Raw genomic sequence first — 56,087 nt, forward strand, 5'->3', positions numbered from 1 at the left:
TCGCGCACCCGGCGGCCCAGGGCCAGACCGTGGCCGTAGACCACGGAGGGCGACTGGGGGACGTGCTTGCCGAGCACGTGGGAGACCAGCAGATGGGCGCGCTTGGGGTTGCGGCGCAGCGCGAGCCCGAGCAGGTCCCGCAGCCCGTCGTCGCCCACCAGCTCGACCCCGAGTCGCTCGGTGACCCAGCTGCCGGACCAGACCCCGTCGTTCACTGCGTTGTTCATGCGTTCCTTGGATGTGGGAAGGCGGCCGGACACTCCGGCCGGGTCAGCCGGGTATGCCGGCGGCGAGCAGCTCCACGAAGCCGACGTCCTCGTTGGCGACACCGAAGACCTCGGCGCGCAGCAGAGTCCGCTCGGCCCAGGCGCGGTGCGGCTTCACCTCGTTCATCTTGTTGGTGTAGGCGGACCGCAGTACACCCCCGCCACCGCGTTCCGGCCGGAGGATGTCCTGGGCGTCACTGAACTCCTCGTGACTGACCACGGACAGCGCGTGCACGGGCAGGACGTGGGACGGGTGGATGCAGGTCTTGCCGAGCAGGCCGTTGGCCTGGTCGAGGGAGATCTCCCTGAGCAGCCCGTCCATGGCGTGCTCGATCAGGTTCTCGCGCAGCTCGACGGCCTGCACCTCCAGGAAGGGGCTCTGTCTCAGCTGCGGCTTGAACATGCGCTCGGGGACGCGGAAGTACTCCCACACCGGTCCGGTGACGGTGAACCCGGTGCCGTCGGCGCGGCCGAGCATGTTCACCACGTCTGCGATCACGGAGGCGACGATCTGGACGTCGTAGGCGGTCATGTCGGGCGCGCGGCGCAGACCGTAGGACGAGCAGAAGTCGGTGACGCCGAGGCGGAGCGCGAGGACCCGGTCGCGGTACTTGCCGACGGCGCGGGAGATGCCCTCCAGGGTGTCCATGCGGCTCTCGCGGTACAGCAGCTCCGGCGATTCGAGGACCGGCATGGCGAAGAGGCGCCGGCCGCCGGCGCTCTCGGCGGCGGTGAGGGCCTCCAGGAAGGGGATGCCGCGTTCCTCGGTGAACTTCGGTAGCACGAACCCGGACAGCAGCCGCACGGCGGGGCCGAGGCGGCGTACGAGATCGGGGATCTGCTCGGGGGTGCGGACCCGGATGAAGAGCAGCGGCAGCCGCGCGCCGGGGCGCGAGTCCAGGTCGGCGAACTGCCGGACGAGGTTCTCCTCGCCCACCGCGACGTCCGCGTCGTCGATCGAGTCCTCCAGGCACAGCACCATGGAGACCACGCCGTGCGCGGCCTGCTTGACGATGTCGTCGGCGAGGCGGGAGCGGGTGGCCGGGCTGTACAGCGTGGCGCCCAGGGCCGCGGCGAGCAGGCGGGCCGGGGAGTCGGCGGTGAACGCGCACGGCTCCTGGTGGAAGAGGCGCCGTCGCGCCTCGGGGGCGATGTGCCCGAAATGACGCATAGGACTCCCTCAGGGTGTGCGCCAAGCTTCTGGGTTCGGTAAAAGGTGGCCGGTAATAGTACGTAGGGATCCATGTCGGGGGTTCCCCGCGGGCATGAATTCCCGGTAACTCGCCCGTGTCGGCGTCGATACCCCCCGCATTGTCGTGGCCAGGACCGAGAGGGCAGGATGACCGCATGACGCACGCGATGCTGAAAGGGTCGAACGTCCCGCTGGAAGCCACCACGGTACGCGCCGTGCTGCGCTGGACGCCCGGGCAGGGGGTTCCGGACGTGGACGTCTCGGCGCTGCTGCTGGGCTCGGACGGCCGTGTGCGCTCCGATGAGGACTTCGTCTTCTACAACCAGCCCCGGCACCCCTCCGGAAAGGTGTGGCGGCTCGGCAAGAAGCGCGTCACCGAGGGGCTGACCGACTCGATCCAGACAGACCTGGCCGGAGTCGAGCCGAAGGTGGGCCGGATCCTGCTGGTCGCCTCCGCGGACGGCGTCCCCTTCGACCGGGTGCCGGCCCTGGCCATCTCGCTGTACGACGCCGCCGTGGCCGATGGGGAGCCGCTGGCCCGGTTCGACATCAAGCCGGAGACCGGTGCGGAGACGGCGCTGATCTGCGGTGAGCTGTACCGGCGCGGGGAGGGCTGGAAGTTCCGGGCCCTGGGCGAGGGCTACTCCAACGGCCTGAAGGGCCTCGCCACGGACTTCGGGATCTCGGTGGACGAGTCGGAGGCCGCGGAGGCGGAGGCCGAGGCGGACCGGAGCCTGCCCGAGACGACGTCCCGGCCGCTGCCCCCGGAGCGGCCGACGACGGCGGTGCCGCAGCAGCCGGCCTACGGGTATCCGGAGCCGGCGTACGGCTATCCGCAGTCCGCCTCCTCCCAGGTGGGGTACGGATACCCCCAGCCGGTGCCGGCGGCGCCCGACCCGAACTTCCGGCTGCCGCCGCAGGGGCCGCAGTTCATCGGGCGGTAGTTCGCGTGGGCCAGGAGCGGCTGTCCCCGGGGCAGGGCCTCGCCTGAGGCGGATGTTCCGGGGGCGGCTAGCGGTCCGCCTTGGCCTTGTAGCCGCGGCCCCACTGCAGGCCCCAGCCGTAGAGGCGGTCCAGCTCGCCCTGGAAGCCGTAGACGAACTTGACCTCGCGGCGGACCATCAGCTCGCCCTTGATGTTCTCGATCATGACCACCGCGCAGGAGCGGGCCTCGGGGTGGCGCTCGTCCAGGCCTATCTCGATGCGCGGGCCGTTGCTCGGGTAGAGCGTGACGACCGCGTGGGTGCGGTCGAAGGCCGGGGTCTGGTCGTAGATGTAGACGAACACCAGCAGCCGCTTGATGGCCTCGCGGTGGTCGAGGTTCACATACATCGTCTCGCCCGACCCGGAGCCGAACCGGTCGTCGCCGCTGAGCTTGATGTACGGCGGGGCGTTGACATCGCCCAGGTAGCCGCCCAGCGGCTGGACCACGCCCTTCGTGCCGTCCGCCAGCTCGTACAGACAGCCCAGGTCGAGGTCGACGTTGACCATGCTCTGGCCGTGCCCGAGCACCTCGGGCGGTTTGAGGGCCCTGAAGGGGTGGCGCAGCAGGCTGGTGCGCTGGGTCGGGTCGAAGTCGGAGGTCCGCATACGCCAGGCGAGGTTGACGCGGAGATGACCGGTGGCCGCGTCCTGCTTGGTGAGCGACACCGTCTGGTGCCGCCTGGTGAGCTCGATGGCGTTGGACGAGGCGCTGCCCGAGTCGAAGTCGGCCGCGCGCCCGCCCAGCAGCCCGTCGAAGAATCCCATTCCCGCCCCCAGGTACTCATCGGTCCACCACGCCGTCGGGGCGGCCGACCGCGTCGGCCGCCCCGAACAGAGCGTTCCCTACTCGGCGGGGTGACCACACCCCGTCACGTCCCGGATCTGCCCCGTAAGGGGCCTCGAACGTACCGGGGGGTCCTTCCCGCCGGACCGGTTCAGACGCCCGAGGAGACCTCGGGCTTCTCGCCGGCGCCCTCGCCCGCCGCCGCGAGAGCGCGGTTGCGGCGCACGGAGGACCAGAAGGACCAGGCGATCAGGACGACACCGACGAGACCCGTGACGACCTCGTTGATCTCGTACTGGATGGTGATCATGAGGATCACGGCCAGGGCGCCGATCGCGTAGTGGGCGCCGTGCTCCAGGTAGACGTAGTCGTCGAGGGTGCCCTGGCGGACCAGGTACACGGTCAGCGACCGGACGTACATCGCGCCGATGCCGAGGCCGAGGGCCATCAGGACGATGTCGTTGGTGATGGCGAAGGCGCCGATCACACCGTCGAAGGAGAAGGACGCGTCCAGGACCTCCAGGTAGAGGAACATGAAGAACGCGGCCTGGCCGGCCAGCACGACCGCCGAGCGCTGCTTGCCGGTGCGGGCGGCCTCTTCCTCCTCCTCGTGCTCTCGCTCCTCCTCTTCCTCCAGCTTGTCCTCGAAGTAGCCGGACAGACCGCCGACGACCATGTAGGTGATCAGGCCGGCGATACCGGCGATCAGGACCGTCTGCGCCTTGTCGGCGTGGGCGCCGCCGTGCTGGTGGGCGTGGGTGGCGAAGGTGAAGGAGGTGACGAGCAGGACGATCAGGGCGATGCAGACCGACAGCATGTCGACCTTGCCGAGCTTGGCCAGGGGCCGCTCGATCCAGCGCAGCCACTGGATGTCCCGGTCCTCGAAGATGAAGTCCAGGAAGATCATCAACAGGAACATGCCACCGAAGGCGGCGATCGCCGGGTGGGCGTCGGTGACCAGCTGCTGGTAGCGGTCCTTGTCGGTGAAGGCCAGGTTGACCGCGTCGATCGGACTCTTCTTGGCGGTGATGGCCACGATGACGACGGGGAAGACCAGCCGCATGCCGAAGACCGCGATGAGGACGCCGACCGTGAGGAAGATCTTCTGCCAGAAGGCGCTCATCTTCTTCAGGATTCCGGCGTTGACGACCGCGTTGTCGAAGGACAGCGAGATCTCCAGGACGGCGAGGATCGCCACGATGCCGAAGGCGGTCCACCCCCCGTAGAAGGCCGCCGCGACCAGGCCGACCGCGGTGACCGCGAACGACCAGCCGAAGGTTTTCAGAAGCACTGGCTACCCAATCGTGTAAGTACGGGTCTCCCCCGCGCCATGTACGGGTCGCCCCGCGCGCCGCACTCGGCTTTGCTAAATGTTGACCACGAGTCTAGAGGGGCACCCTACCGGCGGTACCGCTCAGGGCAACCCTTACCGAAGACCCACGGCCTGAACGCGCGCCGGGGCGCCCCGTCAGGAGACGTTCACCCCGAAGTCGAGGGCGATCCCCCGCAGTCCCGACGCGTACCCCTGTCCGACGGCGCGGAACTTCCACTCGCTCTGGTAGCGGTACAGCTCGCCGAAGATCATGGCGGTCTCGGTGGAGGCGTCCTCGCTCAGGTCGTAGCGGGCCAGCTCCTGGCCGTCGGCCTGGTTGACCACGCGGATGAAGGCGTTGGAGACCTGGCCGAAGGTCTGGCCGCGCTCGTCCGCCATATGGATCGAGACGGGGAAGATGATCTTCTCGCACTGGGCGGGCACCCTGCCGAGGTCGACGAGGATGGACTCGTCGTCGCCCTCGCCCTCACCGGTGAGGTTGTCACCGGTGTGCTCCACCGAGCCCTCGGGGCTCTTGAGCTGGTTGTAGAAGACGAAGTACTCGTCCCCCATGACCCGGTTGCCGGCGCCGCACAGCAGCGCGCTGGCGTCCAGGTCGAAGGGGGCGCCGGTGGTGGACCGGGCGTCCCAGCCGAGCCCGATCATGACGTTGGTGAGGTTCGGTGCGGCCTTGGAGAGGGAGACGTTGCCTCCCTTGGCGAGCGTGACGCCCATGATGCTGGTCCTCCCCTAGTGGTGCTTCCCTGGTTGTCCTGCACGTCCGGCGCCGACCGTAAACGGTCGGCGCCGGACTGGCGCTGGGGCTGCCGGGCGTCAGACGTTGACGCCGAAGTCCTGTGCGATGCCGCGCAGGCCTGAGGCGTAGCCCTGCCCGATGGCGCGGAACTTCCACTCCGTGCCGCTGCGGTACAGCTCGCCGAAGACCATGGCGGTCTCGGTGGAGGCGTCCTCGCTCAGGTCGTAGCGGGCGATCTCCTGCTGGTTGGCCTGGTTCACGACGCGGATGAAGGCGTTGCGGACCTGGCCGAAGGACTGCTGGCGGTTCTCGGCGTCGTAGATCGACACCGGGAACACGATCTTGTCGACGTCGGCCGGGACGCCGACCAGGCTGACCTTGATCTGCTCGTCGTCGCCCTCGCCCTCACCGGTGATGTTGTCACCGGTGTGCTCCACCGAGCCGTCGGGGCTCTTGAGGTTGTTGAAGAAGACGAAGTGCTGGTCGCTCGCGACCTTGCCGGCGTTGTTGAGCAGCAGCGCGCTGGCGTCGAGGTCGAAGTCCGTGCCGGTCGTGGTGCGCACGTCCCAGCCCAGACCGACGATGACGTCGGTCAGGCCCGGGGCCTCCTTCGACAGCGACACGTTGCCGCCCTTGCTGAGGCTGACTCCCACGGGTCCTCCATGTGGTGTCCAGGGGCGGGGAGCCCCGTCGTGCTTCGGATATGGGATCAACGTGCCGATCCTAGTGACGGGTTCCCGCCCGCGCAGACCCTGGACCCGGCGAATCGCAGGCGTCGGGCCACCTTCGGCTCACAGGGTGTCGAGCGCCCGCACGTAGTCGTTCAGGTCGCGGGCGTCCGGCAGGCCGTTGACCACGGTCCAGCGCACGACGCCCTCCTTGTCGATGATGAAGGTGCCGCGGACGGCACAGCCCTTGTCCTCGTCGAAGACGCCGTACGCGCGCGAGACGTTGCCGTGCGGCCAGAAGTCGCTCAGCAGCGGGTACTCCAGTCCCTCCTGCTCGGCGAAGACGCGCAGGGTGTGGATGGAGTCGTTGGAGACGGCGAGCAGCTGGGTGTCGCGGTCGGCGAACCGCGGCAGGTTGTCGCGCAGCTCGCACAGCTCGCCGGTGCACACGCCGGTGAAGGCGAAGGGGTAGAAGAGGAGGACCACGTTCTTCTCGCCGCGCAGCTCCGAGAGCCTCACGGTGCGGCCGTGGTTGTCCTTGAGTTCGAAGTCGGGTGCCTTGTCGCCGACCTGGATCGCCATCGTCGTGCATCCCTTCGGTGGGCTGTCGGGGTGGGAGCGGGCTAACGCTCGGCTCCACCCTACGCAGCGATCACCGCAGGCCGCCGGACGGGCCGAGCGATCTCGACCCGTCCGGTGCTGAGGGACGAGACGGCTTACCTCTTGCTGCCGGACTTCGCGGCCTTCGGCGTCGCCAGACGCGAGCCGCTCCAGTCCTTGCCCACACTGACGCTCTTCGACGCCGTCAGGCCTGCCGTCGTAGCGGCGTCCTGGATGTCGCTCGGCTCCACGTACCCCGAACGGCCGGTCTTCGGCGTGAGGAGCAGGATCGCGCCGCCCTCTTCGATGTACGTGGTGGCATCCACCAGCGCATCCGTCAGGTCGCCGTCATCGTCACGGAACCACAGCACGACGGCATCGGCCACGTCGTCGTATTCCTCGTCCATGAGGTCGCCCTCGATGGCTTCCTCAATGGCCTCGCGGAGCTCCTGATCGACGTCGTCGTCGTAGCCGATCTCCTGGACCACCTGCCCGGGCTGGAACCCCAGCCTGGCGGCAGGGTTAGTCCGCTCCTCCGCGTGGTCCGCGGTCGCGCTCACGGGTTGCCTCCTGATCATGTCTTGGTGAGTATCTCAGCCACGCGCGTGCGCGAAGCATTGGCCGTAGTCCACACGTGCGGGGCGGATCGCGCAAGTACCCGGCCACCGGGACCGCCGAAACGGTGACGATCCCGGCCGTGTCGCCGCAACTCCTTGCACCGTATCCCGATTCCACACGGCCCACATCACACCGAAGTGCCCGGTTTGCGAGCTTCGGAATCATCCAGAGTCGCGCACCTCGAACAAGTTTGCCAAACGCGTCACACCCCGGGCGTATCGTTGCGGTTTGACCGACCGCGCGGCACGGCTACCCCACGGTAGAGATGACGTACGTCTTCCCGAGGTACACGATGGGGAACGGTGTAGGCACGAGTGACAGTGGCCCTCTGACAGGTAAGGAACAGCGTGGCTTCCGGATCCGATCGCAATCCGATCATCATTGGCGGCCTTCCGAGTCAGGTTCCTGACTTCGATCCCGAAGAGACCCAGGAGTGGCTCGACTCCCTCGACGCCGCCGTCGACGAACGCGGCCGGGAGCGGGCCCGCTATCTGATGCTGCGCCTGATCGAGCGGGCCCGCGAGAAGCGCGTGGCCGTGCCCGAGATGCGCAGCACGGACTACGTGAACACGATCCCCACCCGGGCGGAGCCGTTCTTCCCCGGCAACGAGGAGATCGAGCGCAGGATCCTCAACGCGACCCGCTGGAACGCGGCCGTGATGGTCTCGCGGGCCCAGCGGCCCGGCATCGGGGTCGGCGGCCACATCGCCACCTTCGCCTCCTCCGCCTCCCTCTACGACGTGGGCTTCAACCACTTCTTCCGCGGCAAGGACGAGGGCGACGGCGGCGACCAGGTCTTCTTCCAGGGCCACGCCTCCCCCGGCATCTACGCGCGCGCGTACCTGCTCGACCGGCTCAGCGAGAACCAGCTCGACGGCTTCCGCCAGGAGAAGTCGAAGTACCCCGACGGCCTGTCCAGCTACCCCCACCCGCGCTCGATGCCCGACTTCTGGGAGTTCCCGACCGTCTCCATGGGCCTCGGCCCGCTGGGCGCGATCTACCAGGCGCGGATGAACCGCTACATGCAGGCGCGCGGCATCGCCGACACCTCCAGGTCGCACGTGTGGGCGTTCCTCGGCGACGGCGAGATGGACGAGCCCGAGTCGCTCGGCCAGCTCACCATCGCCGCCCGCGAGGGCCTGGACAACCTGACCTTCGTGGTCAACTGCAACCTCCAGCGCCTCGACGGCCCGGTGCGGGGCAACGGCAAGATCATCCAGGAGCTGGAGTCGGTCTTCCGGGGCGCCGGCTGGAACGTGATCAAGCTGATCTGGGACCGCTCCTGGGACCCGCTGCTGGCGCAGGACCGGGACGGCCTGCTGGTCAACAGGATGAACACCACACCGGACGGGCAGTTCCAGACCTACGCCACCGAGTCCGGGGCCTACATTCGCGAGCACTTCTTCGGCGACGACCGCCGGCTGCGCGCGATGGTCGAGAACATGACCGACGACCAGATCCTGCACCTGGGCCGTGGCGGTCACGACCACCGCAAGATCTTCGCGGCCTTCCAGGCGGCCAAGGAGCACAAGGGCCAGCCGACGGTCATCCTGGCCAAGACGGTCAAGGGCTGGACACTCGGCCCGAACTTCGAGGGCCGCAACGCCACGCACCAGATGAAGAAGCTGACGGTCGACGACCTCAAGCGCTTCCGGGACCGTCTGCACCTGCCGATCTCCGACAAGGAACTGGAGTCGGGCCCGCCTCCGTACTACCACCCGGGCCGGGACACGGAGGAGATCCAGTACATGCACGACATGCGCCGGCAGTGCGGCGGGTACGTCCCGACGCGCGTCGTGCGCGCGAAGCCGCTCGCGCTGCCGGACGACAAGGCGTACGCGAGTGTGAAGAAGGGCTCGGGCCAGCAGTCCATCGCGACGACGATGGCGTTTGTGCGGTTGCTCAAGGACCTCATGCGCGACAAGGAGATCGGCAAGCGGTTCGTGCTGATCGCGCCGGACGAGTACCGCACGTTCGGCATGGACTCCTTCTTCCCGAGTGCGAAGATCTACAACCCGCTCGGCCAGCAGTACGAGGCGGTCGACCGCGATCTGCTGCTCGCGTACAAGGAGTCGCCGACCGGGCAGATGCTGCACGACGGCATCTCCGAGGCGGGCTGTACGGCCTCGCTGATCGCGGCCGGCTCGGCGTACGCCACCCACGGCGAGCCGCTGATCCCGGTGTACGTCTTCTACTCGATGTTCGGTTTCCAGCGCACCGGCGACCAGTTCTGGCAGATGGCCGACCAGCTGGCGCGCGGATTCGTCCTGGGCGCGACCGCCGGTCGTACGACGCTGACCGGTGAGGGGTTGCAGCACGCGGACGGCCACTCGCAGCTGCTGGCCTCGACGAACCCGGCCTGCGTGGCGTACGACCCGGCGTACGGGTACGAGATCGCGCACATCGTGCAGGACGGTCTGCGCCGTATGTACGGCAGCTCCCCCGAGCACCCGCACGGCGAGGACGTCTTCTACTACCTGACCGTCTACAACGAGCCCATCCAGCACCCGGCCGAGCCGGCGGACGTGGACGTCGAGGGCATCGTCAACGGCGTCCACCGGATCGGCGTGGGCACCGGCGGCTCGATCCAGGCGCAGATCATGGCGTCGGGTGTCGCGGTGCCGTGGGCGCTCCAGGCGCAGCGGATCCTCGGCGAGGAGTGGAACGTCCGGGCGGACGTGTGGTCCGCGACCTCGTGGAACGAACTGCGGCGCGAGGCCGTGGCGTGCGAGGAGCACAACCTGCTGCACCCGGAGGAGGAGCAGCGGGTGCCGTTCGTGACCCGCAAGCTCGGCGGGGCCGAGGGGCCGTTCGTGGCGGTGTCCGACTGGATGCGGTCGGTGCCGGACCAGATCGCGCGCTGGGTGCCGGGCACGTACCAGTCGCTGGGCGCGGACGGCTTCGGCTTCGCGGACACCCGGGGCGCGGCGCGCCGCTTCTTCCACATCGACGCGGAGTCGATCGTGGTCGCGGTCCTCACCGAGCTGGCCCGCGAGGGCAAGGTCGACCGGTCGGTGCTGAAGCAGGCCATCGACCGGTACCGGCTGCTGGACGTCTCGGCGGCGGACCCGGGGGCGGCCGGCGGCGACGCGTAGGGCGCGCCCGCCGCGGCGGGCTGTGACGGCTTGGGGCGGTGGAGTCCGATCCTCCACCGCCCTTACGTTTTCCTTACGATGCGGACATGGAACGACAATCCGCACAGGCGGCGTGGGAACGGCGCACCCAACGGCCCCTGCTGGCGCTGGCGGTGGCCTTCGCCGTCGCGTACGCGGTGCCGATCGTGGACGGTTCCGCGGGCCATTCGCTGACGACGCTCTGCACGGTCGTCGAGTGGGTGGTGTGGGGGGCGTTCGCGGTGGACTACCTGATACGCCTGGCGCTCGCCCGCGGTCGCCGGGAGTTCGTGCGGCGGCACTGGCCCGACCTGTGCGCCGTGGTGCTGCCGGTGCTGCAGCCGCTGCGGCTGCTGAGGCTGGTGTCGACCCTGCTGCTGGTGGGGCGGCGGGCGAGGATGGCTCCGCAGATCCGGCTGACCACGTACGTCGTCGGTTCCGTGATCGGGCTGCTGATGTTCGGCTCGCTGGCCGTGCTGTCCGTGGAGCGCGACTCGCCCAACGGGAACATCCGGACCCTGGGTGACGCCGTGTGGTGGTCGTTCACGACGATGACGACCGTGGGGTACGGGGACCACGCGCCGACGACCGGGCTGGGGCGCATGATCGCGGTCGGGCTGATGCTGTCGGGGATCGCCCTGCTGGGTGTGGTGACCGCGAACATCGCGGCGTGGTTCATCGGGCGGTTCGACAAGGACGACGTGGAGGAGCGGCGGCAGACGGAGGCGATCTTCGCGCTGGCCGAGGAGGTCCGCCTGCTGCGCGCCGAGGTCGCCCGGCTGACCCGGGACCGCGAGGGACAGCCACGCTGAGCACCGGCTCGCCCCCGCGCCTCTTCGAGGGGCGCGGGGGACCGCGCGACCCGCCCCCGCGTTCCCTGCGGCGACCGACCAGTCCTGGGCCCCGCGGCGAGGCCGCGGGGCCGGGGTGCCGAGGCGTCGCGGCGGGGTGGCTAGAGGAGCCCGTTGCCCCATGTGGCCGCGCCCGCCAGGGCGATGATGGCCAGCAACGTGTCGATCGCGCCCAGGATCAGCGCCACCAGGGCCGGAACATCGCGGTCGTTGGACCACTTGCGGCCCATGGACTGCCAGCCGCAGAACATCGCGACCGGGCCCAGGACGATGCCCAGCGCGAAGAAGCCCGCGACCGCGCAGATGGTTCCGATGATCCCGAGCGTGGCACGGTCCGGCCCGGTCCGTTGCCACGTGCGGCCACGTGACCGGGGGTACCCGCGCGTGCCGTTCCCGAAGCCTGCCATCATCAACTCCTCGATGCTCATGGACAGTTCGGCTTCGAGATGCGGGTACCCCGGTTCCGCCGGGGCAGACCTGCGCGCGCCACCCCCCTCCGGCAGCGCGCGCCACGGCCCGCCGTCCTCCATGCCCTGCGGAGGACTTGACCCACTGTGACCTGCGGCGCGCGCCGAGGGCGAGGGATCTTTAGCGAAGTCACCCTGATAGGCGAACCCCGCCGGTCGGAGGGGAAGCGGCGCCGGTCACCTCCGGCCCACGTCAGACGTGGCCCACGCCCGCGCCCGCCTCCGCGTTGGCGCCCCGCTTGGTGAGCAGCGCGACCAGTACGGCGACCGCGGCGACGCCCGCCGCGACCAGGGAGGCGAGGCTCATGCCGGAGATGAAGGTGTCGTGCGCGACCTGGGTGATCTTCGCGACGACCGGCTCCGGGGTGCCCTTCGCCACCGGCGCCACGCCGACCTGGACCGCCTCGGAGGCCCGGTCCAGCTGGGCCGGCGTCAGCCTGGGCAGACCGGCGGCCGCCCAGTTGCCCGGCAGGTCGCTGTCCACCTTCGAGGCCATCACCGCGCCCAGCACCGCCGTGCCGAGGCTGCCGCCGATCTGCATGGCCGCCTGCTGGAGGCCGCCCGCCACCCCGGACAGCTCCATGGGGGCGTTGCCGACGATGACCTCGGTGGCGCCGACCATCACCGGGGCGAGGCCGAGGCCGAGCAGGGCGAACCAGACGGACATCAGACCGCTGCCGGTGCCGGTGTCGAGGGTCGACATGCCGTACATGGCGATGGCGGTCGCCGCCATGCCGCCGGCCAGCGGGATGCGCGGGCCGAGCTTGGTGATCGCCAGGCCCGCGACCGGGGAGGCGACGATCATCATGCCGGTCAGCGGCAGCAGGTGCAGACCGGCTTCGATCGGGCTCATGCCGTGCACGTTCTGGAGGTAGAACGTCACGAAGAACAGGCCGCCCAGGAAGGCGATGGCCATCAGGGCCATCAGGACGACACCCGCGGACAGCGGCACCGAGCGGAACAGACCCAGCGGGATCAGGGGTTCGGCGACCTTCGTCTCCCAGAAGGCGAAGAGCCCGAAGAGCACCATCGAGACGACGATGAAGAGCCACGTCCTGCCGTCGCCCCAGCCCCAGTCCGGGGCCTTGATGAGCGCCCACACCAGGCAGAACATCGCGCCGGAGAGCAGGGCGATACCGGGGATGTCGAAGGAGCGCGGGGCGTTCTCGGCGCGGTGGTCGAGCAGGATCAGCAGGCCCAGCACCAGGGCCAGGACGCCGACCGGCACGTTGATGAAGAACACCGACTGCCAGTTGACGTGCTCGACGAGGACGCCGCCGAGGATCGGGCCGCCCGCGGTGGACGCGCCGATCACCATGCCCCAGATGCCGATCGCCATGTTGAGCTTCTCGGCCGGGAAGGTGGCCCGCAGCAGACCGAGCGCCGCCGGCATCAGCAGCGCGCCGAACAGGCCCTGGAACACGCGGAAGGTGACGACCGCGGCGATGCTGTGCGACAGGCCGATGGCGCCCGAGGCCGCGGCGAAGCCGGTCACACCGATGAGGAAGGTCTGCCGGTGGCCGAAGCGGTCACCGAGCTTGCCCGCGGTGATCAGGGTGACCGCGAGGGCGAGGAAGTAGGCGTTGGTGATCCACTGCACGTCCGAGAAGCTCGCGTGCAGGTTCTTGGCGATCGCGGGGTTGGCGATCGCCACGATGGTGCCGTCGAGGGCCACCATCATGACCCCTACGGCGACGGTGAGCAGGGTGAGCCACGCGTGACCGCGCAGCCCTCCCGTGGAATGCGGCCCCGAGGGGGTCCCCGACGCTTTGCCCCCCGGCCCCGTGGCGTCGATGGCGGTCTGACTAGTCATACCGTCGAGGCTAGTGACAGCGACTGACAGTTGACAAACCAATTCACAAGTCGGTAACTGACATGACAGCAGCACATAGGCTGAGCTGGAGGAACGTTCACGGAAGAGAGACCGATGGAGACGCTGCGCGAGCGCAAGAAGCGGCGTACCCGGGAGGCGCTGCTGCGGGCCGCTCTCGAACTCTTCACCACGCAGGGGTACGAACACACGACCGTCGACGAGATCGCCGAGGCCGTCGACGTCTCGCAGCGCACCTTCTTCCGTTACTTCGCCGGCAAGGAGGACGCCGCCTTCGCGGTCCAGACGATGACGGAGGCGCGGTTCGTGGCGGCCGTCCGGGCGCGGCCGCCGCACGAGGCGCCGATGGAGGCGCTGCGGCAGGCGATCCTCCAGGGCTGGGACGCGATCCGGGAGACCGTCGAGTCGGCCGTGCCGGTCGAGCTGTACCTCCGGATGTACCGCACGATCGAGTCGACGCCCGCGCTGCTCGCCGCCCATCTGCGCCGCTCGGCCGCCACGGAGGAGACGATCGCGCGTCTGCTGGCCGAGCGGGAGGGCGTCGACGTCGACCGCGACCCTCGACCGCGCCTGGCCGTGGCCGTGTTCGGCGGGGTGATAAGGGTCACCGAACGACAGTGGAGCACAGGCCAGGACTTCAGCCTGACGGCGATCCGCTCCCTCACCACGTCCTACCTCGATCAGGTGGGTTCGGCCCTGACCGGGAACTGGCGGGACACCTCGGCCCGTTGACGGGGCGTCGCCGAAGGGCGCCCGCAGCGCGTCCGCAGCGCGTCCGGTAGATCGTCGGCACAGCGTTCGATGTCCGTCGAAACGTGATCCCTGCCACTCGGTTACCCCGAGACCCTCCCGTTCTCCTAGTGTGTCCTCCCAGTGACTTCCTTCGACACCTCTCCGCAACTCAACGTCTGGCGCGCCCTGCTGGCCCTGGCCGTCGTGTTCGTGATGCTCGCGACCACCGGCTGGACCGCCCTGCGCAGCCACCCGGAGTCGTCGGCGCTGCGCGCCTCCCTCGCCAAGTGGGAGCAGGGCAGCCTGCACGGACTGCGCCTGCCGGACCCCACGGCCGACCCGGCGTCGCTCACCCGGTTCTACGCCTCGCTCACCCCCCGGGACCGCGACCGTCTCGCCCACCGCTACGCCCTGGCGGTCGGCAACATGAACGGCGCCCCCGTCACCCTGCGCTACCGGGCCAACCGCGTGGCGCTGGAGCAGGCGCGCAAGGCCGAGAAGAAGCGCATGCACGACAGCCGGATCAGCGCGGCCGGAAAGCAGGACGCGGGCCGCCTCATGCACCGCTACGAGTCCCTGCTCGACCCCGGCCGGCACATCCTGGCCTTCGACCCGCAGGGCTCCGGCCGGGTCGCCGAGGTGTTCGGAGACCTGGACAAGGCGCGGCGGATCTCCGTCGTCGTCCCCGGCGTCGACACCGATCTGCTCACCTTCCAGCGGACCAACCGCAGGTACAGCGCACCGGTCGGCATGGCCAAGGCGCTGTACGCGGCGGAGCGTGAGGCGAGCCCCGCGACGCGTACCGCAGTGATCGCCTGGGCCGACTACACCGCCCCCGACGGGCTGGGTGTGGACGCGGCCACCGGGCTGCGCGCCGAGGAGGGCGCCGTACGGCTGAACGGTCTGCTGCGGGCGCTGCCCGGCCGTGCCCCGGTGGCGGCGGTCTGCCACAGCTACGGCTCGGTGGTCTGCGGGGTGGCCGCGCACGCCATGCCGCGCCGGGTGACCGACATAGCGGTGGCCGCGAGCCCGGGAATGCGGGTCGCCAACGCCGGCGGCCTGGGCACCAGGGCCCGGGTGTGGGCCATGCGGGACGCCACCGACTGGGTGCAGGACGTTCCGTACCTGGAGCTCGGCGGGCTCGGGCACGGGGCCGACCCGGTGGCCTCCGGGTTCGGGGCGCGGGTGCTGTCCGCGCGGGAGGCGCAGGGGCACGCCGGCTATTTCCAGCCGGGGACGGACAGTCTGCGCAACCTCGCCGACGTGGCGGTGGGCGCCTACGACGCGGTGACGTGCGCACGGGAGAACGACGCGTGCCGGGCCGGTCTGCCCGGCACCACGAGGGCCGGACGCGCGTAGAGACAGCAGGAAGTGCGGTCTGCGCGGGTGGCGACGGAGGAGCACGTGCCGCATACGATGAGCCGCATGGGTGACGTACTGGCGGGTTTCCATGCCGTCTGGGAGTTCGAGTCCGACTCCGTGCTCATCCGCTACGAACGGGGGATTCGAACACCGAAGCTCTTCCAGGCGCTCGGGGAACGGCGGGTCCCGCTGTCCGCGGTCGAGGAGGTCACGCTCACCCCGGGCAGACGCGGCACCGTCGTCCTGCGCCTGGTGCCCCGCGCCGGCGCCGACCCGCTGATGGAGGCGGCGGCCGGTCAGCTCAAGGAGGGCTCCGACCCCTACCGGCTGGTCCTGCCCGCCGAGCGGGAGACCCTCGCCGAGTACTACGCCGACGAGCTGAAGGGGCTGCTGACCCGGTCCGGCCCCTGCGAGCGGCATCTGATCGCCGCGCCCGAGGCGCCGCTGCACTTCAAGGCCTACGACGGCAAGGCGTCCTTCGACGGGACGTCCGTCACGTTCCGCTGGTCCTGGACCGGGGCGTCCTCGGCCAAGTGGAAGGCCGGCGACCAGAGCTTCCCGGTGACCGGCCTCAGCGGGGTGGAGTGGCGTTCGCCGGAACTCTTCGAGGGGCATCTGCGGGTGCTGCCGCGGGAGCCCGGCACCGACCGGCCGCCCCAGCCCGACCAGGACCCGGCGGCGGTGGTCTTCGGGCTCGGGTACGGGCCGGTGCACGAGTCGCTTCCGTTCGCCGCGGCCGTGCTGGCGGCCGTGCGGGCGCGGGGGTCCGCGACGGCCGTCCCGGCACCGTGCCGGCGCGATCCCGCCGACATCGCCGAGCGGATCCGGCACCTCGGCGAGCTGCACCAGGCCGGACTGGTCACCGACGAGGAGTTCTCCTCCAAGAAGGCCGAACTCCTCGCGGAGCTCTAGGTCCTGTCTGACAATTCGCGTCTGCCGCCTAGCGCCCGCCGGCCGCGGCGTTCGCCTGGGCCGGTGCCGACTCCGCCGCGTAGAAGCTGATCTTCCGGTCGAGGACGGCCAGGGTGTCGTGCAGTTCCGCGATCCTGGCCAGCACGTCCCGGCGGGTCGACTCCAGCAGCTCGTGCCGCTCCCGGTACGTGGCCTCGCCCTCGCGCACCAGCCCCGCGTAGCGGACCATGTCCGCCACCGGCATACCCGTCAGCCGCAGCTTGGTCACCAGGTCCAGCCAGTCCAGGTCGCGGTTGGTGTAGCGGCGCTGGCCGGTGTGCGAGCGGTCCACGTGCGGCATCAGGCCGATCCGCTCGTACCAGCGCAGGGTGTGCGCGGTCAGGCCGGTGAAGGCGACGACCTCGCTGATCGTGTAGCGGTCCTGGCCGTCGGGGCGTGGATGGCGCCGGGGCGGAGCGGAGCAGATGTCGGCGGGGGTGGGGGGTGCGGCGTCCGCTGGCGTGGTCTGCATCACCGTCATGGCCCCACGCTATGACCTTCGAGTGCACTCCAAGCAAGCGGGACCGGTGAGAAATCCGCGGGACGGGACGTGGCAGGACGGCTACCGTGCGGCGCATGAGTCTCGCACGCCGGGCCGGGCCCGAGGACGCCGCCGAGGTGCTGCGGCTGCGCCAGGTGATGATCGATTCCCTGTGGAGCGCGGGAGGCACCGGCGCCACCGACTGGCACACCGAGTCGCTGCCGGTACTGCGTGAGCGACTCGCGCGCACCGACGGGGACTTCGCCGCCTTCGTCGTCGACCACCCCGGCCGCCCTGGTTCGCTCGCCGCGCTGGCCGCCGGGACGGTGGACTACCGCATCGGCAAGGCGGGCAATCCGCGCGGACGGGTCGGGCACGTCTTCAGCGTCGCCACCGATCCGGGCGCCCGGCGTCGCGGGCACGCGCGCGCGTGCATGGAGGAGCTGCTGACCTGGTTCCGCGCGCGGGACGCCGGGCACGTGCTGCTCAACGCGTCCCCGGCGGCCGAGCCGCTCTACGCCTCCCTCGGCTTCACCCGTGACCCGGACCCGTCGATGCGGCTGCTGCTGTGAGCCGCATAGGCTCGGCCCCATGTCGTTGCAGAGCCTGGCGCTGATCGAGAACTGGCCCGTCCCCACCGCCGCGGCGGGCGTCGTACGTGCCGACGGGACCGTCCTTGGAACACACGGACCCGTCGGCCACCGCTTCCCGCTCGCCTCGGTCACCAAGCCGCTGGCGGCCTACGCGGCGCTCGTGGCGTACGAGGAGGGCGCGATCGAGCTGGACGAGCCGGCCGGGCCGCCCGGGTCCACGGTGCGCCATCTGCTCGCCCACACCTCCGGGCTCGCCTTCGACGAGCACCGGGCGACCGCGCCGCCCGGGGAGCGGCGGCTGTACTCCAACGCCGGGTTCGAGCAGCTCGGGGACCACATCGCCAAGGCGACGGACATCCCGTTCGGTGAGTATCTGCGGCAGGCCGTGCTGGAGCCGCTGGGCATGACCGCGACGGCGCTGGACGGCTCACCCGCCAAGGACGGCGTCTCGACCGTGGCGGACCTGCTGCGGTTCGGCGCCGAGCTGCAGGCGCCCCGGCTGCTGGACGCGCGCACGGTCGCTCAGGCGATGACCGTGCAGTACCCGGGCACCAAGGGAGTGCTGCCGGGGTACGGGCACCGGAACCCGAACGACTGGGGACTCGGGTTCGAGATCCGTGACGCCAAGTCGCCGCACTGGACGGGCGGTTCGTCCTCGCCGCGGACCTTCGGGCACTTCGGCCAGTCCGGTACGTTCCTGTGGGTCGACCCCGACGCCGGGCTGGCCGGGGTCGCGCTGACGGACCGGGCGTTCGGGCCCTGGGCGATCGAGGCGTGGCCGGTGTTCACGGACGCGGTGCTGGCCGAGGCGCGGGGCTGACGCCCACGCTCACGGTGCCATCTCCCACATCAGCAGTTCCGTGGGCGTGACCCCCACCGCCGCCAGCCCCCGCGCGTCCGTGACGCGCGCCGCGTCCCCCGGCCCCAGGCGCTCACCGGCCAGTTCGGCCTCACCGCGCACCACGTGGACGTAGACGTATCGCGCGTCCGGCACCGCCGTGCGCTCCCGGGGCGCGAGATGGCGGACGTGCAGCAGCGCGCCCGCGCCCGGCACGGCGTACGGCGTCGCGTCGGCGATGCCGGGGACCAGCGCGTAGGCCGGGTCACCGCCGGGGGCGAGCGGGGCCAGCCAGGTCTGTACGAAGGTCAACGGGGCGTCGCCGTCGTTGCGTTCGGCGTGCCGGACCCCGGCAGCGGCGCTGAGGTGTTGCACGTCACCGGCCCGTACCGTCGTCTCGCGGCCGGTGGAGTCGCGGTGGGTCAGCTCACCCTCGACCACCCAGGTCACGATCTCGGTGTGGCTGTGCGGGTGTTCGTCGAACCCGGCGCCGGGGGCGAGCCGTTCCTCGTTGCAGGCGATCATCGCGCCGAAGCGCAGATTGTCCGGGTCGTAGTGCGGGCCGAAGGAGAAGGCGTGCCGGGAGTCGATGCCGGTCTCCGGGTCCCCGCCGCGGTAGCGCTCGTCGGCGCGCCGTACGTGCATCACGGCACCACCGTAGACCTCCCGGGCGGGCGGTCGCGGACCGTGCGGTGTCCGGGGCCGGCCGCTCACCCGTGACCCGGCGGCACATGCTCCCGTCCCGATAAGGCAGTCTTGTCCCGTGCCCGAACCCGAATCCCACAGCAGCGATCCCGCCGCACGCGACGCCCACCAGCACTCCGCGACCCTGAGGCGACTGGAGAAGTCCTCCGGCAGCCTCGCCGCGCAGGCCATCGCGCGCATGGACGAGACCCTGCCGTGGTACCGGGCCATGCCGCCGGAGAACCGTTCCTGGATCGGGCTGGTGGCCCAGGCCGGCATCGCGGCCTTCACCGAGTGGTTCCGGCGCCCGGACGCCCCGCAGGCGATCTCCACCGACGTCTTCGGGACGGCGCCGCGCGAGCTGACGCGGGCCATCACGCTGCGGCAGACCGTGGAGATGGTGCGGACCACCATCGAGGTGATGGAGAGCGCCATCGACGAGGTGGCCGCGCCCGGCGACGAGAGGGTGCTGCGCGAGGCGCTGCTCGTGTACGCCCGGGAGATCGCCTTCGCCACCGCCCAGGTGTACGCCCAGGCCGCCGAGGCACGGGGTGCCTGGGACGCCCGGCTGGAGTCGCTGGTGGTGAACGCGGTGCTCAGCGGGGAGGCCGACGAGGGCGCCGTCAGCCGGGCCGCCGCGCTCGGCTGGAACTCGCCGGAGCATGTGTGCGTGGTGCTCGGGACCGCGCCCGACGGGGACAGCGAACTGACCGTGGAGGCCATCCGGCGGGCCGCCCGGCACGCCAAGCTCCAGGTGCTCACCGGGGTGCTCGGGGCCCGGCTGGTGGTCATCGCCGGGGGCAGCTCCAATCCGCTCGCCGTGGCCAGGTCGCTGATCGGGCCGTTCGCCGCCGGACCGGTCGTCGCCGGGCCCGTCGTCCCCGACCTGCTGGCCGCCACGCGTTCCGCGCAGGCCGCCGCCGCGGGACTGAAGGCCTGCTCCGCCTGGCAGGACGCGCCCCGGCCGGTGCTGGCGGACGATCTGCTGCCGGAGCGGGCGATGGCGGGCGATCCCGGCGCGCGGGAGCAGTTGGTGGAGGAGATCTACAGACCGCTGGAGGAAGCGGGCTCGGCGCTGCTGGAAACCCTGAGTGTGTACCTGGAGCAGGCGAGCAGCCTCGAGGGCGCGGCCCGCATGCTCTTCGTTCACCCGAACACCGTGCGCTACCGGCTCCGACGTGTGACTGATGTCACCGGCTGGTCGCCCTCCGATGTACGATCCGCGTTCACACTGCGGATCGCGCTCATCCTGGGGCGTCTGGTCGACGGTGAAGCCCAGGCATAGGGTTTTGTCGGGGGCCCACAAAAGCCCCTCGTGTTCTTCGTCCCTGTCCTCACGGGCGGCGGTGGCCGTCCCCAAGAGAGAGTGTGAGAGTGCTCGTACTCGTCGCTCCCGGCCAGGGCGCCCAGACGCCCGGCTTCCTGACTCCCTGGCTCGATCTGCCCGGTGCCGCGGACCGCGTGGCCGCCTGGTCGGACGCCATCGGACTGGACCTCACCCACTACGGGACCGAGGCCGACGCCGACGCCATCCGGGACACCGCGGTGGCCCAGCCGCTGCTGGTCGCCGCCGGGATCCTGTCCGCCGCGGCACTCGGTGACATGACCGAGATCGGACCGGGCGCCGTCGCCGGTCACAGTGTGGGCGAGATCACCGCCGCCGCCTTCGCCGGGGTGCTCGGGGAGACCGCCGCGCTGACCCTGGTCCGCAAGCGGGGCCTGGCCATGGCCGACGCCGCCGCGATCACCGAGACCGGTATGTCGGCCCTGCTCGGCGGCGACCCCGACACCTCGGTCGCGCACCTGGAGAAGCTGGGCCTGACCCCCGCGAACATCAACGGCGCAGGCCAGATCGTCGCGGCCGGCACGCTGGAGCAGCTGGCGGCGCTGAGCGAGGACAAGCCGGAGGGCGTCCGCAAGGTCGTCCCGCTGAAGGTCGCCGGCGCCTTCCACACCCACCACATGGCCCCCGCCGTCGAGACGCTGGCCAAGGCCGCCGTGGAGCTGTCGCCCACCGACCCCAAGGTCGCCTACGTCTCCAACCGGGACGGCCGTACCGTCGCCACCGGCACCGAGGTGCTCAAGCGGCTGATCGGCCAGGTCGCCAACCCGGTGCGCTGGGACCTGTGCATGGAGACCTTCAAGGAGCTGGGGGTCACCGCGCTCGTCGAGGTGTGCCCGGGTGGCACCCTGACCGGCCTGGCCAAGCGGGCGCTGCCCGGCGTGCAGACGCTGGCCCTGAAGACCCCCGACGATCTCGACGCGGCCCGCGCGCTCATCTCCGAGCACGCAGGTGCCTAAGGAGCCGTACATGGCCAAGATCAGGCCCAGCAAGGGCGCCCCGTACGCGCGCATCCTCGGGGTCGGCGGCTACCGGCCGACCCGGGTGGTGCCCAACGAGGTGATCCTCGAGACGATCGACTCCTCCGACGAGTGGATCCGTTCGCGCTCCGGCATCGAGACCCGGCACTGGGCGGGCCCCGAGGAGACGGTCGCCGCGATGGCCATCGAGGCGTCCGGCAAGGCGATCGCCGACGCGGGCATCACCGCCGAGCAGATCGGCGCGGTGGTCGTCTCGACCGTCTCGCACTTCAGCCAGACCCCGGCCGTGGCCACCGCGATCGCGGACAAGCTGGGCACGAACAAGGCCGCCGCGTTCGACATCTCGGCCGGCTGCGCGGGCTTCGGCTACGGTCTGACCCTCGCCAAGGGCATGGTGGTGGAAGGTTCCGCCGAACATGTGCTCGTCATCGGCGTGGAGCGGCTCAGCGACCTGACCGACCTGGAGGACCGGGCGACGGCCTTCCTGTTCGGCGACGGTGCCGGCGCGGTCGTCGTCGGCCCCGCGCGGGAGCCCGCGATCGGCCCGACCGTCTGGGGCTCCGAGGGCGACAAGTCCGAGACGATCAAGCAGACCGTCACCTGGGACCGTTTCCACATCGGCGACGTCGGCGAACTCCCCCTGGACAGCAAGGGCAACATCAAGTTCCCCGCGATCACGCAGGAGGGCCAGGCGGTCTTCCGCTGGGCCGTGTTCGAGATGGCGAAGGTCGCCCAGCAGGCGCTGGACGCGGCCGGGATCACCGCGGACGACCTGGACGTCTTCATCCCGCACCAAGCCAATGTGCGGATCATCGACTCGATGGTGAAGACGCTGAAACTGCCGGAGCACGTCACGGTCGCCCGTGACATCCGCACCACCGGCAACACCTCGGCCGCCTCGATTCCGCTCGCGATGGAGCGGCTTCTGGCGACCGGGGAGGCGAAGAGTGGCGACACCGCGCTCGTCATCGGATTCGGGGCGGGTCTCGTCTACGCCGCCACGGTCGTTACCCTCCCCTAGGCACTCCGTGCCGGATCCTTGGATCCGACACGGGAGCTGCACCACCTGCCGCTTGCGCGGCGGGCGCCGTAATACCGTCTGGAACAGCTAAGAAGGAGCGCCTGACATGGCCGCCACTCAGGAAGAGATCGTCGCCGGTCTCGCAGAGATCGTGAACGAGATCGCCGGGATCCCCACCGAGGACGTCCAGGTGGACAAGTCCTTCACCGATGACCTGGACGTCGACTCGCTGTCCATGGTCGAGGTCGTCGTCGCCGCCGAGGAGCGCTTCGACGTGAAGATCCCGGACGAGGACGTCAAGAACCTGAAGACCGTCGGTGACGCCACCGACTACATCCTCAAGCACCAGGCCTGAGCCACCCCTTAGGTCTCAGGCTGCAAGGCCCCGCCACCCGGCGGTGGCGCCGTCGAATCCCGTATCCGTTGGAGAAAGAATTCCCGTGAGCCCGACCAATCGCACCGTGGTCGTCACCGGTATCGGCGCAACCACACCGCTGGGTGGCGACGCAGTTTCCACTTGGGAAGGCCTGATCGCCGGCAAGTCCGGCGTCAAGCCCCTGGAGCAGGAGTGGGCGGCCGAGCAGGCCGTCCGCATCGCGGCCCCGATCGCCGTCGAGCCGATCGAGGTCATCCCGCGTCCGCAGGCCCGCAGGCTGGACCGCTCCGCGCAGTTCGCCCTGATCGCGGCTCAGGAGGCCTGGAAGGACGCGGGCTTCACCGCCAAGGCCGGTGACGACGCGGCCGTCGACCCCGACCGGCTGGGCGCTGTCATCGCCTCCGGCATCGGTGGCGTCACGACGCTGCTGGACCAGTACGACGTGCTCAAGGAGAAGGGCGTCCGCCGCGTCTCCCCGCACACCGTCCCCATGCTCATGCCGAACGGCCCCTCGGCCAACGTGGGTCTGCTCGTGGGCGCCCGGGCGGGCGTGCACACGCCGGTCTCCGCGTGCGCCTCGGGCGCCGAGGCCATCGGCTACGCCATCGAGATGATCCGCACCGGCCGCGCCGACGTCGTCGTCGCCGGCGGTACCGAGGCGGCCATCCACCCGCTGCCGATCGCCGCGTTCGGCAACATGATGGCGATGTCCAAGAACAACGAGGACCCGCAGGGCGCGTCGCGTCCCTACGACCTCGCCCGCGACGGTTTCGTCCTCGGCGAGGGTGCCGGTGTGATCGTCCTGGAGTCCGCCGAGCACGCCGCCAAGCGCGGGGCCCGGGTCTACGCGGAGGCCGTCGGGCAGGGCATCTCCGCCGACGGGCACGACATCGTGCAGCCGGAGCCCGAGGGCCGCGGCATCTCGCACGCGCTGCAGAACCTGCTGGACAACACCGGTCTGAACCCGGCCGAGATCGTCCACGTCAACGCGCACGCCACCTCGACGCCGGCCGGTGACATCGCCGAGCTGAAGGCGCTGCGGAAGGTGCTGGGCGACGACGCGGACCACATCGCGGTGTCCGCGACCAAGTCGATGACCGGGCATCTGCTCGGCGGCGCGGGCGGTGTGGAGTCCGTGGCGACCGTGCTCGCGCTGTACCACCGGGTGGCGCCGCCGACCATCAACGTCGAGAACATCGACCCCGAGGCCGAGGCGAACGCGGACGTGGTCCGCGACGAGGCGCGGAAGCTGCCGGTCGAGGGCCGGATCGCCGCGCTGAACGACTCGTTCGGCTTCGGCGGGCACAACGTGGTGCTGGCGTTCAGGTCCGTCTGAGCCCCTGACGTCCGACGGCCCGGTCTCCCGTGAGGGAGACCGGGCCGTCGTCGTTGCCGGTGGGGCCGGCGTGGCGCCCGCGGGGTCGCTCAGACCACCTGGTGCAGCCAGCGCACCGGGGCGCCCTCGCCCGCGTAGCGGAACGGCTCCAGTTCGTCGTCCCAGGGCTTGCCGAGGAGCTTGGCGATCTCCGCCTCCAGGTCCGTCTCGCCGCGCTGAGAGCGCGTCAGGGCCGCCCGCAGCCGGTCCTCGGGGATGAGGATGTCGCCGTGCATGCCGGTGACGGCGTGGAAGATGCCGAGGTCGGGAGTGCAGCTGTAGCGCTCGCCCTCGGCCGTCGGGCAGGGTTCGGCGGTCACCTCGAAGCGCAGCAGGTGCCAGCCGCGCAGCGCCGAGGCGAGTTTGGAGGCGGTACCGGCCTCGCCCTGCCAGGAGAACTCCGAACGCCACGTGCCGGGGGCCGCGGGCTGCCGGATCCAGTCGAGGCCGACGCGTGTGCCGAGCACCCCGGCGACGGCCCACTCGACGTGCGGGCACAGCGCGCGCGGCGCGGAGTGCACGTACAGAACTCCACGTGTCGTCACCGGAACCTCCGGGCAGAGCGGGACATCTTGCGGACTGGCTGGGCGGCAGTGGCACGACGGCCGCGTTGATGGCGAGGCTACCCTGCGGCGAGGCAAGGAGTGTGACGTACCGTCGGTCCCGGTGCCAGGAAACCGCCGCCATTCACCCAGGGGGACGCTTGTACGGGGGTGCGCCGTTCCGGCGGGCCCGGCCGGGAACCCTCGCGCGTTGTTATGGGAGGAAGCACCGAGGAACACCCAGGAAGCAGCGAGTCACGACGAGGGGATCACCAGGGGATGCGGAAGCGAAGCAGTCGTACACGGACGGCCCTCGCCGTCGTGGCGGCCGCCGTGCTGGGCCTCGCCGGCTGCGACGCGGGGGGCGGGGGCGCGGCGCCCGAGGGTGGCCGGGCGCGGGCCGCGAGACCCGCCCCGGTGTGGGACCGCAGCCCGGAGTCGATCGCCGCGGTCGGGGACTCCATCACCCGTGGCTTCGACGCGTGCACGGTGCTCTCGGACTGCCCGGAGGTGTCGTGGGCGACGGGCAGTGACGCCAAGGTGGACAGCCTCGCGGTGCGGTTGCTGGGAGTGACCGGGGCGGCCGAGCGCAGCTGGAACTACGCCGAGACCGGGGCCCGGATGGCCGACCTGCCCGAGCAGATGGCCCGGGCCGCCGTCCGGGCGCCGGAGTTGGTGACGGTGATGGTCGGGGCCAACGACGCCTGCCGGCGTTCGGCGGCGGCGATGACCTCCGTGGCCGACTTCCGCGCGGACTTCGAGGAGGCGCTGAGCACGCTGCGTTCGGCCTTGCCCAAGACCCAGGTGTACGTGTCGAGCGTGCCGAACCTCAAGCGGCTGTGGTCCGAGGGCCGCACGAACCCGCTGGGCAAGGAGGTGTGGAGGCTGGGCATCTGCCCGTCGATGCTGGCCGACGCGGACGACCTGACCCCTGCGGCGGTCCTGCGCCGGGACCGGGTGCAGCAGCGGGTGGTGGAGTACAACCAGGTGCTGAAGGAGGTCTGCGCCAAGGAGCGCCGCTGCCGTTTCGACGGCAACGCGGTCTACGACTACGACTTCGGCACCGACCAGCTCAGCCACTGGGACTGGTTCCACCCGAGCAGGGACGGCCAGGCGCGGCTCGCCTCGATCGCCTACCGGACGATCACCGCGCCGGGGTCCCTCCGGTAGCGGCACTCGCCTAGGGTTTTCCACATGAGCGAACTTTTCGGCACACTTTCCGACGGCACCGAGGTGCGTCGCTGGACGCTGGAGCGCGCGGGGACCCGGGTGGAGATCCTGACGTACGGCGGGATCGTGCGCTCGGTCGAGGTCCCGGACCGGGAGGGGCGCCGGGCGAACGTGGTGCTGGGGTTCGCCGGCCTCGACGGCTATCTCGCGCATCCGGAGCCGTACTTCGGCGCCCTGGTCGGCCGGTACGCCAACCGGATCGGCGGCGCTCGCTTCCCGCTGGGGGACCAGGTGTACGCGCTGGAGCCGAACGACGGGCCCAACTCGCTGCACGGCGGGGTCCGCGGTTTCGACAAGCGGGTGTGGGCCGCGGAGCCGGTGGCGCACGGGGTGCGGCTGAGCCGGGTGAGCCCGCACGGCGAGGAGGGCTTCCCGGGCCGGCTCCGGGTGTCGGCGACGTACACCCTGGACGCGTCGGGTGCGCTGCGGATCTCCTACGAGGCGGTGACGGACGCGCCGACGGTGGTCAACCTCACCAACCACAGCTACTTCAACCTGGCCGGGCACGACGCGGGCGACGCCGGCGGGCACGAGTTGCGGCTGGCCGCGTCCCACTACACCCCGGTCGACGCGGACCTGATCCCGACCGGGTCACCGGCGCAGGTGTCCGGCTCCCGCTTCGACTTCCGCACGGCCCGTGCGGTCGGCCCCGGCTACGACCACAACTTCGTGCTGGACAAGGGGGTCACCGACACCCCGCAGCAGGTGGCCGAGGTGCGGGAGCCGGTGTCCGGGCGGACGCTGACGGTGGCGACGACCGAGCCGGGCCTCCAGCTCTACACCGGCGACCATCTCTCGGCGCCCTTCGCTCCCGGCGACGGCATCGCCCTGGAGACCCAGCACTTCCCGGACTCCCCCAACCGGCCGCGCTTTCCCAGTACGGTGCTGCGGCCGGGCGAGGTGTACCGCTCGCAGACGGTGTACGGCTTCGGCGTCGACCACTGACGACGCGCCGCCCACCTCAGCGCGGGTCGTCCGAGAGCACCGGGTCGAGGATCTTGCGGCGCAGGCCCTGTCCGGCGCAGGTGCGCGGACGGGTCCCGGGGGCGGCTCGCGCCCCGGAACACCGTGAGCCCCGGTCCGGGGGTCAGGTCCCGGACCGGGGCTGCTCAGGTGGAGACTTGTCCCGGATCAGACGTTAATCGGCGCGGCCGGCCCGCGGCCGGTGATCGAGCGTCCGGCGGTGATCTCGTACGAACCCTTCACAAACGCCCACGCCTTCGCCGTCTCGTCCCAGACCCCTGCTTCCTGCGGCTGCCGGGCGGGCCGAGGGGCGCCGGTCACTGGTCCCAGGCGACGGCGAGACCCTTGCTCGACAGGCACACCGCGACGAAGGCGAGCGCCCACCCGTACGCCCCGGCCGCGCACAGCGCCACGGCTCCCGCGCCGAACCAGAGGACCTCGAAGGCGACCCGCGACGCCCCCCGCGCCCGGAACCGGGCCCGCGGCGATCCGCACAGCGCCCACAGCCCCGCGAGGACGGCCGGGGCGAGCACGCCGAGCAGCCAGTCGACCGCGGTGCCCCGGGTGAGCCCCCAGTAGGCGGCGGCCGCGAGGGCCGCGAGTTCGACGAGGAACAGGACGCCGAGGTTCGCGGTCTTCGCTGCCTTCACAGGCCGCAGTATCACCCGCCGACCGGGACCGCCGCCATGGTCTCGGCCGATCCGGTCGGCGCGAGCGGCCCGCACCATGGCGCCGGTCACCCGGCGCGGGCGATACTGCCGCCGTCCACCGCACCACGCGCCCCACCGCGACGGAGAGGACCCCAACTCCCTTGATAGGCACACGTGCCGGCCTCGGCGGTCTCGCCCTGGCCCTGTTGACCGCCCTGTCCGCTCCCGCCACCCCGGCCACCGCCGCGGCGGTGGGGGCACCCGCCCCCACCGTCGAGGAGCAGCGGCTCGACGGCGCCGTCCCGCAGGAGATCCTGCGCCGCTCCGGATTCGACGCCGTGACACCCCGGTTCAGCCGCGCACTGGGCCACGCGCACTCCTACGCGCAGGCCCGCCGCGTCGTCCTGCGGGAGGGATCCGCGCTGTGGCGGCGGGCCGTGGACCGTGCGCAGGGCAGGGGCCCGGCGGGCGGCGACCTCAGCCGGGACGACGACCGGCCGCTGTACTGGGCGCGGTTGGAGCTGACGCGTGAAGTGCGCACCTGGACACCGGCGTTCGGCCTCGACGACCGGCAACGGGCCGCTCTGCTGGACGGTGTGGAGCGGACCTCGCGCGGTCAGACCGACATCCGCTACCCGGGGAAGGGACAGCCGAGGCGGGTCCTGCTCACCGGGTTCGACCCGTTCACCCTCGACCGGGACATCCGCATCTCCAACCCGTCCGGGGCCAGCGCGCTCGCGCTCGACGGCACGGTGATCCGGACGGCCCGGGGCCCGGCGCGCGTCGAGACCGCGGTGTTCCCGGTGCGCTGGCGGGACTTCACCGAGGGCACGGTGGAGCGGGCGCTGCGACCGTATCTGCCGGCGGTGGACCTGTTCACGACCGTGAGTCAGGGCCGCGTCGGACGGTTCGACGTCGAGCGCACCAACGGCGCCTGGCGCGGCGGTTTCCCGGACAACGACAACGTCTCGCGGACGGAGACCGTCCCGGTCGAGGATCCCTCGACCGGGCCGCAGTGGACGACGACGACGCTGCCGTACGCCGCCATCGTGGCCGCGCGCACCGGGCGCTTCCCGGTCTACGACCACACCGAGGTGACCGAGATCCCGGCCGGGGGCACCGGTCCCGTCGTACGGCCGGACGGTCCGACCCCCGGTTCGACGGCCCGTGCCGGGGGCGGCGGCGACTACCTCTCCAACGAGATCGCCTACCGCGCCACGCTGCTGCGCGACCGCCTCGGTCTGCACGACACGCTGCCGGGCGGCCATGTGCACACGCCCGTCCTGGGGTTCGGCGCCGGCAACACCGATCCGGCGACCGGCACGGTGAGCGACCCGGAGTTCGTGCGCGACCGGCTGGACATCATCGACCAGGTGCGGTCGATCGTGGCGGTGGCCGTCGGCGCGGCCGTCGGGAGATGACGGACGGCAGCGGCGGACCGGGGCCGGTCAGGGGGTGACGCCCTCCCGGTGGGCCCGTCCGTCGGCGCCGGGGGCGGATTCGTCGTCGGCGTTCTCCTCGCCCAGCAGGTCGCGGGCGAGGAGCGTGGCGCCCGCGACCGCGCCCGGCATCAGGAACACCGCGACGAACGGCACCAGGAACGCCAGGCCCAGCGGCGTGCCGAAGCCCCAGACCAGGGTCTTGCGGGCGCGCAGCAGGGCGAGCCGGGAGCGCAGGTCCACGCCCCGGCGCTGCAAGGCCACGGCGGCCAGTTCCTCGGTGAGGAAGAAGCCGGTGACGAGGAAGCCCAGCACGGGGACGACGGTCTGCCCGACGAACGGCAGGAAGCCGAGGGCGAAGAGCAGCACCCCCCACAGCGCGGCCCGGACCAGGATCCGGGCGCTGTCGCGGGCCGAGATCCACAGCTCGCGCCAGAGCGGCAGCCCGGACTGCGGGACGGTGCCGTCGGGCGAGACGTCGGCGTCGACCCGCTCCGAGAGGTTCTCGTAGAAGGGCTGGCCTATCAGCAGGGTGACGGCGGTGAAGGTGAGGACCGCCAGCAGCAGCGCGAGGGCGAACAGGACGGCCGTCAGGAAGCCGCGGAACAGGCCCTGCCAGGGACTGGACCAGTGGTCGGCGAACGGGGTCGCCCAGCCGACCGCGTCCTCGCCCCACACGGCGAGCGCGACCAGCGTCGCCGCGTAGAGGACCAGCGTGATCAGGCCGGGCAGCAGGCCGAAGCCGTAGCTGCGGCCGTGCCGGGCCACCCAGCGCTGGCCCTTCACCAGATAACCGAACCCCACCCCGAGATCGCGCATGGCGGGAACCTTACCCAAAGCCGCCGCTCAGCCGTCCAGCATGCGGCGCAGCAGGTCGCGCAGGGAGCCTCGCTCGTCGGCGGAGAGGCCGGCGAGGGGTTCGCGGGCGAAGTGCAGCCCCTCGCGCAGGTCCCGGGCGACCCGCAGGCCCTCCTCGGTGGCGGCGGCGACCTTCACCCGGCGGTCGGCCGGGTCGGGGCGGCGCTCCACCAGGCCGCGGGACTCCAGGCGGTCCACTATCCCGGTGACGTTCGAGGGCTCGCACTTGAGCTTCTGGGCCAGCTTGCGCATGGGCAGCGGCTCCAGCGAGAGCAGGCTGAGGAGCCGGGCCTGCGGGCCGGTCAGCGTGTGCTCGCCCGCCGCCTTCTCGTAGTCCGCGTAGAAGCGGGCCACGACGTCACCGATCAGCTCGACGACCTCCATGGTGAGGGGGTCGGCGGGGTGTGGCTTGGATGGGGTGGACATGCCCTCCAGGATACCCGGTTACTTGACATCCTGAAATATTCAGGTGCAGGGTTGTTTCAGGTTCTGAAACATTTGAGGAAGGTCCCGCATCATGACCGAGTCCCCCGCACTTCCCGCCGTAAGCCGTGAGTGGCATCTGCTCAGCCGTCCGGTCGGCTGGCCGAAGCCCGAAGACTTCGCCCTGGTCGAGGCGCCCGTCCCGACCCCGGGCGAGGGCCAGATCCTGGTCCGGAACACCTACCTCTCGGTGGACCCGTACATGCGCGGGCGCATGTCGGCCGCGAAGTCGTACGCCGCCCCGTTCGAGCTGGGCAAGGTCATGCAGGGCGGAGCGGTCGGCGAGGTCGTCGCCTCGAACGCCGAGGGCATCGCGGTCGGCGACCACGTCCTGCACTTCTTCGGCTGGCGCGAGTACGCGGCCATGGACGCCAAGCACGCGGTCAAGGTCGACCCGAAGGCCGCGCCGGAGTCCACGTACCTCGGCGTCCTCGGCATGACCGGCCTGACCGCCTACGCCGGCCTGCTGCGCACCGCCTCCTTCAAGGAGGGCGACGTCGTCTTCGTCTCCGGCGCGGCCGGTGCCGTGGGCAGCCAGGTCGGGCAGCTGGCCAAGCTCAAGGGTGCCTCCCGGGTCATCGGCTCGGCCGGCTCCGACGAGAAGGTCAAGCTGCTGGTGGACGAGTACGGCTTCGACGCCGCGTTCAACTACAAGAACGGCGCGGTGAGCGAGCAGCTGCGGGAGGCCGCGCCCGACGGTGTCGACGTCTACTTCGACAACGTCGGCGGCGACCACCTGGAGGCGGCCATCGGCTCGCTGAACCAGGGCGGCCGGATCGCCGTCTGCGGCATGATCTCCGTCTACAACAACACCGAGCCCGCCCCCGGCCCGAGGAACCTCGCCCGGCTGATCCAGACCCGCGGCCGCATCGAGGGCTTCCTGGTCGGCGACCACTACGACCTCCAGCCCCAGTTCGTCCAGGAAGTCGGCCCCTGGGTCGCCTCGGGCGCGCTGAAGTACCGCGAGACGGTCGTCGAGGGCATCGAGAACAACCTGGAGGCGTTCCTCGGGGTCCTGCGCGGTGACAACACCGGCAAGATGATCGTCAAGCTCTGACACCCACTCCCCCTGGCCCGGGCTTTCCGGCATGCGGTAGCTTCTTTCCGAAATCCGTCGTCGATCGTGGGCGCGAGTCGCGGCGGACCGAGGAGGAAGACAACCGCATGCCCATTCAGCAGTCCGACGTCCTGTACACGGCAGTCGCCACCGCCGAGAGCGGCCGGGACGGGCGCGTCGCCACCGACGACGGCAAGCTCGACGTCGTCGTGAACCCGCCGAAGGAGATGGGCGGCAGCGGCGCCGGCACCAACCCGGAGCAGTTGTTCGCCGCCGGGTACAGCGCCTGCTTCCACGGCGCGCTCGCCGTGGTCGCCCGCCAGGAGGGCGCCGACCTCTCCGGCTCGACCGTCACCGCCAAGGTCGGCATCGGCAAGAACGACGACGGTTTCGGTCTCATCGTGGAGATCTCTGCGGACATCCCCAACGCCGACGAGAGCACCGCGCGGGCCCTGGTCGAGAAGGCGCACCAGGTGTGCCCCTACTCGAAGGCGACACGCGGGAACATCACCGTGACGCTGGCCTGACGGCACTCGTTGCAGTCAGCGGAGGCCGCACCCCTGGACGTGGGGTGCGGCCTCTCCTTCTGCGGCCGCTCCTTTCACGGCCGCTCCTCCTACGGCCGCCCCTCGCGGGAGCGGTCCTCGTGCGGGGCGGGCGCTCGTGCGGGGCGCTTGTGCGGCCGGCCGCGCCGCTCAGCGCGCGGACAGCGCCGCCCGGTGTACCGCCGCCACCAGCCGGTCGTTCTCCGGTGCCGCGCCGCCCGGGAAGGCGAAACGCCGGCGCGTGTAGCCGTAGGCGAGTCCGGCGCGGGGATCGGCGAAGGACTGGACGCCGTTCGCGCCGCTGTGGCCGATCGTGCCGGCGCCGAGGAAGGGATGCCAGGTGTCGGCGGTCGCCTGGAAGCCGAGACCGAAGGACCTGTGGAGGCGGGTCACCAGGTCGTGGCCCACGGAGTGGATCTGCCCGAACTCGGCGACCGTGTCCTCCTTGAGCAGCGGCGCCTTGCCGTCCATCTCGCTGATGGCCGCCGCGTACATCCCGGCGAGGCCGCGCGCCGACGCCACCCCGCCCACCGACGCCGGTCCCACGGCCCGGATCAGCCGCTGGTTCGCCAGGTCCTCCAGGTCGGTCGGCTCCGCGCCGTGCCGGTTGAAGGCGATCGCGGCGAGGGTGTGCGGGCCGGTCGGCTGCCCGTCGAGGAGGGCCTGCTGCGCGGCGGTCGGCAGCATCGGCTGGGCGGAACGGAACCCGGACTCCCGGTCGGCCGGCAGGCCCAGGTGGAAGTCGAGGCCGTAGGGTGCCCGGATCCGCTCCTGGTACAGCTCCTGCACGGTCCGGCCGGTCGCCCGCCGGATCACCTCGCCGGACAGCGCGCCGATGACCAGGGCGTGACAGCCGAAGGCCGTCCCCGGCCGCCAGAACGGCCGCTGATCGGCCAGGCGTTCGGCGATCGCACGATCGTCGGCCAGCTCCGCGAGGGTGAAGCCGCCGTCGGTGCCGATCAGCCCCGCGCGGTGCGACAGCAGTTCCCGCAGGGTCAGCGCGCCCTTGCCCTCGGCGGCGAACTCCGGCCAGTAGTAGGTGACTTTCCGGTCCAGCTCCAGTGTGCCGTCCTGCACGAGCAGCGCGGCGACCAGATGGGCCGCGCCCTTCGTGGCCGCGTACACGCCGTAGAGGGAGTCGCCCGTCACCCCCTCGCCCGCCCACAGGTCCACGACCCGGCGGCCGTGGACGTAGACGCACAACTGGCCCTCGTAGTCGTCCCGTTCCCCGGTGACGACGGCGGCGAACTCCTCGCGCACCGCCTCGAATCCGTCGGCGACCGTGCCGTGGACGGTGATTTCCCGCGTCATCCGCTCTCCTCAACCGAACCGCTGCTCGCTGTCCCCCTCGGTGCGACAGCCTCCCCCGCTCCGGGTGTTCTCGAGACCGGTACGGCGAGACGTGCCTGTTCGACTCAACCGCCCATGAGGCTCATGGGTGTCACCGATGCCCCGGATGGCGCAAGAAAGGGCGGGGAAGCGAGGGGGAAGGGCGGGGAAGGACGGGAAAGGAGAGGGGAAGGGCGGCTACCGACGCGCCGGGGCGCGGCTCAGGTGCACCACCACAGGAAGCGGTCACAGGTCTTGCTGGGCGTCGGCTGCGGGGCCGGCGCGGAGGTCGGCGCGGTCGCGGTCGGGGTGGCGGTGGGCTCCGTGGACGCCGGGCCGGCGGGTGCGGTGGCCGTGGTGCCGGTGCCCGCGGTGGCCGACTGCCCGACCGCGCCGCTGTCCTCGGCCGACGGGGACGAGGAGTCCTCGCCCTTGTTGTCGTCCTTGTTCTTGTCCTTGCCCTTGTCCTTGTCCTTCGGGGAGCCGGAGGCGGACGCGGAGCCGGAGGCGTCCGGGGAGGCCTTTGCGCCGGACGGGCCGCCGGCGGTGTCGCCGATCGGGCCGGCCGTGCGGTCCGATGCCGCCGGGGACGCGCCGCCGTCCACCGAGGCATCCCCCGACGCGGCGGGCGCGTCACCGGAGAAGGGCGAGAAGGGGGCGTCCTTGCCCAGTTCGGCGAGGCTGAGCCCGCCCGCGGCCAGCACGAACCCCACCGCGACCAGCAGGGTCCGGCGACGGCGGCGACGGTGTGCGGCGGCTTTCCGGTCCCGCCGGCCGGTGTCGGCCTCGGCGGGGCTCACCGCGGCGGCACCGCGCGCCTTGCGCCGGGCGGCCCGCCCACCGTCCTCGGGTGAACGCCGCGCCCCCGATCCGGAATCCGGCTCGGGTTCGGGCTCGGGTTCGGGCTCCGGTTCCCAGCCCAGCTCCGGCTCATACGTCAGCCCTGGATCCGGCATCGGCATCGGCTCCGGATCGGGCGAAGGCCGCTGGTGCGTACCGCTGAACTCCCCTCCCGCGTACGCGACCGATGCCGGGGCGGGCATGCCGAGACGCTGGGCCGGTGCACCGCACCCGGGGCAGGTCAGGGCGCCGTTGAGGTGCCGTCGGCACGGGGGGCAGTAGTCCATGACGCGGGAAGACTAAGGTCAACGGCGGTCACGTTCCTAGGCACCCCTGTGAAGGTTTGGTGGGGGAGCCGGGTAATTCGGCACAGGGACGGCTGATTGAACGCCTCTGCCACCCCTTCCGTATCCAAGAGCGGCCCGTGCTCCCCCGCGCGGGCCACCCGAACGGAGGTCACCTTGGCCGGCAACGTCACCTCGTTGTTCCGCGGCACCGCCGCGCACAGCCCGTCGATGGCGGCGCTGACGCGGGAGGGCGGCGACGGGACCGGCCCGGTGGACTTCTGCATCCCCTGCAACCCGTACTTCCCCACTCCGGCCATGTTCGACGCGATGGCGGCCCGGCTGCGCGAGATCGTCACGTACTACCCGAGCAGCGCCGAGACCATCACGGCCGAGCTGTGCGGCCTGCTGGGGCTGCCGCCGCAGTGTGTGGCGATGGGCAACGGCTCCACGGAGCTGATCACCTGGCTCGACCACCTCCTGGTCCGCGAGTCCCTGGCGATCCCGGTGCCCACCTTCGGGCGCTGGACCGACCAGCCGATGGAGACCGGCAAGCGGGTCGACATGTTCCCGCTGCAGGAGGCGAACGGCTTCGCCCTGGACCTGGCCCGGTACGGCGAGTTCATCCGCGCCCGGGGCACCCGTGTGGCCGTGGTCTGCAACCCGAACAACCCCGACGGGGGCTATCTGCGCAAGCAGTCGCTGGTGCAGTTCATGGACGCCATGGCCGATCTGGATCTGGTGGTCGTCGACGAGTCCTTCCTGGAGTTCGCCGACGCGGAGGCCGACCCGAGCGTCGTCCAAGAGGCGATGCTCCGCCCGAACGTGGTGGTCCTGCGCAGCCTGGGCAAGAACTTCGGCCTGCACGGCATACGGTTCGGCTATCTGGTCGCCAACCCGGCGCTGGCGGGCAGGGTCCGCGCGATGCTGCCCAAGTGGAACCTCAACTCCCTCGCCGAGCACGTGGTGTTCATGCTGAGGGAGCACGGCGCCGAGTACGCGGGCAGTCTGCGGCAGGTCCGCCGGGACCGGCTGGAGATGGCCAGCCATCTCTCGGCGCTGCCCGGGCTCACGGTCTACCCCTCGCAGGGCAACTTCCTCTTCGTCCGTCTTCCCGTGGGGGCCGAGGGCACGGTGGTGCGGGACCGGATGCTCACCGAGCACCGGATCCTGGTCCGCGAGTGCGGCAACAAGATCGGTTCCTCCAGTCGCTTCCTGAGACTCGTGGTGCGCCCCCAGGTCGACGTGCGTCGCCTGGTGTCGGGCCTGGAGCAGGTGCTCTACGGGTCCGGGAGGGGAGCCGCCGTACCCGAGCCGGGCACCGGGACCAGCTACAGCTCGGGTACGGCGGCGGTCGACCGGCTGGTGAGCGAGACCAACGGGGCCGGCCTGCGAGGGCTCGCCGCCCAGGCCGTCGCCGCGGCCCCCGCTCCGGCCGAGGGCACCGGCATGCCGCTCCCCGCCGCCGTACAACCCGCCGCCGTACAGCCCGGCCTCACGCCGCCCGGCTCCGTGCCGCCCGGCTCCGTGCGGCCCGACGCCGGAATACCCATGCCGATGCCGATACCGGCGCCAACTCCGACTCCGACTCCGATGCCGGTACCCGCGGCAGCGGCGGCCCCGATGGCGACACCGCCCCCGCAGCTCCCGCCGATGCGCATGCCCGCACCGCCCCGACAGCCCACGCCGGCACCGTTCCCCACACCGGTACCGCCGGGCGCCCCGGCACCGCCGTCCATGCCGGCACCGGCACCGGTGCCGGCCCGGCAGCCGATGGCGCCCGCAGCCGGACCGGCGCCGTATCCCGCCGCGGCGCCGTATCCCGGACCGACGCCGTACTCCGTCCCGCCGAGCACGCCCGCCGCCATGCCGCCCACGCCGGTACCGGTCCCCACACCGGTACCGGCGCCCGCCGCCGTCGCGCCCACGCCGCCCGGTGTCCCGGCGCGGGGGGGACTCACCGCGGCTCAGGTCCGGGGCATGACGGCCCCGGCACCGGCCACCGGCCTGACCCCGGCCCCGGCGACGGGCTGGCCCGACGCCCAGAGCTGGCCGAACGCGGCGGGGATGGGCCAGACGGGCTGACCTGGGCGCCCCGGGCCGGGCACGGCGAGGCCCCGCCGGACCACCGGGGCGGCCCCCGGCGCTACTTGGGGCACTGCTGCCAGGCCAGGTGGTACACCGTGTTGATGTCCCCGTCGGTGGAGTCCATCGTCATGAAGCTGACCTTGCCGGGGTTGCTGGTGCCCGCGTTCACCCTCAGCTCGGTGTTGATGTTGAAGTTGCGCAGCACCCCGCAGGGCGCCCAGACCAGCTGGGCCCAGTCGGTGCTGTCGGTGGCCTGCCAGTCGTCGTTGTGGACGCCGGTGAACGGATGGGTACGGGTCGCCGTGTTCGGTGAGCCCTGGAAGTAGTAGGACGCCTTCTGGGTGGCGCTCGCGCCCGGCTGGAGCGAGAGGAAGCCCCGGTAGTCCGCTTCGGCGATGGCGTAGGTGAAGCCCGCCGGGACGTGCACGATCAGGTTGAGCTGGCAGTTTCTGCGGAAGGCCGTGGGGTCGGAGTTGCCGCCGGCCTGGGCCAGGTAGTCGCTGTAGGTGACGGTGAAGGCGGTGTTGTCGGGGGACACCGCCACCGCGGCCGTACCGGCCGGACAGCCGGAGCCGTTGACCGTCGCCACGTCGATGACGATCCGGTCCGGGGGCGGGTTGTCGAACACGGGGGACGGGGACTGCGCGGGTAGCGCGGTGGTGAGCAGAGCGGCTACGGCGCCGCTCAGGAAAAGGCCACCAGCCATGGTTTCTCCCGGGTGAGTGGGTGGGGGGTTCGCCCTCCGACCCGCCCGTTCTCCTTGAAGAAACCGTGTGGAACCTGTGAAGGCGGGGGGAGGCGAGGGAATCGTAGGAAGCCCCGCTCTCACCCGACAGGGTGAACTCCGGCCATTCACACCGGGGTTTTCACGGGTTCTCCCAGGCCCCCGGCTCCGCCGCCAGGGCCCGCACCGGCGCGGGCAGCTCGTCCGCCGCGAGGTCGGCGAGGGTGACGCCCTCCAGGATCCGGCGGACGTTGGCCCGCAGGGCGATCCACAGCGGCAGCAGGGGCTGGGCCGTGCCGGTGTAGGCGAGGCCGGTCGGGCGCTCGCCGCGCACCGAGACGATGGGCCCGTCGACACCCCGTATGACGTCCGCGACCGTGATCGCCGCCGCGTCCCGGGCGAGCCGGTAGCCGCCGCCCCCGCCACGCCGGCTGTCGACGATTCCCGCGCGCCGCAGATCGCCGAGGATCCCTTCCAGGAACTTGTGCGGGATCTCCTGCGCGGCGGCGATCTCCTCGGCCTTCACCGGGCCGTCGCCTGGCCGCGCGGCCAGCTCCAGAACCGCCCGTACCGCGTAATCCGCCCGCGCCGAGATCCTCATGCGTCCATTGTGGGGCGCACCTCCATGGACAATGGCCGCACCCGCGCCCCGTAAGATCGCCCGGGAGGATCCACCTTGGCGCTCAGCAGACGTAACTTCAGTGCCCTCGCCGGTTCGACCGCGCTCGGTCTCGCCCTGGGCGGCAGCGGCGGCCCCGGGGCGCCCTCGGCCTACGCGGGCAGCAGCGTGCCGACCGGCCCGGCGCCCGCCCCGCCGAGCGCCGACGGTGTCCGGCACACCGTCGGGTACGACCGCTACTCCCTGCTCGTCGACGGCAGACGGCTGGTCGTGTGGTCCGGTGAGCTGCACCCCTTCCGGCTGCCGAGCCCCTCGCTGTGGCGGGACGTGCTGCAGAAGATGCGGGCCCACGGCTACAACGCGGTGAGCATCTACGTGGCCTGGAACTACCACTCCCCCGCGCCCGGCCGGTACGACTTCACCGGGGTCCGGGACCTGGACCTGTTCCTGCGGATGGCCGCCGAGACCGGGCTGTACGTCATCCTGCGGCCGGGCCCGTACATCAACGCCGAGGTCGACGGCGGCGGTTTCCCGGGCTGGCTGACGGCGACGCGGGGCACGGCCCGCACCGCCGACCCGACGTATCTGTCCCATGTGGACGAGTGGCTCACCGAGGTCGACCGGATCGTGGGCCGGCACCTGTTCACGCACGGCACCGGCACGGTGCTGCTCTACCAGATCGAGAACGAGTACGACGCGCACGTCCACGAGGCCACCGGCCGGGAGTACATGTCCCACCTGTACCGCAAGGTGCGGGCGGACGGCATCGACGTACCGCTGTTCCACAACGACAAGGGCCGCAACGGGTACTGGGTGCCCGGCTCCTTCGACACCGGCGGGGAGAAGGGCGGTTGGCTGTACGGCTTCGACGGCTATCCCTCGCCCTCCCAGACCCCGCCGGACTGGGGGCACTTCGGTCCCGGCGGGGCCGGGGGCGGGGCCACCGCATCGCCGTCCACACCGGGATTCGTGCCCGAGTTCGGCGGCGGCTGGTTCGACCCGTGGGGCGGGGCCTGGTTCGACGGCAAGGGGTACGCCGAGTCACGGCGCACCCGGGACGCGGCCTACGAACGCCGCTTCTACCTGACCAACCTCGCCAACGGCCTCACCCTGCACAACGTGTACATGACCTTCGGCGGGACTTCGTGGGGCTGGCTGCCGGCACCGGTCGTCTACACGTCGTACGACTACGGCGCCGCCATCGACGAGGGCCGTACCGTCACCGACAAGATCGCGCCGATGCACCAGCTGGGCCATCTGCTGCAACGCGTGCCCGACTTCGCCAAGCTGGACCGGGCGGCGGAGGTGAAGGCGGCCGGCCTGAAGGTCTACCACCTGGCCAACCCCGACACCGGCGCCCACGTGTACATCGCCCGCAACGACGGCACCGACGCCGTCACCACCGAGCTGCCCACCGACGCCGGCGACCTGCGGATCACCGTGCCCGGCAAGGACGCCCGGCTGCTGACGACCGGACTGTCCCTGGGCAAGCGGACGCTGAAGTACAGCACCGCCGAACCCGTGCTGCGCCTGACGGCGGGACGGCAGGACATCGCGCTGTTCTCCGGGCGCCGCGGCGACATGGCGGACCTGGTGCTGAAGTGCCCGGTCGAACCCTCCGTCCTGCGGCTGGACCAGGAGGCGGCCTGGGTGTACGACCGCGACGAACTGCGGGTGAACGCCCCCCTCGGCGAGGGCGGTCTGACCCGGGTGCTGGTCGGCAAGGGCGAGAGCGAGACCCCGCTGCTGCTGCTCTTCGCCGACGACGCCACCGCCGTCCGGCTGTTCCCCTACGACACCCCGTCCGGAACCCTGCTGGTGTACGGCCCGAAGCTGCTGCGCCACGCCGAGGTGCGCGGCCGCGAGGTCCACCTGACGGGTGACGTCACCGAGACCACGGGCCTGGAGGTGTGGGGCCCGCGCGGTGTCGACACCCTGGTGTGGAACGGGCGCGCCCTGCCCGCCCGGGTCACCCTCTCCGGCAGCCTGATGACCACCGGCCGGCTGCCCGCGGCCCCCGAGGTGCGGCTGCCCGAGCTGGGCGGCTGGCGGACGCGACGGGAGAACCCCGAGGCCGGTCCCGGCTTCGACGACTCCTCCTGGAAGGTCGCCGACGAGACGTCCTCGCCCAGCCCCACGAAGGTGCCGGACGGCGGGCCGGTGCTGTTCGCCGACGACTACGGCTTCCACTACGGCGACGTCTGGTACCGGGGCACGTTCCACGACTCCAGCGGCCTCGAGGAGATCGCGCTCGCCTACAGCACCGGCACACAGGGCCTGTTGATGGCCTGGCTCGACGGTGAACCGCTCGGCACCCACCGGATGCCGGTCCCGGACAAGACCACCACCATCCGCAAGGGCAGCTGGGCGGACACGGCCGTCCTGCCGGTGCGCGAGCGGCTGCGCTCCCCCGGCCGGCACGTGTTGTCGGTGCTGGTGCGGCGCATGCAGCACGACCAGGACGGCAAGGCGCTCGACACCCACAAGGTGGCCCGCGGCCTGACCGCCGCCTCCTTCAAGGGGGCCGCCCCGGACATCACCTGGCGGATCCAGGGCGAGACGGGCGCGGACCCGGTGCGCGGACCCATGAACAACGGTGGACTGTACGGGGAGCGGGAGGGCTGGCACCTGCCCGGCTTCCCGGACCGGGACTGGGAGGCGGTGAGCTTCCCGCGTTCCGCGCGGTACCAGGGCGTGACCTGGTACCGGACCACCTTCCGGCTGTCGGTGCCGGCCGACGTCGACGCGTCGGTCGGGCTGGTCCTGACGGACGATCCGTACCGGGCCTACCGGGCACAGATCTTCCTCAACGGCTGGAACATGGGCCAGTACATCAACGACGTCGGCCCGCAGCACACCTTCGTCCTGCCCAACGGCATCCTGCGCACCCGTGGCGCCAACACCCTGGCGCTGGCGGTCCTTTCGGAGTTCACCACGCTCTCCGGGCCCGGCGAGGTCCGGCTGACGCTGCTGGACCGGACGGCCGGGGGCGTACCGGTGACCCCGGTGCCCTCCCCCGGCCGCATCGCATGACGCGGACACATTCGGGCGCGTAGGCTCGGACGGGCCGCACACCGCGGTGGGAAGGGAGACCGATGACCTTCGGGGGCGTGCGAGAACGGGCAGCCCGCCTGGCCGTACGGTTACGGCGCTCCCGCTCCGGCTCGGCGATGCGCTCCCTGGCCGGCGACCTCGCCGCCGCCGTCCGCGCCCGCCCCGGCACCCCGGGCGGGGTGGGCGAGCTGGGCCGGGCGCTGTGCGAGGAGATGAGCGTGCTGCGCGGCGGACGGCCGGTGGAGCTGCGCTTCGAACGGTTCCCGGACGAGATCGAGGTCACCGGACTGTGGGTGGAGTTCGCCGACTTCGATCTGGTCATCGTGGAGGAACGGGCCGAGGCCGTGCAGCAGTTGGTCATCCTCGGGCATGAGCTGTGGCATCTGCACGCCGGGCACCGCCATCACCACCTGGCCGAATCCGCGGCGGCCCGCGCGTTCGCCGAGGCGCCCGGCCGGCGGGACATGGTGCTCACGGTGGCCGCCCGCAACGGCTCCCGGGAGAGCGACGAGGCCGAGGCCGACGACTTCGGGCACCGTCTCGCCACCCTGTTCCGCTCCCATGTGACGGGGGCGGCCGACGCCCCGCCGGGCCCCGTGCAACGCACCCTCGGCTACCGCGGGCACGGAGGGGCCGCGCGGTGACCGGGCCGGCCCTCGCTCCCCCGGCGTTCCCGGACGCGCTCCACCCCTCCTCCTGGCTCCCCGCCGCGGTCCTCGCCGCCGCCCTGCTGATCAAGCTGCCCACCATCGTCCGGCTGAGGCGGGATCCGCTGCTGCACGCCATCGGTGGTCTGCTGCTGCTCGGTTGCGCGGTGTTCGTGTTCTCCGCGCCGGCCACGATCGCCTGGACCAACCGGCTGACCGGCGTGCCCAACTTCGCGGCGCCCTGGTGCTATTCGCTCATCACCGCGATGTCGGGCGCCTGTCTGCTGCTGACCATCACCTGGCGCGACGGGCCGTCCGACGGCTCGCCGGCCGGCCGGCGTCCGCTGTGCCGGGTGCTGTGGGTGTACTCGGGGGTGATCGTCGCGCTGTGGGTGCTGTTCCTGTTCGCGGACGTGCCCGTGGAGCGGGTCCGGGACCTGGACACCTACTACGCCGCCACCCCGTTCATGCGCGAGGAGATCCTGCTGTACCTCGTCGCGCACGGGGTGGCCTGTGTGATCAACGCGCGGCTCATCCGGGACTGGGCGCACGGCGAGGACCTGGACGTCTGGCTGCGCCGGGGGCTGAGGCTGCTGGGCGCCGGGTGCGCCCTGAACCTGGTCTTCGTGGGGTTGAAGCTGGCGGCCGTCGTCGCCCGCTGGTGCGGTCGGGATCTGGACCGGCTGAGCACCGGTCTCGCACCGCCGGTCGCGGCGCTGGCCGCCGTCCTGGTCGCGGCCGGCATCATCCTGCCGCACGCCGGCCAGTGGCTGCGCGACCGGCGGCGGATCCGGCACGCCCACCGCGAGCTGCGGCCGCTGTACCGGCTGATGCGGACCGTGAGCGGTACGGGTGTGCCATTCGCGCCGCTGGCCACGCCGGAGCTGCGGCTGACCCGGCGCGAGACCTTCATCCGGGACGCGCTGCTGCCGCTGGCCCGGCACATCGACGCCGACCTCGCCAGGCGCTCCCGCGACGCCGCGCTCGCCCTCGGCCATCCACCGGAGCGGGCGAGGGCACTGGCCGCGGCGGTGGGCATCCTGGACGCCGTCGAGAACAGGGCCGCGCGGGCACCGGAGACGGCGGCCGGGCACGACCCCACGTGCCTGCTACGGGAGATCGCCCCGATCTCCCGTGCCCTGCGACGCGGCGAGGACATCACCGTGGTCCGGGCCCGAGCGGCGCTGGACAGGGACCGGGCCGCGGGGGTCGCGTAACCGGCCGCCCGACGGCGACCGGGCCCGCGCGCGGGCACCATGGGGGCATGTCACTCGACTTCCAGCTGGTGCTGCTGCGCCGCATGGCCGACCACAATCCGGACCTGGTGGAGGACGCCCGGCGGCGGCTCGGGGTGTCCCTCGCGGACATGCGGGAGACCAACAAACGCTGGCAGGCCATGGTCCGTTCGCCGCGCTCCCGGTCCGCGGCCGCCCGGTACCGGTCGGTCCTCGGCGAGCCCGAGGCCGTCGTCCCGCGCCGCCTCGGCGACGTCGACTGCGAGGCACGGCGGTGGGCGCTGCCCCTCTGGCCCGATCTGCGCTTCGAGGTGCTGGTGGGGCCCGGCGGGGCGGTGTGGAACGAGTGGCTGGTGCGCGCGCCGGGCGCGCCGGTGCCCGTGCTGGCGGGCCTGGACGACCTCGTCCCCTGGTCCTGTACGGTCGACGAGGCCGCCCGCGCCTTCGCGCCGGCCCGCCCGCTGGAGGGCACGGCGCCCACCCGGTGGGGGCTCGCCTTCACCGCGCCCGGCCGGGACGGGGTGCGCCACGAGGTGGTCGCCGAGTTCACCTGGGGACTGCTGCAGCGGACCGCGATCGTCGGGTGAGGCGCGTCAGTCCTGCCCGACGGCCGCCAGGATCGCCCGGGTCACGCGGGGCAGGGAGTCGGGGTGGAGCCACAGGAAGAGGTTCGGCTCGACGAGTTCCAGCTCCATCAGACGGGGTTCGCCGTCCTCGCCGTCGACCAGGTCCACGCGCGCGTACAGCAGCCCGGAACCGCCGGGTACGGCTGCCAACGCCCGCTCGGCCACGGCGCGTTCGGCCTTTGTGGGCTGCCAGGGGCGCAGCTCGGGGTGGGCCACCTTGTCGGCGTCGTAGGGGGTGCCGGGGGTGAGGACGGCGCCCTTGCGGCTGGCGTGCAGCAGGCCGCCGCCGAAGAACTGCAGCGCGCGCTCTCCGCTGACGTCTATGTCCCGCACATACGGCTGCACCATCGCGGTGCAGCCGTCCGCGTGCATCCGCGCGAGCTGCCGTAGCGCCGTGTCGCGCTCGCCGGGGGTGTAGCGGGCGGCGAACCGGGCGCCCGCGCCCGAGACCGGCTTGACGACGTACTCGTGGTCCTCGGGCAGATCGGCCGGCTCGCCCGGGGCGATGTAGCGGGTGGGGACGGTGGGCACGCCGGCCGCCGCGAGGTCGCCCAGGTACCGCTTGTCGGTGTTCCAGCGCACCACCGCGGCCGGGTTGGCGAGCCGGGTCAGCGCGCCGACCCGCTCCACCCAGGCCGTGAACTCCCCGAGCCGCCAGCTGTAGTCCCAGGTGGAGCGGATGACGACGAGGTCGTAGCCGGCCCAGTCCGCGTCCGGGTCGTCCCAGTGGCGGGCCTCGGCCTCGGCGCCCGCGTCCCCGAGCGCCCGCACCAGCACCGGCAGATCGGTGTCGTGGCCGGGCTCGGCCCCGGGGTCGTAGGTGGCGAGGGCGATGCGGGGCACGGGGGACTCCCTGTCGTACGACGGTTCGAACACCGGTGAGGCTAACAACCGGTGCCGCAACCGGCACCGGGATTTGACCTTCACCTTTGGTGAAGCCCCAGCATCGGTGGCGGACGAGGAGGCGCGCGGGATGCACAGCGAGTTCCTGACGATCGGGGCGTTCGCCAAGGCGAGCCGGCTGTCCCCGAAGGCACTGCGGCTCTACGACGAGCTGGCGCTGCTGCGGCCCGCCCGGGTCGATCCCGGCACCGGCTACCGGTACTACGCCGTCGCGCAGCTGGGTCAGGCCCGGCTCGTGGCCTGGCTGCGGCGGCTGGGCATGCCGCTGGCCCGGATCCGGGCGGTGTGCGCGCTCGACACGGCGGACGCCGCGCGGGCGGTCGAGGCCTACTGGGCCGCCGTCGAGGCGGAGACCGCCGTGCGGCGGGATCTGGCCGCGTTCCTCGTCGACCAGCTGACGGCCGCTTCGAGAGAGGACCACACCACCATGCTTCGTCTGCGTCATCGCGCCCACTCCGACCGAGGGCGGGTCCGTCCGGCCAACCAGGACACCGTGTACGCCGGCCGCAGGCTGCTCGCCGTGGCCGACGGGTTCGGTCCCGCGGGGGCGCCCGCGAGCGGGGCCGCGGTGGAGGCCCTGCGGTATCTGGACGAGTACGAGGAAGTCGCCGGGGACGGTGTGCTGCGTCTGCTGGAGGACGCGGTGCGTTCGGCGGGCGAGGCGGTGTGCGATCTGACGGGCGGGGACCGGTCGGCCGGCAGCACGCTGACCGCGCTGCTGTGGACGGGCTCACGGCTGGCCCTGGTCCATGTCGGGGACTCGCGGGCGTATCTGCTGCGGGACGGGGAGCTGGTCCGGATGACCCGGGACCACCGGGTGGCGATGCGGTCGCCGCTGCTGAGCAAGGCCCTGGGCGGCGACCTGGACCCGGTGCCGGACCTGCGGCTGGAGGAGGCGCGGGAGGGCGACCGGTATCTGCTGTGTTCCGACGGGCTCACCGAGGTCGTGGACGACGAGCGGATCCGGGAGCTGCTGACGGCGGAGCCGGACCCCGAGGCGGCGGCCCGGCTGCTGGTGGACACGGCGAACGCGGTGGGCGGCCCGGACAACGTGAGCTGCGTCGTCGCCGACGTCGTCCCCCACCTCGACGAGGCCGTGCCCCTCGGCTGAACCCGGGCCCTGGGCACGGTCGTCGGGACAAGGCTCCTGGTGTAGGAAGGGGATTGTCGTTCCCGGCAGCCGGGCGTGAGCCGGCAGTAAGGAGTACGCCTCGTGTCCTCCCTCTTCCCCGCCCTGACGGACGGTCCGGGTGACCGGATCGCCCTGCGGTTCGGCGAGCGGTCCGCGACCTACGCCGGGCTCGCCGGGGCCGCCGGTGCGCTGGCCGCGCGGCTGCGGGGCGTCCCCCGGGTCGCCGTGTGGGCCACCCCGGAGCTGGAGACCGCCGTCGCGGTGACGGGCGCGCTGGTCGCCGGGGTGGCCGCGGTGCCACTGAACCCGAGGTCGGGGGAGCGAGAGCTGACGCACATCCTCTCCGACAGCGCGCCCTCCCTCGTCCTGGTCGCGCCGGGCACCGAACTCCCCCCGGTGTTCGCGGGGTTGGAGGAGATCGTCGTCGACGCCTCGGCCTCGGGTCCGCTTCCACGGGAGCGGGCCGCCGACGGTGATCCCGCGCTGGTCGTCTACACCTCCGGCACCACCGGGCCGCCCAAGGGCGCGGTGCTGCCCCGGCGGGCGCTCGCCGCGACCCTGGACGCGCTCGCCGACGCCTGGCAGTGGAGCGGCGAGGACGTGCTGGTGCACGGGCTGCCGCTGTTCCATGTGCACGGGCTCGTGCTGGGCGTCCTCGGTCCGCTGCGGCGCGGCGGTTCGGTGCGGCACCTGGGGCGGTTCAGCCCCGAGGGGGTGGCCCGGGAGCTGAACGCCGGCGCGACCATGCTGTTCGGGGTGCCGACGATGTACCACCGCCTCGCCGAGGCGCTGCCGGAGGACCCGGAGCTGGCGAAGGCGCTCGGCCGGGCCCGGTTGCTGGTCTCGGGTTCGGCCGCGCTGCCGGTGCACGACCACGAGCGCATCGCGGCGGCGACCGGGCGGCGGGTGATCGAGCGGTACGGCATGACCGAGACGCTGATGAACACCAGCGTCCGGGCCGACGGGCAGGCGCGGGCCGGGACGGTCGGGGTGCCGCTGCCGGGGGTGGAACTGCGGCTGGTGGAGGAGGACGGGACGCGCATCACGGCCCATGACGGGGAGAGCGTGGGCGAGATCCAGGTGCGCGGCCCGAACCTGTTCACCGGGTATCTGAACCGGCCGGACGCCACGGCCGCCGCCTTCACGGCGGACGGCTGGTTCCGCACCGGGGACATGGCGGTGCGCGAGCCGGACGGGTACGTGCGTATCGTCGGGCGCAAGGCCACCGACCTGATCAAGAGCGGCGGTTACAAGATCGGGGCGGGTGAGATCGAGAACGCCCTGCTGGAGCATCCGGGGGTGCGTGAGGCGGCGGTCACCGGGGAGCCGGACGCGGACCTCGGCGAGCGGATCGTGGCCTGGGTCGTCGCGGCCGACCCGCAGGCGCCGCCGTCGGCCGAGGAGTTGGCGGACCATGTGGCGCGGCGGCTGGCCCCGCACAAGCGTCCACGCGTCGTCCGCTACCTGGACACGCTGCCCCGCAACGACATGGGGAAGATCATGAAGCGGGCCCTGGCGGATGTCTGAGCGGCGCTCGGCCCGGGAGATCCTGGACCTCCTCACGGATCCCGGGAGCCTCACGGAGATCCCGTACCCGGCCGGGGAGTCGCGCCGGGACGGTCCCCTCGGCTGGCAGGGCTACGACGCCGCACGCGCCCGTGCCGCCGAGCGCACCGGTGAGGGGGAGTCGGTCGTCTGTGGCACCGCGGCGGTCGGCGGCGCCCGGGCCGTGCTGATCGCCTTCGAGTTCGGCTTCCTGGGCGGCTCGCTGGGCGAACGCACCGGCGACCGGCTGGTGGCGGCGTACACGACTGCCCGTGAACACCGGCTGCCTCTCGTGTCGTTGATCGCGACCGGGGGCAGCCGGATGCAGGAGGGCATGGTCGCGCTGACCCAGCTCCAGCGTGTGGCCCGGCAGTCGGCGCTCACCCGGGAGGCGGGGGTGGCGCAGATCGCGGTCCTGCGGGACCCGACGACGGGCGGTGGCTGGGCCACGCTCGGCGCGGGCGCGGACGTCGTCCTGGCGCTGCCCGGCGCCCAGGTGGGTTTCGCCGGCTCCCGGGTCCGGCCACCGGACGCCGACCCGGCCGCGTACACGGCGGAGGCCCAGGTGGCCGCGGGATCGGCCGACGCGGTGGTGGCCCCGGGGGCCCTGAAGGAGACGCTCGCCTCGTGGCTGCGTCTGCTGTCCCCCGGGACATCCGCCCCCACGCGAGCCCCCGCGCACGGACGGGGAGTCGTGCCCGCCTCCGTGCCACGGGCCCTCGGTGGCACCGGTCTGCCCGCCACCGGCTGGGACGCCGTCCGCCGGGCGCGCTCACCGCGACGGCCCCGCGCCGAGGCCTACCTGGACGCCTACTTCACCTCACGCGTCGCCCTCGCCGGCGACCGGTGCGGCGGCACGGATCCGGGCGGCATGCTCTGCGGGTTCGGCGAGCGGGAGGGCCGTACGGTGGCCTACGCGGCGCAGACCGGTACGGCGACCCGGCCCGCCGGTTACCGCACCGCCGCCCGGCTGATCCGGTTCGCGGACCGGCTGGGCGTGCCGGTGCTGACGCTGGTGGACACCCCCGGCGCCGCGAACGACGCGGAGGCGGAGCGGCAGGGGGCCGGGGCGGCGATCGCCGAGGTGTTCGCGGCGGTGGCCGCGGCCCGGGTCCCGGTCACCACGCTCGTCGTCGGCGAGGGTGGCTCCGGCGGAGCGCTGGCGCTGGCCGCGCCCGGCAACACCTGGATCACGCCGGACGGTTACTTCTCGGTGATCGCCCCGGAGCTGGCGGCGGCCATCCTCAAACGGCCGCCCGAGGAGGTGGCGGAAACCGCCGGCCAGCTGCGGATCCGGCCGCAGGACCTGGTGGAGCTGGGGGTGGTCCGCGGTGTCGTGGACCACGCGGACCGCCCCCCGCCCCCGGTCACCTCACCGACACCGCCCGGATGATCTCCTGGGTCACCGAGCCGCCCTTGTCGTCGTGGGCCGAGGCCCGCAGCGAGACGGAGACGGCGGTGCGCGGCACGGCCAGGGTGCCCCGCCAGGAGTCCCGGGCGGCGGTGAGCCGGACCGGCCGCCAGGTGGCGCCGTCGTCGTAGGACACCGCCAGCTTTCCGCCGCCGAGGGTGCCGGTGCCGGCGGCTCCCGCCACGTACCGGGCGCCCAGGGTGAGCGGGAGTGGCCGGCCGCCGCGCACGGCGCCGGCGAGGTCGGTGTGGATGTCGTAGGCGAGGTTGATCAGCGGCAGGTACGTCCAGTGGTCCTGTGGTGTGGCGGCCGAGCGGAAGGTCCACTCGGTGTGGCCCCTGGTGGCGAGCTTCCAGCGGCTCGCGTCGAGCGTGGTGTCGGTGACGACCCGGTAGGTGTGCTCGTCGGCGGGCGCGTCCCACACATAGGCGGTGGAGTCGTTCCCCTGGTCGACCAGGGTGCCGTCCAGATAGGCGGCGGTGGTCTGGCGCATCCCGCTGTCCTCGCTCCACACGTCGCCGAAGCCGGTGTGGTCGGGCCCGCTGTCGCCCCAGCCGGGGGTGTTGAACCGGATCTGGCTGCCGGCGCGTTGCTGGCCCCAGCCGAGTCCGGTGCCCAGCCACGGGTGCCACACGGGCCGGAACCAGTCCAGCGCGGGCCGGGTGCCGCCGTGGTAGCGGACCAGTCCGCCGCGCTCCTCCAGCGCCCCGTCGCCGACCGTGACGGACTCGTGCCACAGCTGGCCGGGGCCGGTGGAGACGTAGTCGGTGCGCTCGGCGGGCAGGTCGATCCGCTCCTGGAAGCCGAGGCCGACGGGGAAGGAGTCGGTGATCGAGTACCGGAACTCGCCGCCGCCGATCGCCTGCGGCGCGTGGAAGCGGACGTGTACGGCGGCGAGTCGGCGGGGTGAGGGGGCGAAGGTGAGGGGCCGGTCGGGGATCGCTCCCCGGTGGCCCTCGGAGAGGTCGTACACATAGGGGGCGTCGGCCGTGCCGGTCATGTCGACCCGGCCGGCCGCCCGCAGCCGGGCCGCGTCGGCCGCGTTCACCGTGGCGATCTGCAGGGGCCGGTCGGCGTTGTCGCCGGTGCCCCACCAGGCCATCAGCCGGCCGGGCCGGTCGTCCGTCACGAACAGCGCCCGCGCGCCCGCGTCCTGGGCAGCCTGGGCGAGCGCGGCCGGGTCGGCGCCGTCGGTGAGGCGGGCCAGCACCGCCTTGCCGGACACCGCGGTGACGGGGCCGTCCCCGACGTCCACGAGCGGCAGCCGGGTGCGCCCCTCGATCAGGGTGCCGCCCGCCTGGACCGTCGCCTCGCCGACGCCCTCGACCGTCAGCGCCGGCCTGGCCAGCCGCCACACGGTCCGGTACTCGAAGTCGCCCCGGGTGACCTTCTTCGTGGGAGCGGCGCAGACGCTGTCGTAGGCGAGGGGCACCTGGACCGCGCCGAACAGGTCGGCGCCGCCGGCCTTGCGGTCGTACTCCATCAGCAGCTGGCGGGTCTCGGTACGCCGGCCGACGTCCGCGCTGATCTCGCGCAGTCCGCGACCGTCCAGGGTGACGTCGCGGTCCCGGTCGAGGGCGATCTCGGGGGCGGCGAGGAAGCCCAGGCCGAGGGAGTCGGCGCCGTGGCTGCCACGCACGTCGAGGAAGGAGGTGAGGGCGTAGGTGCCGGGCTTCAGGCGCAGCCGCAGGGTGCCCAGGTCGCCGACCCGGGCGGGCTGGGCCTCCTCGCCCTCGGCGAGCCGCTGCACGGTGAGGTCGGCGGCGGCGGGCGCGCCGGACCGGTCCAGGACGTGGACGGTGAGCGTGTACCGCTCCTCCTCCTTGACCAGCCCGAACACGGTGTGCGCGAGCGTGTCGCCGGCCGGGCCGGCGGCCACGATCTGTCCGCTGGTCTCACCGACCGGCGCCTTGGACGCGTCGCCGGTGACGGTGGTGGAGGCGGTGCCGTGGGCCGGGACGGTCAGCGAGGTGTCCGCGAGGGTGGCGACCCCCTGCGGGGCGCCCCGCACGGACAGGGTCAACGCGACCGGTTCGGCGGAGGTGTTGGTGTAGGTGAGGGTCCGGGTGACGGGCTTGTCCGCGTCGTAGGGCCAGCTGTGGAAGCCGAGGTCGGCGCTTCCGGTGGCGGTGACGCGCGCGTGCACGGCGTCCGGGACGCTGACCCGGCCCGCGCCCAAGGTGTAGGCGGACGCGTCCAGTTGTGCGGACGTGGACAGCAGGGCGTCCTTCAGCCGGGCGCCGGTCCAGTCGGGGTGTTCCTCGGCGAGCAGGGCCGCCACGCCGGCTATGTGCGGGGTCGCCATGGACGTACCACTCATGGAGGTGTAGTAGCCGCTGCCGGGGACGAGCTGGGAGCGGGCGGCGAGGATGTCGACGCCGGGGGCGCACAGGTCGGGTTTGAGGGCGTTGTCGCCGAAGCGGGGGCCGGCGCTGGTGAAGTAGGCCGGCTGGTCGCGGGCGTCCACCGCGCCCACGGTGAGCGCGGAGTCGGCGGCGCCGGGCGAGCCGATGGAGGACGGGGCGCCGGTGTTGCCGGCGGCGACGACGAAGAGCGCGCCGGTCTCCTTCGAGAGGGTGTCCACCGCCTCGGCCATCGGGTCGGTGCCGTCGCTGGGCTCGCTGGTGCCGAGGCTCATGGAGACGATCCGGGCGCGCACGTCCCGGGTCGCCCACTCCATTCCGGCGATGATCTCGGACTCGCTGCCCGATCCCTCGTCGCCGAGCACCTTGCCGACGGCGAGCGTCGCGTCCGGCGCCACCCCCTTCTCCTTGCCGCCGGAGGCGGTTCCGCTGCCGCCGACCGTGGAGGTGACGTGGGTGCCGTGGCCGTCGCGGTCGGCGACGTCCTGCCCGTCGACGAAACTGCGGGTCCGGCTCACCCGGTCCTTCAGGTCGGGGTGGCTCAGGTCCACGCCGGTGTCGAGGACGGCGACCGTGACGCCCTTGCCGGTGAGGCCCGCCTCCCAGGCGGTGGGCGTGCCGATCTGGGCGTTGCTCTCGGCGAGGTCCGCCCTCACCCGCCCGTCGAGCCAGACCTTGTCGATGCCGGAGCCCCGGGTGAAGGACCGCCAGAACGTGCGCCCCTTGCCGGCCTCCAGGGCGGCACCGCGCAGGCTGGGCAGCGCGCGGGTCCGCGTGGCACCGGCCGGGGCCGCGGTCCGGGCGCCCTTGTCGTAGGCCACGATCAGCGGCAGCGCGTGGACCTCGGCGTCGGTGAGCCCCTGCCGGATCAGTCCGCTGACGTCGAACAGCCGCCGGTCGAGGGTGCCGGCCCGCAGATACGGCAACGCCTCGTCCGGTACGACGGTGAGGTCGCCGTCGCTCTGCTGCGTCCGCACGGCGCCGGGGGCTCCCGGGGGCCGGTCCACGGCGACCGTCCTCTTTCCGTGCCCGAGGTCGGTCACGGTCACCTTGTCGCCGGTGACGAGGGTGAGGGTGGTGGCACCGGTGGCGCCCTTGGTGAGGTGCGGGGCCGTGGCCGCCCGCGCCGTCTGCGCCGCGACCGCCGGGCCGCTCGGCAGCAGGGTGCTCACCAACCCGGCCAGCAGCAGGGCCGTACCGCGTCTGCCTGCTCCTCGTCCTGTGGTCATCCACGCCTCTTCTCGTGTGGGTCGAGCGCGTCGGGTGCTGCGAAGAGTGTCGGGGGGCGCGTGGGGCCAGGGGACCACCCGGAGGTGGCGGATCGACGCAGTGGCGGGTTCTCGCCAGCGTCGGCGGACGGGCCACGGCGGCGCCACCGCCGAGCCGCGGCGCCCGGAGCCGTCGCCGGGGGTCGTTCACCGCCCGGTGGCCCGGCGACACACCGGGGAAGCCGGAAAATACCCCCGTTCAGCGGCGCCCCGCCCGGCGGCGCCCGAGCGGCGCCCGTCTCCGCCCCCGCGCAGGATGCAGAGAGGAAGAACCCGCCGACCGTGCGGGTGCCCCAAGGCCCGCGCACACTCGGGAGGATCTGCCGTGACCGTCAGTCTGGAGCAGTTGCGCCGCTGCCATTTCGCCGTCGACCTGGGAGCGGCCCGTACCCGGATGTATGTGAAGGGCGCCGGTCTCGTCGTCGACCAGCCCTCGGTCGCGGCGGTGAACACGCGTACCGGCGGGCTCATCGCGGTGGGCGACTTCGCGGAGAAGATGACGGGGCGGACGCCCAGCTACATCAGGGTGGTGCGGCCCATCTCCGGCGGCACGGTGGTGGACATCGAGATGGCCCAGCGCATGCTGCGGCAACTGCTCGGCGACAAGATGCGCCGTGCCCTGCGCCGCAAGCCCCGCCTGCGGGCGGCTGCCTGCACCCCGCACGCGGCCGATCCGCTGGCCCAGCGGGCGATGATCGAGACGCTGGTCGGACTGGGAGCGCGCCGGGTCGAGCTGGTGGACACGCTGATCGCGGCCGCGGTGGGCTGCGGACTGCCCGTGGAGCGCGCCGAGGCCACCATGATCATGGTGTGCGGGGCGGCGGCGACGGAGGTCGCGGTGCTCTCGCTCGGGTCCATCGTCACCGCCGCCCGGGTCCCGGTGGGCGGTGAGGCCGTGGACCACGCGATCGTGCAGCACCTGCGGCACGAGCACGCCCTGATGCTGCCCAGCCAGTCCGTACGACCCCTGCAACTGGCCCTGTCCGGCAACGGGCTCACTGCGCACGGACCACTGTCCACGGAGATCCACGGGCTGGACGTGGTCACCGGACTCGCCCGCAGCGTACGCATCGACACCGCCGCCGTGCGGGACGCCATCCAGACCCCGCTGACCTCCGTCCTGGACGGGATCGGCCGCGTGCTGCGCGACTGCCCGCCCGATCTGGTGGCCGACCTCGCCGACCGGGGGCTGACGATGGTGGGCGGCTCCGCGCTGCTGCCCGGGTTCGACCAGATGCTGCGACGGGCCACCGGGATGCCGGTGACCATCGCGGAGCGCCCCGACATCTGCGCGGCGCAGGGCTTGGGCGCCATGCTGGAGGGGCGGATCGAACCGCTGATGCTGAACCCGCTGGCCGCCTGAGCCGATCCGCCCGGTGGGGCTCGGCGGCGGGCGGTGGCGGACGGCGGTCAGTACGGCAGGATGCGGCCCGAAGGCGTCCTGCGGTCGATCTCCTGCCCGCGCGGCGCCGCTGGGCGCCGGCTGACACGCACCCGGATCCGACGGTCCATGACGCCCTCCTCCTGCCGGTACGGGCCGGCGGCGGACGCCGGTAGGAGGTGCGTGCCCAGGACATGACCCGTTCAAGCGTGAACGGGTCAAGTAGTGCATCCACCAGCGGTGTTGTCCCCTCTACGCGGGCGTCAGCAGAACGGGAAGTTCCTGGTGGCCGTTGCTGATGAGGGAGGCCACGGGCCGCAGTCGCCCGGCCGGGACCGCGAGGGACAGCCCGGGGAAGCGGTCGAAGAGCTGGCGCAGGGCCTCGGCGACCTCCAGGCGGGCCAGCGGGGCGCCGAGGCAGAAGTGCACACCGTGTCCGAAGGCCAGGTGGTCCTTCAGGGTGCGGGTCACGTCGAAGGTGTCGGCGCTGTCACCGTGCCAGTCCCGGTGACGGTTGGCGGCGGCGTACGAGGCGAGGATGGCCTCACCCCGGGCGATGGTCTGCCCGTCGGGCAGCTCGATGTCGGTGACGGCGTAGCGCAACGGCAGGTGCTTGACGGCGGGTTCGTGCCGCAGCGTCTCCTCCACGACGTCGTTCCAGTCGGCCTTGCCGGTGCGGACCAGTTCGAGCTGGTCGGGGGCGGTCAGCATGGCGACGACGGCCTGGTCGATGACGTTGACGGTGGTCTCGTACCCGGCGCTGATCATCAGCAGGAGCGTGTCGCGCAGTTCCTCGCCGGTGAAGCCGGTGCCGTCGCTCTCCTCGTCGCGGGCCGCGATGAGCAGGGACGTCATGTCGTCGCCGGGATCGGCGGTCTTGGCGGCGATCAGCTCGTCCAGGACGCCGTAGAGGCGTACGGCGTTGGCCTGGGACTGCTCCTGGGTGAGCGTGGTGTCGAAGACGCCGTCCACCAGCCGGCGGAAGTCGGCCCGCCGCTCCTTCGGTACGCCCATCAGATGGCCGATGACCGCGATGGGCAGCGGGTAGGCCAGGCGTTCGCGCAGGTCGACGGTCTGCCCGGCGGGCAGCGCGGTGAGGTCGTCGATCAGCTCGGTGACCATCGCCTCGACGGCCGGGCGCAGTTCGGCGATGCGTCGGGCGCTGAAGGCGGGGGCGACCAGGCGCCGTAGCCGGCGGTGGTCGGCGCCGTAGGCGGTGAACATGTTCTTCACCACGATCCACAGGGCGAGCGGCCAGGTGGCGACGGTCTGCTCGAACGCGGGCCAGTGTGCGCGCGCGTCCTTGGACACGGACGGGCTGGTCAGCAGTTGTTTGAGCAGCGCGGGGTCGGTGACGGCCCAGGCCTGGACGCCGAGGACGTCCACGCGGGCCGCCGGGCCCCGGGCGCGCAGGGCCTGGTGCTCCGGGTGCGCGGCGGCACCGGTCGGGTCGAGGACGAACGGGGTGTGCTGGGACATGACCGGTCTCCTTCAAACGACTGCGGGGCGACTTCGAGCTACTTCGGGCGAGTTCGGGCTATTTCGCTGGGGTTTCAGGGGACTTCGAGCGGCTTCAGACGACGGCGGGGAAGCGGACGGGCAGGGCGTCCAGCGCGCGGTGGAACGGCCCCGGCCGCCAGCCGAGTTCGGACTCGGGGCAGGCCAGGTCGAGCTCGGGGAGCGCGTCCAGGAGGCAGATGATGGCGGTCTCGGCGATCAGATACGCGTGGGACCTGGCCGGGCAGGTGTGCGGGCCGATGCTCCAGGACAGGTGGGCGCGATTGCCGCGGAGTTCGGCCGCGCCGGCCCCGGCGGTGACGGCCGGATCGTTGTTGCAGGCCGCCATGGAGATGACGACGGGCTGGTGCGCGGGGAGCAGCACGCCCTCGACGTCGATCGGGTAAGGCGGGTAGCTGATGCAGTAGTTGGCCAGGGGCGGGTCGGTGTACAGGACGGTGTCGAGGGCGTCCCGGACGGGCTGGCCCGCGTGCAGACCGGCGGAGAACTGCTCGTCGGTGAGGATCCTGAGCACGGTGTTGCTGATCAGGTTGGTCAGCGGCTCGATGCCGGCGCCGTAGAGCGTGACGAGCTGGTGGGACATCTCGATGTCGTCGAGCGCGGCGGCGTGCGCGATCAGCCGCGAGGTGACGTCGTCCCCGGGCTGCCGGCGGCGCAGGCCGACGAGTTCGGCGACCGCCAGAGCGAGCATCTCGTTGCCGCGAGCGGCCGTCTCGGCCTCCGACTCGAAGATCATGGCCATGCCGTCGGCGATGCGCCGGCCGATCTCGTCGGGGCAGCCCAGCAGGGCGCTCAGCACACGGAAGGCGATGGGCCAGGAGTACTGGACGAGCAGGTCGGCGTGGCCAAGGGCGCGGAAGTCGCCGATGGCGGCGGAGGCGACCTTCTCCACCAGGGCGCGCAGCTCGTGCTGGTCGACCGCCTGCAGGCTCGCGGTGTTGGCCGCCCGGTAGCGGGTGTGCTCGGCGCCGGCCGAGCGCAGCGCGTTGGGCCGCCACTCCATCATCGGCCGGACCGGGCAGCTCTCCGGCACGGTCTGCTGCCAGATGCGGGGGTCGGCGGGGAAGTGCAGCGGGTCGTTGAGGATGCGCCGGGCCTGCTGGAAGCCGATGACCAGGGTCGCGGGCACCCCGGGTGCGAGCTCCACGGGGACCAGCGGCCCGCGGTCACGGCGC

Annotated in this window: 51 protein-coding genes (2 of these 51 running past the window's edge); 27 read left to right on the plus strand and 24 right to left on the minus strand. The window is 72.3% G+C overall.

The features are described 5' to 3' along the window. Together ACIBA9_RS25760 and ACIBA9_RS25765 are read right to left on the minus strand one after the other, a co-directional pair. A protein-coding gene (locus ACIBA9_RS25760; RefSeq protein WP_399366537.1) for a phosphoribosyltransferase crosses the window boundary here: on the minus strand, positions 1 to 227 show its beginning. Its footprint begins 2,314 nt before the window's first position; the window shows 227 of its 2,541 coding nt (coding positions 1-227); it begins with the start codon at positions 225 to 227; the stop codon falls past the left edge of the window. A gap of 43 nt (positions 228 to 270) precedes the next feature. Continuing rightward, the gene (locus ACIBA9_RS25765) at positions 271 to 1,437 is read right to left on the minus strand and encodes an HpcH/HpaI aldolase/citrate lyase family protein (RefSeq protein ID WP_399366539.1); all 1,167 of its coding nucleotides are present in this window, start codon (positions 1,435 to 1,437) and stop codon (positions 271 to 273) included. Positions 1,438 to 1,613: 176 nt separating this feature from the next. On the opposite strand from ACIBA9_RS25765, the gene ACIBA9_RS25770 reads away from it, so the two are divergent. Beyond that, positions 1,614 to 2,402 (plus strand): TerD family protein, encoded by a 789-nt coding sequence (locus tag ACIBA9_RS25770; protein ID WP_393898362.1) that lies wholly within the window; start codon positions 1,614 to 1,616, stop codon positions 2,400 to 2,402. A 67-nt stretch (positions 2,403 to 2,469) separates the two neighbouring features. On the opposite strand, the gene ACIBA9_RS25775 is transcribed toward ACIBA9_RS25770, so the two are convergent. The 6 genes from ACIBA9_RS25775 to ACIBA9_RS25800 all read right to left on the minus strand — a co-directional run bounded on the left by ACIBA9_RS25775 (position 2,470) and on the right by ACIBA9_RS25800 (position 7,123). After that, positions 2,470 to 3,207, minus strand: coding sequence for a Tellurium resistance (locus ACIBA9_RS25775; protein WP_362157073.1), 738 nt, complete (start codon positions 3,205 to 3,207; stop codon positions 2,470 to 2,472). Positions 3,208 to 3,377: 170 nt separating this feature from the next. After that, positions 3,378 to 4,517 carry a DUF475 domain-containing protein gene (locus tag ACIBA9_RS25780; RefSeq protein WP_362157070.1) on the minus strand — a complete coding sequence of 380 codons (1,140 nt, stop codon included), beginning with the start codon at positions 4,515 to 4,517 and terminating at the stop codon, positions 3,378 to 3,380. Between the two features lie 177 nt (positions 4,518 to 4,694). Next, positions 4,695 to 5,273 (minus strand): TerD family protein, encoded by a 579-nt coding sequence (locus ACIBA9_RS25785; protein ID WP_362157068.1) that lies wholly within the window; start codon positions 5,271 to 5,273, stop codon positions 4,695 to 4,697. Between the two features lie 99 nt (positions 5,274 to 5,372). Continuing rightward, positions 5,373 to 5,948 carry a TerD family protein gene (locus tag ACIBA9_RS25790; protein WP_362157066.1) on the minus strand — a complete coding sequence of 192 codons (576 nt, stop codon included), beginning with the start codon at positions 5,946 to 5,948 and terminating at the stop codon, positions 5,373 to 5,375. A 138-nt stretch (positions 5,949 to 6,086) separates the two neighbouring features. Beyond that, positions 6,087 to 6,545 (minus strand): peroxiredoxin, encoded by a 459-nt coding sequence (locus ACIBA9_RS25795; RefSeq protein ID WP_362157063.1) that lies wholly within the window; start codon positions 6,543 to 6,545, stop codon positions 6,087 to 6,089. A 134-nt stretch (positions 6,546 to 6,679) separates the two neighbouring features. Continuing rightward, on the minus strand, positions 6,680 to 7,123 hold the full coding sequence (locus ACIBA9_RS25800) for a DUF3052 domain-containing protein (RefSeq protein WP_362157060.1): 444 nt from the start codon (positions 7,121 to 7,123) through the stop codon (positions 6,680 to 6,682). Positions 7,124 to 7,528: 405 nt separating this feature from the next. On the opposite strand from ACIBA9_RS25800, the gene aceE reads away from it, so the two are divergent. Continuing rightward, positions 7,529 to 10,276, plus strand: coding sequence for a pyruvate dehydrogenase (acetyl-transferring), homodimeric type (gene aceE, locus ACIBA9_RS25805; RefSeq protein WP_399366543.1), 2,748 nt, complete (start codon positions 7,529 to 7,531; stop codon positions 10,274 to 10,276). Positions 10,277 to 10,362: 86 nt separating this feature from the next. Continuing rightward, on the plus strand, positions 10,363 to 11,106 hold the full coding sequence (locus tag ACIBA9_RS25810) for a potassium channel family protein (RefSeq protein ID WP_399366545.1): 744 nt from the start codon (positions 10,363 to 10,365) through the stop codon (positions 11,104 to 11,106). A 140-nt stretch (positions 11,107 to 11,246) separates the two neighbouring features. On the opposite strand, the gene ACIBA9_RS25815 is transcribed toward ACIBA9_RS25810, so the two are convergent. Beyond that, positions 11,247 to 11,552, minus strand: coding sequence for a small hydrophobic protein (locus tag ACIBA9_RS25815; protein ID WP_399366816.1), 306 nt, complete (start codon positions 11,550 to 11,552; stop codon positions 11,247 to 11,249). A gap of 253 nt (positions 11,553 to 11,805) precedes the next feature. Beyond that, complete coding sequence (locus ACIBA9_RS25820) at positions 11,806 to 13,425, minus strand: MFS transporter (RefSeq protein ID WP_399366547.1); 1,620 nt, start codon at positions 13,423 to 13,425, stop codon at positions 11,806 to 11,808. A gap of 114 nt (positions 13,426 to 13,539) precedes the next feature. On the opposite strand from ACIBA9_RS25820, the gene ACIBA9_RS25825 reads away from it, so the two are divergent. The 3 genes from ACIBA9_RS25825 to ACIBA9_RS25835 all read left to right on the plus strand — a co-directional run bounded on the left by ACIBA9_RS25825 (position 13,540) and on the right by ACIBA9_RS25835 (position 16,449). Next, positions 13,540 to 14,175: a TetR family transcriptional regulator gene (locus ACIBA9_RS25825; protein ID WP_399366549.1), complete on the plus strand. Its 636-nt coding sequence runs from the start codon at positions 13,540 to 13,542 to the stop codon at positions 14,173 to 14,175. Positions 14,176 to 14,316: 141 nt separating this feature from the next. Continuing rightward, positions 14,317 to 15,534 (plus strand): alpha/beta hydrolase, encoded by a 1,218-nt coding sequence (locus ACIBA9_RS25830; protein ID WP_399366551.1) that lies wholly within the window; start codon positions 14,317 to 14,319, stop codon positions 15,532 to 15,534. Between the two features lie 66 nt (positions 15,535 to 15,600). Then, positions 15,601 to 16,449 (plus strand): DUF4429 domain-containing protein, encoded by an 849-nt coding sequence (locus ACIBA9_RS25835; protein ID WP_399366553.1) that lies wholly within the window; start codon positions 15,601 to 15,603, stop codon positions 16,447 to 16,449. 28 nt (positions 16,450 to 16,477) lie between these two features. Here the strand turns inward: ACIBA9_RS25835 and ACIBA9_RS25840 are convergent, their stop codons facing one another. Then, positions 16,478 to 16,969 (minus strand): MerR family transcriptional regulator, encoded by a 492-nt coding sequence (locus ACIBA9_RS25840; RefSeq protein WP_362157043.1) that lies wholly within the window; start codon positions 16,967 to 16,969, stop codon positions 16,478 to 16,480. 95 nt (positions 16,970 to 17,064) lie between these two features. On the opposite strand from ACIBA9_RS25840, the gene ACIBA9_RS25845 reads away from it, so the two are divergent. After that, on the plus strand, positions 17,065 to 17,541 hold the full coding sequence (locus ACIBA9_RS25845) for a GNAT family N-acetyltransferase (protein ID WP_399366555.1): 477 nt from the start codon (positions 17,065 to 17,067) through the stop codon (positions 17,539 to 17,541). A gap of 19 nt (positions 17,542 to 17,560) precedes the next feature. Then, positions 17,561 to 18,382, plus strand: a complete 822-nt coding sequence (locus tag ACIBA9_RS25850) for a serine hydrolase domain-containing protein (RefSeq protein WP_399366557.1) — start codon at positions 17,561 to 17,563, stop codon at positions 18,380 to 18,382. Between the two features lie 9 nt (positions 18,383 to 18,391). On the opposite strand, the gene ACIBA9_RS25855 is transcribed toward ACIBA9_RS25850, so the two are convergent. Continuing rightward, entirely contained in the window at positions 18,392 to 19,045 is a 654-nt protein-coding gene (locus ACIBA9_RS25855) for a pirin family protein (RefSeq protein ID WP_362157482.1), read from the minus strand. 118 nt (positions 19,046 to 19,163) lie between these two features. On the opposite strand from ACIBA9_RS25855, the gene ACIBA9_RS25860 reads away from it, so the two are divergent. The 5 genes from ACIBA9_RS25860 to ACIBA9_RS25880 all read left to right on the plus strand — a co-directional run bounded on the left by ACIBA9_RS25860 (position 19,164) and on the right by ACIBA9_RS25880 (position 24,139). After that, positions 19,164 to 20,369, plus strand: a complete 1,206-nt coding sequence (locus tag ACIBA9_RS25860; RefSeq protein WP_362157035.1) for a helix-turn-helix domain-containing protein — start codon at positions 19,164 to 19,166, stop codon at positions 20,367 to 20,369. A gap of 89 nt (positions 20,370 to 20,458) precedes the next feature. Further along, complete coding sequence (locus tag ACIBA9_RS25865) at positions 20,459 to 21,385, plus strand: ACP S-malonyltransferase (RefSeq protein ID WP_362157480.1); 927 nt, start codon at positions 20,459 to 20,461, stop codon at positions 21,383 to 21,385. Positions 21,386 to 21,395: 10 nt separating this feature from the next. Next, positions 21,396 to 22,427, plus strand: a complete 1,032-nt coding sequence (locus ACIBA9_RS25870) for a ketoacyl-ACP synthase III (RefSeq protein WP_399366560.1) — start codon at positions 21,396 to 21,398, stop codon at positions 22,425 to 22,427. Positions 22,428 to 22,533: 106 nt separating this feature from the next. Continuing rightward, on the plus strand, positions 22,534 to 22,782 hold the full coding sequence (locus ACIBA9_RS25875; protein ID WP_362157029.1) for an acyl carrier protein: 249 nt from the start codon (positions 22,534 to 22,536) through the stop codon (positions 22,780 to 22,782). An 85-nt stretch (positions 22,783 to 22,867) separates the two neighbouring features. Then, positions 22,868 to 24,139, plus strand: a complete 1,272-nt coding sequence (locus ACIBA9_RS25880; RefSeq protein WP_362157027.1) for a beta-ketoacyl-[acyl-carrier-protein] synthase family protein — start codon at positions 22,868 to 22,870, stop codon at positions 24,137 to 24,139. A gap of 89 nt (positions 24,140 to 24,228) precedes the next feature. Here ACIBA9_RS25880 and ACIBA9_RS25885 read toward each other — a convergent pair whose 3' ends face one another. Continuing rightward, the gene (locus tag ACIBA9_RS25885) at positions 24,229 to 24,723 is read right to left on the minus strand and encodes a DUF3145 domain-containing protein (RefSeq protein WP_399366563.1); all 495 of its coding nucleotides are present in this window, start codon (positions 24,721 to 24,723) and stop codon (positions 24,229 to 24,231) included. A 276-nt stretch (positions 24,724 to 24,999) separates the two neighbouring features. Here ACIBA9_RS25885 and ACIBA9_RS25890 point away from each other — a divergent pair, with 276 nt between their 5' ends. Together ACIBA9_RS25890 and ACIBA9_RS25895 are read left to right on the plus strand one after the other, a co-directional pair. Then, positions 25,000 to 25,890, plus strand: coding sequence for an SGNH/GDSL hydrolase family protein (locus tag ACIBA9_RS25890; RefSeq protein ID WP_399366565.1), 891 nt, complete (start codon positions 25,000 to 25,002; stop codon positions 25,888 to 25,890). Between the two features lie 24 nt (positions 25,891 to 25,914). Then, positions 25,915 to 26,895, plus strand: coding sequence for an aldose epimerase family protein (locus tag ACIBA9_RS25895; protein WP_399366567.1), 981 nt, complete (start codon positions 25,915 to 25,917; stop codon positions 26,893 to 26,895). A gap of 335 nt (positions 26,896 to 27,230) precedes the next feature. On the opposite strand, the gene ACIBA9_RS25900 is transcribed toward ACIBA9_RS25895, so the two are convergent. Then, positions 27,231 to 27,563, minus strand: a complete 333-nt coding sequence (locus ACIBA9_RS25900) for a YrdB family protein (RefSeq protein WP_399366569.1) — start codon at positions 27,561 to 27,563, stop codon at positions 27,231 to 27,233. Between the two features lie 161 nt (positions 27,564 to 27,724). On the opposite strand from ACIBA9_RS25900, the gene ACIBA9_RS25905 reads away from it, so the two are divergent. Further along, the gene (locus ACIBA9_RS25905; protein WP_399366571.1) at positions 27,725 to 28,984 is read left to right on the plus strand and encodes a pyroglutamyl peptidase; all 1,260 of its coding nucleotides are present in this window, start codon (positions 27,725 to 27,727) and stop codon (positions 28,982 to 28,984) included. A 27-nt stretch (positions 28,985 to 29,011) separates the two neighbouring features. On the opposite strand, the gene ACIBA9_RS25910 is transcribed toward ACIBA9_RS25905, so the two are convergent. After that, positions 29,012 to 29,821: an EI24 domain-containing protein gene (locus tag ACIBA9_RS25910; protein ID WP_399366573.1), complete on the minus strand. Its 810-nt coding sequence runs from the start codon at positions 29,819 to 29,821 to the stop codon at positions 29,012 to 29,014. Between the two features lie 27 nt (positions 29,822 to 29,848). Then, positions 29,849 to 30,286 (minus strand): MarR family transcriptional regulator, encoded by a 438-nt coding sequence (locus tag ACIBA9_RS25915; protein ID WP_362157008.1) that lies wholly within the window; start codon positions 30,284 to 30,286, stop codon positions 29,849 to 29,851. A gap of 91 nt (positions 30,287 to 30,377) precedes the next feature. On the opposite strand from ACIBA9_RS25915, the gene ACIBA9_RS25920 reads away from it, so the two are divergent. Beyond that, positions 30,378 to 31,400, plus strand: a complete 1,023-nt coding sequence (locus ACIBA9_RS25920) for an NADP-dependent oxidoreductase (protein WP_399366575.1) — start codon at positions 30,378 to 30,380, stop codon at positions 31,398 to 31,400. Positions 31,401 to 31,507: 107 nt separating this feature from the next. Next, positions 31,508 to 31,927 (plus strand): organic hydroperoxide resistance protein, encoded by a 420-nt coding sequence (locus ACIBA9_RS25925; protein ID WP_399366577.1) that lies wholly within the window; start codon positions 31,508 to 31,510, stop codon positions 31,925 to 31,927. Positions 31,928 to 32,095: 168 nt separating this feature from the next. Here ACIBA9_RS25925 and ACIBA9_RS25930 read toward each other — a convergent pair whose 3' ends face one another. Then, a complete protein-coding gene (locus tag ACIBA9_RS25930; RefSeq protein WP_399366579.1) occupies positions 32,096 to 33,256 on the minus strand; it encodes a serine hydrolase domain-containing protein in 1,161 nt (386 codons plus the stop codon). Positions 33,257 to 33,495: 239 nt separating this feature from the next. Further along, the gene (locus tag ACIBA9_RS25935) at positions 33,496 to 34,317 is read right to left on the minus strand and encodes a hypothetical protein (RefSeq protein ID WP_399366581.1); all 822 of its coding nucleotides are present in this window, start codon (positions 34,315 to 34,317) and stop codon (positions 33,496 to 33,498) included. Between the two features lie 258 nt (positions 34,318 to 34,575). On the opposite strand from ACIBA9_RS25935, the gene ACIBA9_RS25940 reads away from it, so the two are divergent. Continuing rightward, positions 34,576 to 36,483 (plus strand): pyridoxal phosphate-dependent aminotransferase, encoded by a 1,908-nt coding sequence (locus tag ACIBA9_RS25940; RefSeq protein ID WP_399366583.1) that lies wholly within the window; start codon positions 34,576 to 34,578, stop codon positions 36,481 to 36,483. A gap of 61 nt (positions 36,484 to 36,544) precedes the next feature. On the opposite strand, the gene ACIBA9_RS25945 is transcribed toward ACIBA9_RS25940, so the two are convergent. Together ACIBA9_RS25945 and ACIBA9_RS25950 are read right to left on the minus strand one after the other, a co-directional pair. Then, a complete protein-coding gene (locus ACIBA9_RS25945; protein WP_399366585.1) occupies positions 36,545 to 37,192 on the minus strand; it encodes a DUF4360 domain-containing protein in 648 nt (215 codons plus the stop codon). Between the two features lie 160 nt (positions 37,193 to 37,352). Beyond that, positions 37,353 to 37,811: an RrF2 family transcriptional regulator gene (locus ACIBA9_RS25950; protein ID WP_393898381.1), complete on the minus strand. Its 459-nt coding sequence runs from the start codon at positions 37,809 to 37,811 to the stop codon at positions 37,353 to 37,355. Between the two features lie 75 nt (positions 37,812 to 37,886). Here ACIBA9_RS25950 and ACIBA9_RS25955 point away from each other — a divergent pair, with 75 nt between their 5' ends. From ACIBA9_RS25955 to ACIBA9_RS25970, 4 genes are all read left to right on the plus strand, one after another. After that, complete coding sequence (locus tag ACIBA9_RS25955) at positions 37,887 to 40,862, plus strand: beta-galactosidase (protein ID WP_399366587.1); 2,976 nt, start codon at positions 37,887 to 37,889, stop codon at positions 40,860 to 40,862. Between the two features lie 62 nt (positions 40,863 to 40,924). After that, entirely contained in the window at positions 40,925 to 41,527 is a 603-nt protein-coding gene (locus tag ACIBA9_RS25960) for a toxin-antitoxin system, toxin component family protein (RefSeq protein ID WP_399366589.1), read from the plus strand. Further along, positions 41,524 to 42,747: an MAB_1171c family putative transporter gene (locus ACIBA9_RS25965; protein WP_399366591.1), complete on the plus strand. Its 1,224-nt coding sequence runs from the start codon at positions 41,524 to 41,526 to the stop codon at positions 42,745 to 42,747. Before ACIBA9_RS25960 ends, ACIBA9_RS25965 begins: the two co-directional genes overlap by 4 nt. Positions 42,748 to 42,794: 47 nt before the next feature. After that, positions 42,795 to 43,352: a hypothetical protein gene (locus tag ACIBA9_RS25970; protein WP_399366593.1), complete on the plus strand. Its 558-nt coding sequence runs from the start codon at positions 42,795 to 42,797 to the stop codon at positions 43,350 to 43,352. A 6-nt stretch (positions 43,353 to 43,358) separates the two neighbouring features. Here the strand turns inward: ACIBA9_RS25970 and ACIBA9_RS25975 are convergent, their stop codons facing one another. Further along, on the minus strand, positions 43,359 to 44,234 hold the full coding sequence (locus tag ACIBA9_RS25975) for a RimK family alpha-L-glutamate ligase (RefSeq protein WP_399366595.1): 876 nt from the start codon (positions 44,232 to 44,234) through the stop codon (positions 43,359 to 43,361). Positions 44,235 to 44,364: 130 nt separating this feature from the next. Between ACIBA9_RS25975 and ACIBA9_RS25980 the strand changes: the two genes are divergently transcribed. The 3 genes from ACIBA9_RS25980 (at position 44,365) to ACIBA9_RS25990 (ending at position 48,364) form a co-directional block, all read left to right on the plus strand. Then, positions 44,365 to 45,405, plus strand: a complete 1,041-nt coding sequence (locus ACIBA9_RS25980) for a MerR family transcriptional regulator (protein WP_399366597.1) — start codon at positions 44,365 to 44,367, stop codon at positions 45,403 to 45,405. A gap of 102 nt (positions 45,406 to 45,507) precedes the next feature. Then, the gene (locus ACIBA9_RS25985; protein ID WP_399366599.1) at positions 45,508 to 46,953 is read left to right on the plus strand and encodes an acyl-CoA synthetase; all 1,446 of its coding nucleotides are present in this window, start codon (positions 45,508 to 45,510) and stop codon (positions 46,951 to 46,953) included. Further along, complete coding sequence (locus tag ACIBA9_RS25990; RefSeq protein WP_399366601.1) at positions 46,946 to 48,364, plus strand: carboxyl transferase domain-containing protein; 1,419 nt, start codon at positions 46,946 to 46,948, stop codon at positions 48,362 to 48,364. The genes ACIBA9_RS25985 and ACIBA9_RS25990 overlap by 8 nt, the downstream gene beginning before the upstream one ends. On the opposite strand, the gene ACIBA9_RS25995 is transcribed toward ACIBA9_RS25990, so the two are convergent. Then, positions 48,339 to 51,974, minus strand: coding sequence for a S8 family serine peptidase (locus ACIBA9_RS25995; RefSeq protein WP_399366603.1), 3,636 nt, complete (start codon positions 51,972 to 51,974; stop codon positions 48,339 to 48,341). The genes ACIBA9_RS25990 and ACIBA9_RS25995 overlap by 26 nt on opposite strands. A gap of 364 nt (positions 51,975 to 52,338) precedes the next feature. On the opposite strand from ACIBA9_RS25995, the gene ACIBA9_RS26000 reads away from it, so the two are divergent. Next, positions 52,339 to 53,376, plus strand: a complete 1,038-nt coding sequence (locus ACIBA9_RS26000; protein WP_362156966.1) for a rod shape-determining protein — start codon at positions 52,339 to 52,341, stop codon at positions 53,374 to 53,376. Positions 53,377 to 53,646: 270 nt separating this feature from the next. Here the strand turns inward: ACIBA9_RS26000 and ACIBA9_RS26005 are convergent, their stop codons facing one another. Further along, the gene (locus ACIBA9_RS26005; RefSeq protein WP_399366605.1) at positions 53,647 to 54,873 is read right to left on the minus strand and encodes a cytochrome P450; all 1,227 of its coding nucleotides are present in this window, start codon (positions 54,871 to 54,873) and stop codon (positions 53,647 to 53,649) included. A 94-nt stretch (positions 54,874 to 54,967) separates the two neighbouring features. Further along, positions 54,968 to 56,087, minus strand: partial view of a cytochrome P450 gene (locus tag ACIBA9_RS26010; RefSeq protein WP_399366607.1) — the 3' portion only. It continues 98 nt past the right edge of the window; only the last 1,120 of its 1,218 coding nucleotides appear in the window; its start codon lies off the right edge, out of view; the stop codon is at positions 54,968 to 54,970.

The sequence above is a fragment of the Streptomyces sp. NPDC051452 genome (assembly GCF_044454765.1).
In the GTDB taxonomy this organism is placed as follows: Bacteria; Actinomycetota; Actinomycetes; order Streptomycetales; family Streptomycetaceae; genus Streptomyces.

What these genes read in the sequence shown, in the direction of transcription:
- ACIBA9_RS25980 (WP_399366597.1), top strand. Translation starts at nt 44,365, where the DNA reads ATGCACAGCGAGTTCCTGACGATCGGGGCGTTCGCCAAGGCGAGCCGG.
- ACIBA9_RS25870 (WP_399366560.1), top strand. Translation starts at nt 21,396, where the DNA reads ATGGCCAAGATCAGGCCCAGCAAGGGCGCCCCGTACGCGCGCATCCTC.
- ACIBA9_RS25945 (WP_399366585.1), bottom strand. Translation starts at nt 37,192, where the DNA reads ATGGCTGGTGGCCTTTTCCTGAGCGGCGCCGTAGCCGCTCTGCTCACC.
- ACIBA9_RS26005 (WP_399366605.1), bottom strand. Translation starts at nt 54,873, where the DNA reads ATGTCCCAGCACACCCCGTTCGTCCTCGACCCGACCGGTGCCGCCGCG.
- ACIBA9_RS25785 (WP_362157068.1), bottom strand. Translation starts at nt 5,273, where the DNA reads ATGGGCGTCACGCTCGCCAAGGGAGGCAACGTCTCCCTCTCCAAGGCC.
- ACIBA9_RS25815 (WP_399366816.1), bottom strand. Translation starts at nt 11,552, where the DNA reads ATGGCAGGCTTCGGGAACGGCACGCGCGGGTACCCCCGGTCACGTGGC.
- ACIBA9_RS25795 (WP_362157063.1), bottom strand. Translation starts at nt 6,545, where the DNA reads ATGGCGATCCAGGTCGGCGACAAGGCACCCGACTTCGAACTCAAGGAC.
- ACIBA9_RS25950 (WP_393898381.1), bottom strand. Translation starts at nt 37,811, where the DNA reads ATGAGGATCTCGGCGCGGGCGGATTACGCGGTACGGGCGGTTCTGGAG.
- ACIBA9_RS25775 (WP_362157073.1), bottom strand. Translation starts at nt 3,207, where the DNA reads ATGGGATTCTTCGACGGGCTGCTGGGCGGGCGCGCGGCCGACTTCGAC.
- ACIBA9_RS25840 (WP_362157043.1), bottom strand. Translation starts at nt 16,969, where the DNA reads ATGACGGTGATGCAGACCACGCCAGCGGACGCCGCACCCCCCACCCCC.
- ACIBA9_RS25935 (WP_399366581.1), bottom strand. Translation starts at nt 34,317, where the DNA reads ATGCCCGCCCCGGCATCGGTCGCGTACGCGGGAGGGGAGTTCAGCGGT.
- ACIBA9_RS25820 (WP_399366547.1), bottom strand. Translation starts at nt 13,425, where the DNA reads ATGACTAGTCAGACCGCCATCGACGCCACGGGGCCGGGGGGCAAAGCG.
- ACIBA9_RS25890 (WP_399366565.1), top strand. Translation starts at nt 25,000, where the DNA reads ATGCGGAAGCGAAGCAGTCGTACACGGACGGCCCTCGCCGTCGTGGCG.
- ACIBA9_RS25855 (WP_362157482.1), bottom strand. Translation starts at nt 19,045, where the DNA reads ATGCACGTACGGCGCGCCGACGAGCGCTACCGCGGCGGGGACCCGGAG.
- ACIBA9_RS25960 (WP_399366589.1), top strand. Translation starts at nt 40,925, where the DNA reads ATGACCTTCGGGGGCGTGCGAGAACGGGCAGCCCGCCTGGCCGTACGG.
- ACIBA9_RS25920 (WP_399366575.1), top strand. Translation starts at nt 30,378, where the DNA reads ATGACCGAGTCCCCCGCACTTCCCGCCGTAAGCCGTGAGTGGCATCTG.
- ACIBA9_RS25850 (WP_399366557.1), top strand. Translation starts at nt 17,561, where the DNA reads ATGTCGTTGCAGAGCCTGGCGCTGATCGAGAACTGGCCCGTCCCCACC.
- ACIBA9_RS25770 (WP_393898362.1), top strand. Translation starts at nt 1,614, where the DNA reads ATGACGCACGCGATGCTGAAAGGGTCGAACGTCCCGCTGGAAGCCACC.
- ACIBA9_RS25835 (WP_399366553.1), top strand. Translation starts at nt 15,601, where the DNA reads ATGGGTGACGTACTGGCGGGTTTCCATGCCGTCTGGGAGTTCGAGTCC.
- ACIBA9_RS25765 (WP_399366539.1), bottom strand. Translation starts at nt 1,437, where the DNA reads ATGCGTCATTTCGGGCACATCGCCCCCGAGGCGCGACGGCGCCTCTTC.
- ACIBA9_RS25845 (WP_399366555.1), top strand. Translation starts at nt 17,065, where the DNA reads ATGAGTCTCGCACGCCGGGCCGGGCCCGAGGACGCCGCCGAGGTGCTG.
- ACIBA9_RS25810 (WP_399366545.1), top strand. Translation starts at nt 10,363, where the DNA reads ATGGAACGACAATCCGCACAGGCGGCGTGGGAACGGCGCACCCAACGG.
- ACIBA9_RS25990 (WP_399366601.1), top strand. Translation starts at nt 46,946, where the DNA reads ATGTCTGAGCGGCGCTCGGCCCGGGAGATCCTGGACCTCCTCACGGAT.
- ACIBA9_RS25825 (WP_399366549.1), top strand. Translation starts at nt 13,540, where the DNA reads ATGGAGACGCTGCGCGAGCGCAAGAAGCGGCGTACCCGGGAGGCGCTG.
- ACIBA9_RS25910 (WP_399366573.1), bottom strand. Translation starts at nt 29,821, where the DNA reads ATGCGCGATCTCGGGGTGGGGTTCGGTTATCTGGTGAAGGGCCAGCGC.
- ACIBA9_RS25915 (WP_362157008.1), bottom strand. Translation starts at nt 30,286, where the DNA reads ATGTCCACCCCATCCAAGCCACACCCCGCCGACCCCCTCACCATGGAG.
- ACIBA9_RS25930 (WP_399366579.1), bottom strand. Translation starts at nt 33,256, where the DNA reads ATGACGCGGGAAATCACCGTCCACGGCACGGTCGCCGACGGATTCGAG.
- ACIBA9_RS25970 (WP_399366593.1), top strand. Translation starts at nt 42,795, where the DNA reads ATGTCACTCGACTTCCAGCTGGTGCTGCTGCGCCGCATGGCCGACCAC.
- ACIBA9_RS25875 (WP_362157029.1), top strand. Translation starts at nt 22,534, where the DNA reads ATGGCCGCCACTCAGGAAGAGATCGTCGCCGGTCTCGCAGAGATCGTG.
- ACIBA9_RS25995 (WP_399366603.1), bottom strand. Translation starts at nt 51,974, where the DNA reads ATGACCACAGGACGAGGAGCAGGCAGACGCGGTACGGCCCTGCTGCTG.
- ACIBA9_RS25925 (WP_399366577.1), top strand. Translation starts at nt 31,508, where the DNA reads ATGCCCATTCAGCAGTCCGACGTCCTGTACACGGCAGTCGCCACCGCC.
- ACIBA9_RS25895 (WP_399366567.1), top strand. Translation starts at nt 25,915, where the DNA reads ATGAGCGAACTTTTCGGCACACTTTCCGACGGCACCGAGGTGCGTCGC.